Below are 48,513 nucleotides of genomic sequence, written 5' to 3'. Positions count from 1 at the left end.
ATTCAAGAAAATGTTGGCGCTACCAGCAAGTATCGGCTGAGGTAACCCATTACCCAAGCGGACAGCCCCCGGCAAGCCGTGTTTTGCCGCTTAACCGCGAATTCAAGCAGGGCCCTGAGAGTTGGGTCTGGCGGATCCAAGAGTTAAAAAGCAGTCAGGGTCCAGAAAAATGGTGGTGCCCCTCCTTAGCGGTTGCTGGGCTAGCGCATCAAAGCGAATAATCTATCGCCAAGCTATAGGCCGGGTCGGCGTGCCAGGCCCAGTAGGTCTGGACCAGTTGGCGCGTGATTGGACCCGGGCGCCCATCGCCGATCGTGTGCTTGTCAACCATCGTGACGGGTAACACACCGCCACCTGAGGAGGACAGGAACACCTCCTCAGCCCCACGCAGCTCATCGGCTGGCAAGGCGCGCAGTTGCAATTCCAGACCCATAGACTGTGCCATCCCGATCACAGTGCGGCGCGACACGCCTTCAAGCATGCCCTCGTTGGGCGTCACAAGCGCGCCGCGGCTGACACAAAACACGTTGAAGTCCGGTCCCTCGACCACGTTCCCAACCGAATCGACCAGCAGCACGCTGTCGGCCCCGGCGTCGAGTGCTTCGAGCAGTCCCATCGTCAAGTCGTTCCAGTGGTAGTTCTTGGCCGTGGGATCCACGGAGGCGGCAGGAATGCGTTGCACGCTGCTGACCATCACGTGCAGACCCGTTTCACGCTGCTGGGCATTGGCCAGCCAGACATAGGGCACCGCAAATGCATAGAACTGGTTGACTGCCAGGCGCGGGTCACGCGATCCCCATGGCGGCTGGCCCCGGGTGCAGATCATCTCGACGTAAGACGCGCGAAGCCCGCTTAAGCGCACGCATTGCGACAACACGCCGGTAATCTGCTCGGGCGTCAGTCCCGGGTCGAGCCGCCAGCGTTTGCAGCTGCGCATGAAGCGCTCCAGATGGGCATCCAGACGAAAAAAGGCTCCGTCCCACACCGTCACCACGTCGTAGGTGGCGTCGGAGCGCAGGAAGCCCCAGTCGGTTATTGGAATGCTTGCTTCCGCGACGGGCACATACTGCCCGCGGACGAAGGCGACGCCGTTAGAAAAGTCGGGTGCTGACATTGATCAATCCGTCCGCATAGTGGTTGCTGCATTATGCAATTGCCGATGTCCTTGGCCACCTATAAGCACTCTGCTGGATTGCCTGGAAAAAACTGGCGCCAAGGGCCTCAACCAGCAGGTTTGCCAGATAAGGGGTGTAAGGTCGGCAGCTTCATTCGGTTGATGTCATGAAACTGCCCGCCCCGGTGTGTTACGGTCGTGTCTTGCTAGACAGAGACCAAAGCGATGACGGGTTCACCAAACACGATGGGCACTGCCTTACGCCCGGCCGCCAGCTTGCGGCAGGCTTGAACCAGTCGCCCCTCTTCGGGTGTCAGGTCGCATGGCCCCATAGTCCAGCAAATACGCCGGCGCCAGCACGCCGCGCACCAGGGTTTGCAGCTCGTTGAATTCACCCAGTGGGTCTAGCGTGACGCCATCGATGGTGCGCCAGGCCATGAAGCGCTCCGGGTCTGCGGAGAGTGAACCCAGCAGCGCTTCAGTGCCGTCGGAGATGACCAGCATCTCGTTGGTCTGGAACACGTCGGGAATCTGCTCTTTGTGGGTCTGAATCTGGTCGTAAGCCTTCCACACGTCCGCGTTGAGGTCGGCCGGGTTTTTAAGCTCCAGCAGCACCAGCGGCAGGCCGTTGACAAACAAAATGATGTCGGGCCGCCGCGTGTGGTGCGGGCCTTTGATTGAAAACTGGTTGACCGCCAGCCAGTTGTTGTGGGCAGGCGTGGTCCAGTCGATCAACCGTACAAAGTCGCCTCGGGTTTCGCCGTCCTTTTGGTATTGCACCGGAACACCACCCACCAGCAGGCGGTGGAAATGCCGGTTGGCCGACAGCAGCACGGGAATGGCCAGGTCGAGTACCTGTTTGAGCGCGTCTTTGCGGGCGGCGGTGGGGGATACCGGTCAAAGACTTGGCGTTGTCATCAGCAGCGGTCGTTCGGCAGCGGAGGTCATTTTTTCCTTTGGCGCACCGACTTGACTGACGTAGCCCGTTCGTTTCCTTTAATTGGAAATCAGTTGGCCTTCACTGCCAATACCGGGCATGAAACAGAGAGCAGAATCTCCTGGGCTACGCTGCCCATAATGAGTTTGCCCACAGGGGTGCGTTTTCGCAGGCCGATGACAAGCACTGAGACCTGTAGAGAGTCGACCAGCGCTTCAATTTCCGAGACAGCACTATTACCCCGAACAAACTGCTTAAATTTGGCGTCGAGACCGGACCCCGCGAGCAATGCCTCTACTCGCTCGACATCTTGAACATCCGCCTTCGATAAATCTTCTTGTCTGCCGCCAGGACTGGCATTCACCACTACCAAAGGTTCGTTACGGCGTTTTGCAATTTCTATACCTTTGTCCAGGGCGGCCTGCCCTTCCGGACGTGGCACATAAGCTACAAGTATGGTCATAGTTTCTCTCCTTCTTTTTAGTAAATAATTATATGAACTGGTCATCAGTCACATTGGCTGATGCCTGGCGCCAAAGGTCCGCCACTCGGCGCTGGATCATCAAAATGGCCTGATCCGTTGCCGTGAACAGGCAGTATCGAAGAAAGCAAGCTACTTCGGCTAGTCTACCTGGCTCCTTGATTCTTACCTATATGGCAATGTACAAGGGTGAACACCCGAAAAGCGCCGGGGCAGTCAGCTATCAATCAACCGAATGAAGGATTAGAAAATGCCTAAAAATGAACGTACCCGAATCGACTATATGCCCGGCAATGCCGCATATGATGCGCTGGGGCTGGCTGCTGACATGTTCCCCAACATGCGCCCCCAAGCCCTGATAGACAAGCTGGTGATAACGGGGCTCTGTGCCATGCGCTGGAAAGCGCCCCCGCTTTACGGCTCTGACCGCGACCGCTGGAAGCTGCCGGACGAACTAAGGCCGGGAAACTCTCCACAGAAACTGTGAATTAACAGCTACGGGGCCGGGAAGTGCCCGGCAAAGTGGTGCGAAGTAGAGGCACGCGACCGGGACGATTGCCTTTAAATAACGGAGAAATACGGTAGCGGGGCCGGGATGGTGAGCCCCGCCGATTGAAAAACAATCAAAACATTCATGTTGAATCCGGCCTACACTGCCCGAGACCATTTCAATAACAAAGGGGCTCGATGACCTTATCTAAATTAACTGTTTCAACGCAGGTCAGGACAGCGTGCGTTGCATTGAGCTTTGGTTTTTTTGCCGGTTGTGCCGGTGTCACTGATGTTGTTTCAACCGGGCCTGACACCTACATGGTTGCAAGTCACGGCACGATGGGGTGGTCATCTGGCGGAGCGCAGAAAGCAAAGGCGTTCCAAGAGGCAGACAACTACTGCAAGAACCTTGGAAAGCAGTTTCAATCGATAGGCACGAAGGAATCACCTAGCGGATTTGGACAGATTGCTTCTGGCGAGGTCGAATTTCGCTGCGTTAAACCAGATAGCCCTGTATCCAATCGATAGTAGGTCGCCACCACGCAGACTCCTAGATACAGACCGAAGCCCGCCGCGTGCGGGTTTTCTTTCGTCTAATGTTTTTTCGTTACGCTGTCTTCACAGGGCCTTTACTTGCCACCGCTAAAGTCACAGACAGGGTTTGTCTCCTCCACATCCCTCGCGTTCATTCCTTGAGCGTGACTCGAAAGAGATTGACCCAGCCTAACCAGCTGGGTTTTTTTTCGTCTGGGGCTGGCGCTGCATTTGGGCAAGTTGCCTACAGATTGCCTACAACCCCACAAAAGAAAAAAGGTTCACTACTAAATTAATAGCAATGAACCATTATCTACATTGGTGCCGGAGAGATGAATCGAACACCCGACCTTCTCATTACGAATGAGCTGCTCTACCGACTGAGCTACACCGGCACAAGTTTTCTATTATAGCGGGGAGTGATAGCGGGTCACTCGTTCGACTTCATTTTTTGAGCCCAAAATCACGCTGACACGCTCGTGCAGCTTGGTGGGCTGAATATCGAGGATGCGCTGCTTGCCGTTGGTGGCTGCGCCGCCGGCTTGCTCGATCAGCCAGCTCATGGGGTTGGCTTCGTACATGAGGCGCAGCTTGCCGGCCTTTTCAGGCTCGCGCTTGTCCCAGGGGTACATGAACACGCCGCCACGGGTCAGGATGCGGTGCACATCGGCCACCATCGAGGCAATCCAGCGCATGTTGAAGTCTTTGCCGCGCGGGCCTTCTTTGCCCTGCAGGCACTCGTCGATGTAGCGTTTGACGGGCGTATCCCAGTGGCGCATATTGCTCATGTTGATGGCAAATTCCTGGGTGTCTTCCGGGAGCCGCATATTTTCCTCGGTCAGCACAAAGGAGCCTTGTTCGCGGTCCAGGGTGAACATGGCCACGCCGTCACCCACGGTCAGCACCAGGGTGGTCTGGGGACCATACACGCAGTAGCCGGCGGCGACTTGCTGGTTGCCGGCCTGCAGGAAATCGCTTTCCTCGACGCCGCTGTCACCCTCGGGCTTTTTCAGCACGCTGAAGATGGTGCCAATGCTCACGTTCACGTCGATGTTGCTGGAGCCGTCGAGCGGGTCGAACAGCAGCAGGTACTCGCCCTGTGGGTAGCGGTTGGGCACCACGTAGATACCGTCCATTTCTTCAGACGCCATGGCAGCCAGGTGGCCACCCCATTCGTTGGCTTCGATCAGTACCTCGTTGGCGATGATGTCCAGCTTTTTCTGCACTTCGCCCTGCACGTTTTCGCTGCCAGCGGTGCCGAGTACGCCGCCGAGCGCGCCTTTATTGACGGCCTGGCTGATGCTTTTGCAGGCGCGAGCCACCACTTCGAGCAGTAGCCGCAACTGGGATGGGATGTGGCCCTCCATGCGCTGCTGCTCAACCAGATAGCGCGTGAGGGAGATTCTTTGGGACATAAGGGGCTTCAGTCAGTGGGTTGGGGCGGGAAAATCCACCAGCATTCAATCGGCCAGCGCGCGTGTGACAACTTCGAGGGTGTCTTTGCTCAGGTCGGTCTTGGCCGCGACCCGGGCAATGGCCTCGCGCGCTGCGCTGCGGTAAGGCTCGGCCAGCTTGCTCCAGCGGTCCAGCGCACGCGCCAGGCGGGCCGCAACCTGGGGGTTGATGGCATCGAGCTCCATCACGCGATCGCTCCAGAACACGTAGCCTGCGGCATCTGCACGGTGAAATGCTGCCGGATTGCCCTGGCAATAGGTGCTGATGACGCTGCGGGCGCGGTTGGGGTTGCGCAGGCTGAAATCGCTGTGTTTCATGAGCTGCTTCACGGCTGGCAGGATATTGCCGCCACGATCGGGCGCGCCGGCCTGCAGGCCAAACCATTTGTCAATGACCAGCGCTTCGTCCTTGAACAGGGCATGAAAGCGGGGCAGCGCCTGGGCGGCCAGCGGGTGGCCGCTGGATATCAGGGCGGCCAGGGCATTGAAGCGGTCCGTCATGTTGCCGGCGTCCTTGAAACGCTGCAAGGTCTTGCCGGGCCACACCGACGCCTGTCCTGAGTTTGTCGAAGGGCCGCTGGCCTGGGCGGCCAGGCACAGATGGGTAAGCGCCATGCCCGCAAGGGCGCGGCGGCCCGATGACACTGGGTCGGGTGTGTAGGCGCCGGTGTCGTGGTTGGCCGCATACACAGCTTCCCAGTCGGCCTTAAGCGCGACGGCCAAATGCTGGCGCATGGCTTCGCGCACCGCGTGAATGCGCTGGGGATCGACCACGTCCAGCTGTTCGGCCAGATAGGTTTCAGACGGCAGCGTCAGCACCAGGTCCTTGAAGGCCGCGTCCAGCGTGGGGTGGCACAGCACCTGGCGCATGGCGCCCACATAGGCGTCATCGAGCACGGCAGCACCCGCAACATCGGCGCTGCCAGCTATTGATCTGATAGCGTTGATTGCTCGATTAACGGCGAGGCGCTGCCCGGCTTCCCAGCGGTTGAAGGGGTCGCTGTCGTGCGCCAGCAGGTGCAGCAACTGGGCATCGCTGTAGTCAAACTCCAGCACCACGGGGGCCGTGAAGCCGCGCAGGATGGACGGAACGGGCTCCGCGCCGACGTTGATAAACGTCAGCGTCTCGCTGGCCTCGGTCAGCACCACGGTGCGTGTGCCCACCACGGCGTCGGTTTCGCCAGCCAGCTGCAACGGCAAATCCTGGCCATCCGCTCCCAGCAAGCCCACACCGACCGGAATGACAAACGGCTCCTTGACGGGCTGGCCAGGCGTTGGCGCGCAGCTTTGCGCCAGCCTGAGGGTGTAGGTGCGTGCCGTGGCGTCGTACACGCCGTGCGCGCGCACCCGCGGTGTACCCGCCTGGCTGTACCAGCGCTTGAACTGCGGCAGCAGGCGCGCCAGATCGGACATCGGGTTGGCGTCCGCTATGGCTTGTGCAAAGTCGTCGCAGGTCACGGCGTGGCCGTCATGCCGCTCGAAGTAGAGCGTCATGCCTTTGGCAAAGCCGTCCCGACCCAGCGGGTCGTTGGGGCTCGCCACCAATGTCTGCATCATGCGAACGACTTCCGCACCTTTTTCGTAAATGGTGACGGTGTAGAAGTTGCTGATCTCGACGTAGCTGTCGGGCCGCACCGGGTGCGCCATCGGGCCCGCGTCTTCGGGGAACTGGGTGGTGCGCAGCACGCGCACATCTTCAATGCGCTTGACGGCGCGGGCCGACGCCTCGCCGCACAGGTCTTGTGAAAATTCCTGGTCGCGGAAGACTGTCAGGCCTTCTTTCAGGCTGAGCTGGAACCAGTCGCGGCAGGTCACCCGGTTACCGGTCCAGTTGTGAAAGTACTCATGGCCGACCACGCTTTCTATATTGGAGAAGTCGGTGTCCGTGGCCGTGGCCTGGTTGGCCAGCACGTACTTGGTGTTGAAGATGTTCAGGCCCTTGTTCTCCATGGCGCCCATGTTGAAGTCGCTGGTGGCCACAATCATGAAGCGCTCAAGGTCAAGTGGCAGGCCGAAGCGGGCTTCGTCCCAGGCCACCGAGTGCATCAGCGAGTTCATGGCGTGCTCGGTCTTTTCGAGGTCGCCGGGGCGCACATACACCTGAAGCACATGGTCCTTGCCTGCGCGCGAGGTGATGCGTTGCTCGCGGCTGACCAGCTGGCCGGCCACCAGTGCGAACAGGTAGCTGGGTTTTTTGTGCGGATCGACCCACTTGGCAAAATGTCGGCCATCTTCAAGCAGGCCTTGCGCCACCAGGTTGCCGTTGGACAGCAGGACCGGGTAGCGGGCCTTGTCGGCGCGCAGCGTCACGGTGTAGCTGGCCATCACATCCGGGCGGTCCAGGAAGTAGGTGATGCGCCGGAAACCCTCGGCCTCGCACTGCGTGAAGAATGAGTCGTTGCTGACATACAAACCCATCAGCTTGGTGTTCTTGGCCGGGCAGGTGGTGGTGAAGATCTCCAGTTCAAATTCATCGGGCAGGTTTTCCAGCATCAACTGCTTGCCTTCCATCTTGAACGAGGCGCCTTGCCCGTTGACCAGCACGCGGGCCAGGTTGAGCTCTTCACCGTCAAGCATCAGCGCCTGCGCCGGCACGTCCGGGTTGCGGCGCAGCTTCATTTTGTTGAGTACGCGCGTTTTCGCCGGGTCCAGGTCAAGACACAGATCGACGGTGTCAATCCAGTAGGCAGGCGCGGAGTAGTCGGCGCGGTTAATGCTAACTGCGGGTCCCTGTCCTGATCCACGATCATCAAGCATTTGCAACATGGCTTTATCCTAAAAACTCGTAAAACGTTCTAAAAATTTCGAAACAATTCGACCAGACGGCGTCGATGGGTATCAGACGCCTTGCTTCAGGGAGGCTTCGATAAAGGGATCCAGATCGCCGTCCAGCACTTTCTGCGTGGCCGAGGTTTCGTAGTTGGTGCGCAGGTCCTTGATGCGGCTCTGGTCGAGCACGTAGCTGCGGATCTGGTGGCCCCAGCCCACGTCGGTCTTGCTGTCTTCCAGCTTTTGCTGCTCGGCCTGGCGCTTGCGCATTTCATGGTCGTACAGGCGTGAGCGCAGGCGCTTCCAGGCCACGTCACGGTTGCCGTGCTGCGAGCGGCCGTCCTGGCACTGCACGACGATACCGGTCGGAATGTGCGTGAGGCGCACTGCCGAGTCGGTCTTGTTGATGTGCTGACCACCTGCGCCGCTGGCGCGGTAGGTGTCCACGCGCACGTCCGACGGGTTGATGTCGATCTCGATCGAGTCGTCAATCTCGGGGTACACAAACACCGAGGCGAACGAGGTGTGCCGCCCGCCGGAAGAGTCGAACGGTGACTTGCGAACCAGCCGGTGCACGCCGGTTTCGGTACGCAACAGGCCAAAGGCGTATTCGCCTTCAATCTTGATGGTGGCGCCCTTGATGCCGGCGGTGTCGCCTGGCGATTCGTCTTCCACCTGGGTTTTAAAGCCCTTGCGCTCGGCATATTTGAGGTACTGGCGCAGCAGCATGCTGGCCCAGTCGCAGGCTTCGGTGCCGCCAGCGCCGGCCTGGATGTCGAGGAAGGCGTTCAGCGGATCGGCCGGGTTGTTGAACATCCGGCGGAATTCCATCTTCTCGACTTCGGTGACGACTTTGCCGGCCTCGGCTTCAATGGCCTGCATGCCGGCTTCATCGCCGTCTTCTTTGGACATCTCGAACAATTCGGTGTTGTCAGCCAGTTCCTGGGACAGCCGGTCCAGCGTGAGCACCACGTCTTCGAGGGTTTTCTTTTCCCGGCCGAGTTCCTGCGCGCGCTTGGGGTCGTCCCAGACCTTGGGGTCTTCCAGCGCGGCGTTGACTTCGTTTAACTTACGTTCTTTGGCAGGGTAGTCAAAGATACCCCCGAAGTTCATTCACGCGGTTGCTGAGGTCCGCGAGCTGGTTGCCAATGATGTTGATGTGTTCTGCGTCCATGAGAGATTCCTGTCTTGATCTGGGGTTCAACCCGCGATTTTCTCATGCTCTGGAAGGCGAGTACGCAAAAAGGCCATGCCCTGCAAATGCCGATGACGGCCCCGCTTCTCTGGGCCGCTTGGCGTTACAGCTCAGGTCGCAGTTTCTGAAGGCGGAGCCAGGGGCAGAATGACCGTGAATACAGCGCCTTCACCCGGCTGGCTTTGCACATTGATGGTGCCGCCGTGTGCTTCGATCAGTTGCCTGCTGATGTAAAGGCCCAGTCCGAGGCCGCCCGAACTGTCGTTCTCCACGGCACGCTCGAACTGCTCAAAAATACGCTCCTGATCTTGCACGGCAATGCCCTGGCCCTGGTCGCGAACATCGATGCGGGCGCCGTCGGGTAGCGGCGTCAGGCTGATATCCACCGGTTGACCGTTGCCATAGCGCAGTGTGTTGGTCAGCAGGTTAATGACCACCTGCTCGATCCTGAATTCGTCCCAAAAGCCGGTGACGGGCTGGTCAGCATGCAGTGTGATGTGGGTCCCCGCCGCTGCGGCCTGGTTGGACAAGTTGCCTACTGCGCGGGCCAGCAGGGCGGATAGCTCCACTTGACGCGGGCGAATGGAAAGCCGATTGCTGCGAATGCGCGAGATGTCCAGCATGTCGTCGATCAAACCCATGACGCTTTGGATCTGACGCTGGTCGTGGGCTACCATTTTTTGCAGGTAGGTATCGTCGAAAATTGCCGTGTTTCCCCGCTCCAGTTCCACCTTGCGCAGCTGCGCCTCAAGAAATAGCGTGTTGAGCGGCGTCAGCAGTTCATGCGCCACCACGGACATGAAGTCATCACGCATGCGGATGGCGCGTTGCAGCTCGCCCTGGGTGGCTTGCAGTTGCTGCAGCAACACTTCTTGCTCCTGCCGGCTTTTTTCCAGCGCCTGAACCTGTCGGCGGGTTTCATGGCGCTGGCGGTACAGCTCGACAAAAACATTGACCTTGCCCTTGACGGCATAAAGGTCTAGCGGCTTGTACAAAAAGTCCACTGCACCGGTCTCATAGCCCCAGATAGCGTAGTTCGACTCCGTGCCGGCGGCGCTGACAAACACGATAGGAATGTGGCGGGTCTTTTCGGTGCCGCGCATCAGTCTGGCCAGCTCAAACCCATTCATGCCCGGCATTTGCACATCCAGAATGGCCAGCGCGAATTCATGCTCAAGCAGCAGGGCCAGCGCCTCTTCCCCGGATGAAGCCTGGAAAACAATCCGGTCATCCCCGCGAATCAGTGCATTAAGGGCGAGCAGGTTCTCGGGAAGATCGTCGACGATCAAAAGTTTGGCTTTATGGGTGTCGTCGTTCAGCATGAGTTTCTATCCAGTTTGAGGAGCAGGCTGCGGATGCCGTCCAGAGTGAGAATCAAATTTGGACGCGGTTTGCGGATGGCCGCTTCCGGCATGGTGGCTACCTCGGCTTCGGCCGGGTCTTGCACCACGGTGAGTCCGCCTTGTTGCCTTATTTTAGCCAGTCCGGCTGCCCCGTCGAAATTGGCGCCGGTGAGCAGAATGCCGACCAGACTTGCGCCATAAGCGTCCGCTGCAGACTCCATCAGCACGTCAATCGAAGGGCGCGAGTAGTGCACCGGCGCTTCGCAGCTCAATGAAAAAGACCGGTCCATTTCCACGGACAGGTGGTAGCCCGGCCCTGCGAAATACAGCGTGGCCGGTGCGATGCTTTCCTTGTCGGCCGCCTCGCGCACCGCGATCGGCAGCCTGTGCTGGAAAATTTCGGCCAGCAGGCTGTCCCGATGCTCGGGCAAATGCAGCACCGCCACAATAGGCAGGCGGAAGTTGCTTGGCAGCCCAGACAACAAGGCCAGCAAGGCCGCCACGCCTCCGGTTGAAGCACCAATCACCACGGCTTCGATCGGGTGTTCTTCTGCGACGTGCATGATGTTCATCAGGGCAGGGTAGTCTAGAGTTTTCGGAAAATCCGCTCGGATTTGACCAGCGGTTCAAAGCGTGTGGCGTAGTCGGAAAAGTCGATGCTCTCCTTGCTCCCCAGGCCGAGAAAGCCGCGGTGACTCAGCGATTCATGAAACAGGCCCAGTGCGCGGTTCTGCAGCTTCTTGTTGAAATAGATCAGCACGTTGCGGCACAGCACCAGCTGGGTTTCGGAAAACACGCTGTCTGTCGCCAGGCTGTGATCGGCGAAGGTGATGTTCTCGCGCAGCGACTTGTCGAAAATCGCGGCGTCGTAAGCGGCGGTGTAGTAGTCGGAAAACGCTTGCTTGCCGCCGGTTTTCTGGTAATTGGCGGTGTGGTTCTTGATGCTGCCAAGCGAAAAAATGCCCTGCCTGGCCTGGTCCAGTGACCTTGCGTTGATGTCGGTCGCATAAATCAGCGAGCGCTCCAGCAGGCCTTCCTCTTTCAGCAGAATGGCCAGAGAATAAACTTCTTCGCCGGTGCTGCAGCCTGCGACCCATATCTTGACGGAAGGATAGGTCTGCAGTCGCGGTATGACCTGCTGGCGCAAGGCCAGAAAAAACGTGGGGTCGCGAAACATCTCGCTGACAGAAATTGTCAGGTACTGCAGCAGTTGCCTGAACATGGCCGGATCGTGCAGTACTTTGGCCTGCAGGGCCGGGATCGTCGGGCAGTCAAATTGCGCAAGCGCCTGCAGCACCCGACGCTTTTGCGATGCGCCTGCATAGTCGCGGAAGTCGTAGCTGTACTTGAGGTAAATCGCCTCCATCAACAGGCGCAACTCCATCTCGACATGGTTGGCCGCGGCCACAATGGCCGGCGCTGCCTGTCCCTGGCTCATCCCCGAATGGACCTTCGCGCCTTGAGGCGGCCCTGCAGTGGAGATTCTTTTCGGCATTCAGACGCGTTCCATGTGCGGCATCCATACGCGAAGCAGCGAAAACAGGCGGTCAAGATCGATGGGCTTGGCGAGGTAGTCGTTGGTGCCGGCTTTGAGGCATTGCTCCTGGTCGTCCTTCATGGCCTTGGCTGTGACGGCAATGATGGGCAGCTTCTGGAAGCGCGGGTCCTTGCGGATGCGGCGCGTGGCTTCCAGGCCATCCATGCCCGGCATCATCACGTCCATCAGTACCAGGTCGATATCGCTCACCTCTTCAAGCTTGCTGATGGCCTCAAAACCATTGCGGCCGATCTCGACCAGGATGCCTTTTTGCTCCAGGGCGTTGGTCAGGGCAAAAATATTTCGCACGTCGTCGTCGACCAGAAGAATCTTGCGGCCTTCAAAGACCTTGTCCCGGCTGCGGGAGGTTTTCAGCATGATCTGCCGCTCTGCCGACAATTCCGACTCCACTTTGTGCAGGAAGAGGGTGACTTCATCCAGCAGGCGCTCGGGCGAGCGCGCGCCTTTGATAATGATGGAGCGTGAATACTTCAGCAGGTCGGCTTCTTCCTCGCGGGTCAGGTTGCGTCCGGTGTAGACAATGACGGGCGGGAAGGAGCAGATTTCTTCGGTCGACATGCGCTTGAGCAGCTCATTGCCCTGGATGTCCGGCAGCTTCAGGTCAATGATCATGCAGTCAAAAATGGTGCTGGCCAGCAGTGCCAGCGCTTCCGTGCCAGTCTCCACTGCAGTGATTTCAACGTCGTCCTCGCCAATCAGCCGCATCACGCTTGCACGCTGCAAGGCATCGTCTTCCACCAGCAGCACGCGCTTGACCTTCTGCGTCAGTTTGGCTTCCAGCTTTTTGAATACGTCCTTGAGCTGCTCGCGCGTCGTCGGCTTCATGACGTAACCGATAGCGCCCATTTGAAGGGCTACCTCGCTGCGGTCATAAGCCGACACTACATGCACTGGGATATGGCGTGTCTGCGGATTTTCTTTAAGCCGTTGCAGCACCGACAGGCCCGAGCGGTCGGGCAGGCTCATGTCCAGCAAAATGGCGGCCGGAACAAACTGGGTAGCCAGGGCGAATCCGTTTTCTGCGCTGTGTGCGACCAGGCAGCTGTATTGCAGCTCATGGGCCAGGTCATACAGGATCTGCGCAAAAGAAACATCGTCTTCAATGACCAGCACCAGGCGAGCGCTCGGCGCCAGGTGCCGGTCATCTGCAAAGGCCGGTGCTGGCGCAGCCGCGGGCTCGGCAGCACCAGGCAAAGCTGCGGATCCTTGGGCGGCCGCCTGCGTTGGCGGTACGGGACTTGCTGGAGGCGGGGCTATCGAACCCCCAGCTGGCACCTGCGCTTGGCTCCAGTTGCAGGGCAGCAGCAGGGTGAAGGCGCTGCCTTTGCCCTCGCTGCTTTCTATCGAGATGGAGCCGCCCAGCAGCGTGGTGAGGTCGCGCGAAATCGACAGGCCAAGGCCGGTACCGCCATAGCGCCGGCTGGTTGTGCCATCGGCCTGGCGGAAAGCCTCAAAGATAATCTGCTGCTGGTCCTGACGAATGCCTATGCCCGTGTCCTGCACGGTAAACGCAATGGTGCCGTCGGGCTGTTGCGATACGGTGAGGCTGACCTTGCCTGCTTCGGTGAATTTGATCGCGTTGGAGAGCAGGTTTTTCAGGATCTGCTCGACACGCTGGCGATCGGTCACAAACGTGGCTGGCGCGCCCTGCTCCACATTGACCTCGAAAGCCAGTTTCTTTTGGCTGGCCAGCGGTTCAAAAGTGCTTTTGAGCGAATCGACCAGCTTGGCAACGGCGATATTTTCGGGCAAGAGTTCGAGTTTGCCTGCCTCGACTTTGGAAATGTCGAGGATGTCATTGATCAGGTTGAGGAGGTCATTGCCTGCCGAGTAGATGGACTGCGCAAACTTGACCTGCTCCTCGTCGAGATTGCCCTTCCGGTTGTCAGACAGCAGCTTGGCCAGGATGAGCGAGCTGTTGAGCGGTGTACGAAGCTCGTGCGACATGTTGGCCAGAAACTCGGACTTATAGCGGCTGGCCCGGCTCAATTCTTCGGCACGTTCCTCCAGTTGGATTTGCGCCTGATTGAGCGCAACGTTTTTCTGGTCCAGCGACAAGGCCAGCTCCGATAACTGATCGTTGGTTTGCCCGAGCTGAGCCTGCTGGTTTTCAAGATTCACCTGATACTCCTTGAGTACCCGCGACTTCTCTTCCAGCTCTTCGTTGACGGTGCGCAGTTCTTCCTGCTGTGATTGAAGGTCTTCGTTGAGTTGCTGGCTTTCCGCCAGCACGTCCTGAAGCCGCCGGCGATAAAGCGCCGCATGGATGGAGTTGCCAATATTGGTGGCGATCATGTTGACGAACTCCAGATCGCGCGGGCCGAGCGCCCGCAGAAACCCGAGCTCGACCACGCCGTTGACCTGTCCCTCGTTTTGCACCGGCACCACCAGCACATGACGCGGCGCGCCCTGGCCCAGGCCCGAGGTGACTTTCAGGTAGTTGTCGGGCAAGTCGTGGAGTTGCAGCACACGGTTTTCAAGGGCGGCCTGGCCTATCAGGCCTTCGGCACTGTAAAACGATTGTTCTGTTTCTTCGTAGTCCTTGCTGAAGCCATAGGCAGCCACACGCCGCAGGCTGCCGTTGTCTTCCCGCACATACAAGGCCGCCACGGCAGCATCAAGATAACGCGCCACGAATTCCAGCACGCTACGGCTAAGCGATTCCACCCCTGGATGGCCGATCGTGTGTTCGGCCAGTTGCAGCTGCCCGGTGCGCAGCCAAAGCTGCTGATCCAGCAGCATCGCCGTGGCAGCTTGCTTTTGCTCCGTCTCGCCGTAAGTGTCCGACAGTTGCACCAGTTCGCGGCGGCCAACGAAAGCCAGCAGACCGCTCAGGCCCAGGCTGAACAGCAAATAAGCCGCCATGCCCCAAAACGTGGTGTTTCTGGCCTCATCGTTGCGCAGCTGCAGCAGCCGCTCTTCAACGCTGATGAACTCGGCGAACTCGCGCCGAATTTCGTCAGTCAGGCTTTTTCCCCCTGCGGAGCGAACCGGCTGCTGGTAGTCGAGGTTTCTGCGGCGAAGGGAAACAATGTTTTGCGCATATTCATTCCACTGAGCCTGCAGCGCCCCGATGCGCCCAAGCCGGCTGACCTGTGCCTGGTTGTCGCGGACAAGTAGGGCCAGCGTGTTTGTTTCGGCTGCGAGGCGCGGCTTCCCAATTTCAAAAGGCTGCAGCAGTGGTTCTTCGCCCGTGACGAGGTAACCATACATGCTGGTTTCCATGTCAGCGCCCAGCTTGGCGATCAGATTGGCGTTGGTAATCGCTCGCTCTGTTTGCGCGACCCCGCCCAAGGCCGACAGCAGGTAAAAGATGAGGGCGACAAAAACGGCGGCACTGAGCACGCCGACGCCCAGCGGCAGGCTGATGTTTCGCGTCAGGATACGGCGAAAATTTTCCTGATGGATATAAGCTGGCCCGGGCATCGTTGTCTCCGCTTGAAGCGCTGTAAAAAGGCTTGAGTGTGCGCTAAATGCCGAGCCTTGGGCTGGCACACGGAATCAGCTCAGGAAATCTTCGATCAATCGGGCCAGTTGCGCTGGCTGGTCATGGTGCAGCATGTGGCCGGCATCCTGGATGACCACAACCTGCGCATGGGGTACTTGCTTGAGCCTTTCGTGGTACTCGGCCAGGCTGTATTTGCCACGCCACCAGGTGGCAATGGAGTCGTCGGAGGCCTCTATGGCCAGCGTGGGCGCGCTGATGCGCTGGTAAATTTCCAGAACTTCATCCACGCGGTAGAGCTGCGCGCTGGTGATCTTGTGGGCGGGCTCACCCAGAATTTGCCATTTCCCCGCGGCATCGGGGCGGGCCCAATGGCTGGCCAGCCAGTTGGCTTTGTCCGGCGACAGCCGGCGGTTGGTCCTCATGAGCCGCCGGGCGACGCCGCCCACGTCGTTGTAGGCCTTGAGGGCCAGTTCGCCGCGGTGCAGGCTTTTCAACTCGTCCATCCATTGGGCATAACGCCCCGGCGCCTGACCGGGCTGGCTGGCCGGCAGGCCAAAACCTTCCAGATTGACCAGCTTGCGGATGCGCGCGGGCCGCACCCCGGCATACAGCATGGCCGCATTGCCGCCCATGCTGTGGCCCACCAGGTCCACCGGCTGGTCCGGTGCGTAATGGTCTAGCAGAAAGTCGAGGTCGGCCAGGTAGTCGGCGAACCAGTAGTGGTCGGCTCGGCCGCCAGCTTGGCTGGAGCCGGTTTGCCCGAAGCCGCGCCAGTCGGGCGCAAGGAGGGTCCGGCCCTGCGCAAACGCATCTGAGAAGGCGTCCACCATGAACTGGTAAGAAGCCCCCACGTCCATCCAGCCATGCACCAGCACCAGAGGCGGCAGCGCTGAGCGCCCGCCCGTTGCGCTGTCCCAGCGTTGAACGTGGTAATTGAGCCCGCGTATAGGGACAAACTCGCTGCGAAAGGAACGTTTTTCTTTGTACATTGTGTGTTCATCATAAGGAGACCGGAATTGAAGCGCAGTCAAAACAGGGACAAGAACAGGGGAAAAAATAAGAACAGGACCGCCATCAAGCAGCGCAGCACCTCCGATGGTGGGCTGCCTGACCTATCCGACCACTATGCAGCCCTGCACAGCGGCTTTCGCTGGCAGGTGGATGCGTACTTCAACATCGCCGAGGTGTGCTGCAGCCGCTGGGCTCGGGCTGGAATTGGCCAGCCGGATGCTACTAAAAAAATAGCTATTCACACCCATGCTGCGGGCGCTAAAGGCATATTTCATACTTATTCAGAGTTGCAGCAGGCGGCTGACGCGCTCAGCCACTTGCTGGCCGGGCTGGGCGTGGGGCGCGGTGACCGCGTCGCCATCGTGATGCCGCAGCGATTCGAAACTGCGGTGGCCTACATGGCGGTGTTCCAGATGGGCGCAGTCGCCATGCCGTTGTCCATGCTGTTTGGGCCTGAAGCGCTGGAGTTTCGTCTGCAGGACAGCGAAGCGGTAGTGGCCATTTGCGACGAAAGTGCCATCGCCAGTGTGAAGGCGGTCAGGGCGCATTGCCCGGCTCTGCGCACGGTGGTGGCGGCAGGTAGCGCCAAGGGGCAGGGTGACCTTGATTATGAAGCCGGGGTGGCAGCGCAACAGCGGGCCTTCACGGCGGTCCAGACAAAAGCCGATGAAGCGGCGGTGCTGATCTACACCAGCGGCACCACCGGTCCGCCCAAGGGGGCGCTTCTTGCGCACCGCGCGCTGATCGGCAACTTGCCGGGCTTCATCTGCAGCCAGAACTGGTTTGGCTTTGATGGCAAGGCGAATAGGGCGTCTGACGCCATATTCTGGTCGCCGGCAGACTGGGCCTGGACCGGCGGGCTGATGGATGCGCTGCTGCCTACGCTGTATTTTGGCCGGCCCATCGTGGCTTTCAACGGCCGCTTCAGCCCTGAACTCGCCTTCAGCCTGATGGAGCAGCAGGGCGTCACGCACACCTTTTTGTTTCCCACGGCGCTTAAAGCCATGATGAAGGCCTTTCCTCGGCCGCGTGAGTGGTTCAAGCTCAAGCTGCAGGGCCTGATGAGCGCGGGCGAAGCGGTTGGCGATGCGGTATTTGCCTACTGCCAGGAGCAACTCGGTGTGACGGTCAACGAAATGTTTGGCCAGACAGAGGTGAACTACATCGTCGGCAACTGTTCGAGGTTTTGGCCGGCGAAGCCGGGCAGCATGGGCAAGGGCTACCCGGGCCACCGCGTCGCCGTGATTGATGATGACGGCCACGAATGTGCTGTGGGCGTGCCCGGTGACGTGGCCGTGAACCGCTTTGATATCCACGGTGACCCGGACCCGATCTTCTTTCTCTGTTACTGGAAAAAAGACGCCGCAACCCGGGCCAAGTTCACCGGCGACTGGTGCCGCACCGGCGATCTGGCCCGTCGTGATGGCGACGGCTACCTGTGGTACGAGGGCCGTGCCGACGATGTTTTCAAGGCGGCGGGATACCGCATCGGTCCCGGCGAAATTGAGAACTGCCTGGTCAAGCACCCAGCGGTAGCCAACGCGGCCGTGGTGCCCAAGCCCGACAGGGAGCGCGGGGCAGTGGTCAAGGCTTACGTCGTGCTTGCTCCTGATTTAATAGCTGCTCGCGATAGGTACACGGGGGATATAGCTCAATTTGATCTAAAACTTGTAGCGGAATTGCAGGCGCATGTGAAAAGCAGGCTGGCGCCTTACGAGTACCCCAAGGAAATCGAATTTATTGACGCGCTACCCATGACCACCACCGGCAAGGTGCAGCGCCGCGTGTTGCGGCTGCAGGAGGAGGAGCGCTTTAAAAATGCCTGAGAGCTTGCAAGGTCCTGTTAAAAAAGCACCCGAGGGTGCTTTTTTAACTGAGCAGCAATGCTGGAGTTAACGCACGGCGATTGGCTCGGCCACGTAAATTTCAACACGGCGGTTCTTGCTGCGACCCTGCGGCGTGCTGTTGTCGGCAATCGGCTCCCGCGAGCCGCGTCCGTCGGTCGTGATACGGGCCGCTGCCACGCCATGGCTGACCAGGTAATCACGGGCCGCATTGGCGCGGTCGAACGACAGAGGGTTGTTGATGGCGTCACTGCCGGTGCTGTCGGTGTGGCCAATAATGGTGACCATCGTTACCGGATTTTGATTCAGACTGGTCGCAAAATGGTTCAGGACCGTCACAAAGTTGGGCTTGATGGCCGCGCGGCCCACATCAAACGACACATCGCTCGGAATGTCCAGCTTCAGGCGGTTGTCGGCGGTCTGGCTGACTGCCACGCCGGTGCCTGCGGTGGCTTTTTCCATGGCAGCTTTCTGGTCCTGCATTTTCTTGGACCAGATGTAGCCGCCACCGGCACCGAGGGCGCCGCCCAGCACGGCACCGGTTGCCGCGCCTTTGGAGCCGTCCGTGGCCGCGCCCAGCAGCGCGCCAGCGATCGCGCCAATGCCGGCGCCCTTGGCCGTGCCCTGCTGGGTTTCGCTCATGTTGGCGCAACCTGAAAGGCCGGCAATGACCAGTGCTGCAGCGGTCAGGGATGTCATGATTGATTTTTTCATGGAAGCGCTCCTCGGAATGGATTGACTTGAATCGAGAGCGCATTCAAGCGCTGCCAAATAGATGTTAGGCATCCAAATGGTGAGGAGTTGTAAGACAAGAGCTGAGTTGGGCGCAAGCAAACGACCTTTGAAGCCCTTAAACTAGCCCTTTGTGAACTCTGCCACGTACGGCCCGGACATTTCCATGAATAAAGTTCAACTCGGCTCCAGCGATCTGCATGTGACCCCCATTTGCCTGGGCACCATGACTTTTGGCGAACAGGTCGATGAAGCCACAGCGCATACCATCCTGGACCGCTCCTTGGAGCGCGGTGTCAATTTTCTGGATACGGCAGAAATGTATTCGGTACCGGCACGGCTTGAGACCTTTGGTGCCACCGAGACCATCCTTGGCAACTGGTTTGCAAAAAATCCATCCGCCCGCAACAAACTGGTGCTGGCCACCAAAGTCGCAGGCCCGGCTCGCGGCATGCCCTGGATTCGCAACGGTAGCCCCGACCTGACGCCGCAGGACATCGTGCAGGCCTGTGAAAACAGCCTCAAACGCTTGCAGACCGATGTGATTGACCTGTACCAGATCCACTGGCCGGCACGCAACGTGCCGGCTTTCGGCATGGTGTATTTCGATCCGGCCAAGGACAAGCCGGTGAGCACCATCCACCGGCAGCTCGAAGCGCTGGCTGACCTGGTCAAGGCGGGCAAGGTGCGCGCCATTGGCCTGTCCAACGAAATGCCTTATGGCGTGCATGAGTTTGTGCGTTTGGCGGAACAACACGGTCTGCCGAAAATTGCGGCCGTGCAAAACCCGTACTGTCTGATCAATCGCACCGTGGAAAACGGCCTGGATGAGACGATGTACCGCCTGGGCGTCTCCCTGCTGGCCTATTCACCGCTGGGCTTTGGCCTGCTGACGGGTAAGTACGATGCCACGGGTATCGACGCCGCCGAGGCGCCGCAGGGGCGAATGGCGAAGTTCGCTTCGATGAAGCAGCAGCGCTGGGGCCGCCCCGAGGCGCTGGCCGCCGCGCGGCGCTATAACGCCCTGGCGCGTGCGCATGGCCTCACCCCCACGCAACTGGCGCTGGCGTTTTGCACCACCAAGTGGCAGGTGGTCAGCACCGTCATCGGCGTGACTTCTGTGGCACAACTCGACGAAGACCTGGACGCCTTCGGCACCACCCTTTCCCCTGAAGTATTGGCCGAAATCGACAAGATCCGCTGGGAGATTCGCGACCCGGCTTTGTAACATGGCTAAAAAAGACCGCAAAAATGAGCACGTTAGCGAAACCCCGGCCACGCAGCTGCTGAAGGCCCATAAGGTGGCTTTCACCGAGCATCCCTACGAGTACCTGGAGCACGGTGGCGCGCAGCACAGTGCCGAGGTGCTGGGCCTGGACCCTTTCACCGTCGTCAAGACCCTGGTTATGCAGGACCAGGATGCCAAGCCCTTGCTGGTGCTGATGCATGGCAACCGCAAAGTGTCGACCAAAAATCTGGCGCGACAAATTGGCGCCAAATCGGTCGAGCCCTGCCAGCCTGAAGTGGCGAATCGCCACAGCGGTTACCTGGTCGGGGGCACTTCGCCTTTCTGCACGCGCAAAGCCATGCCGGTGTATATCGAGGAAAGTATTCTGGCTTTGTCTAAAATCGCCATCAATGGAGGCCGGCGCGGCTACCTGGTCGGCATTGATCCGCAGGTTTGTGTAACCTTGCTGGATGCAAAATTGGTGCAGTGCGCGCTGAACGAATAACAAGGGGAGACAATTTTGGATTACGCATACTCATTCGGCGCTGTGCTGCTGGCCTACTTGCTCGGGTCGCTGTCTTTTGCGATCATCGTCAGCAAGGCCATGGGCCTGAAAGACCCGCGTAGCTTCGGCAGCAAGAATCCCGGCGCCACCAACGTGCTGCGCTCCGGCAGCAAGGTGGCGGCGGTGGCGACTTTGCTGCTCGATGGCCTGAAAGGCTGGCTGCCCGTGGTGCTGGTCAAGTGGTTGGGCAGCGACTACGGTCTGGGCGACGGCACCGTCGCGGCCGTCGGCCTGGCGGCTTTCCTTGGGCACTTGTACCCGGTTTTTTTCCAGTTCAAAGGCGGCAAGGGCGTGGCCACGGCGGCGGGCGTGCTGCTGGGCATCAGTTGGTCGCTGGGCTTGGCAACGCTGGCGACCTGGCTGATCGTGGCCTTTTTTTCGCGTTATTCCTCGCTGGCGTCGCTGGCTGCTGCGGTGTTTGCGCCGCTGTTTTACCTGCTGGGCGACCGGGGTGCCTGGTATGTCGACAAAAGCATCATGGCCATGCTGGTCGCCATCAGTGCGCTGCTGCTATATCGTCACCGCGAGAACATCAACAAGCTGCTGAAGGGCACCGAATCGAAACTGGGGGCTTCCAAACAGCCTGGCAAAGATGCAAACAGGCAAAGAGGAAAATAGGAAAATAGGCTACCCAGGTGGCGGCTGGTAACGCTTGTCCAGGATCATCAGCTTGTTCTCACGCTTCACCTGAAACAAAACGCGGCAAGCGTGGGGGCCATTCAGTCCCTGAAGTTGTCGAAACTCAGCGGAAGATCCTTGATCTCGGCGCGAATCAGGGCCATGGCCGCCTGCAGATCATCACGCTTGGCGCCGGTCACGCGGACCTTGCCCTCCTGAATGGAGGCCTGCACCTTCATCTTGTTGCCCTTGATGAGCTGCTGGATTTTTTTGGCCTGTTCGGTTTCAATGCCGTCGCGCACTTTGGTAACTTGCTTGACCTTGTCGCCGCCTATCTTTTCAATCTTGCCAATGTCCAGGAAGCGTACGTCAACGCCGGCCTTGGTGAGCTTGTTACGCAAAATGTCGTGGATCTGGTCGATCTGGAAATCTCCATCGCCAATCAGCGTGATGTCCTTGTCTTTCAGCTCAATCGAGGCGGCAGTGCCTTTGAAATCAAATCGGGTGCCGATTTCCTTGCTGGTGTTTTCAACGGCATTTTTGACCTTGACCAGATCAGTTTCAAGAACAGTATCAAAGGAGGGCATGGTGTCGTCTTTGCTAGAAATGAGGGATGAGACAATCCCATGATGTTAGTCGAGAAAAACGTTCCACTCCAGCCTTTCAACAGCTTTGGCATCGTGGCCAAGGCGCTCACCCTGGTCCGGGTGAGCAGCGAGGTCGATATCGCGGCGGTGCTGCAGGACGCGGCCCTGCGCGCTGCGCCCAAGTTCATATTGGGCGGGGGTAGCAACATCGTGCTGACCGGTGATGTCAAATCCCTGGTGCTCAAGGTGGAGATCATGGGCAAGCGCCTTGTCAGCGAAACCGCCAAAGCCTGGATTGTGGAGGCCGGCGCTGGTGAAAACTGGCACGAGCTGGTCACCTGGGCCCTGCAAAACGGCTATCCGGGTCTGGAAAACCTGGCGCTGATTCCGGGCACGGTCGGTGCGTCACCCGTGCAGAACATCGGCGCCTACGGGGTAGAGCTGCAAGACCGCTTTGATTCGCTTGATGCCGTGGACTTGACGAGCGGACAGAGCTTCACGCTCAATGCGGCGCAATGCGCGTTTGGCTACCGCGATTCGGTGTTCAAGCACAGCAGCATGGCCCACAGCGCAGTTCATGGTTCAGACGCCCAGGGTTTCGGCTTGGCCGGCAAGGCGCTGATCACCCGGGTGCGGTTTTCGCTGCCCAAGCCATGGAAACCTGTATTGGGGTATGCGGATATCGATAAAAAGATGCTGCAGTCCAGGATTGACGCGCCTGATGCGCTACAAATTTATGAGTGGATTTGCGACATTCGCCGGGCCAAGCTGCCCGACCCCAAGGTGATTGGTAACGCCGGCAGCTTCTTCAAGAACCCGACCGTCTCACCCGAGCAATGCACCGACATCATTCAGCGGGAACCCAAAATTGTTCATTACCACCTGGCCGACGGCTCGGTGAAGCTCGCTGCAGGCTGGTTGATTGACGCCTGCGGCTGGAAGGGCAAGTCCGTTGGCAATGCAAGTGTTTATGACAAGCAGGCGCTGGTCCTTGTGAATCGCGGCGGTGCCAGCAACCCGGTGACCGGCGGCGAGGTGATGACGCTGGCCAAGGCCATTCAGACCAGTGTGTATGAGCGCTTTGGCATCCTGCTGGAGCCGGAACCGGTGGTGGTTTGAGTTTTTTTGTCGGTCCGGCGCTGAGGGTGCTATTGATTTAGTAGCTGCTTGCGCCCGTATTCAATGGGTTGAAGGCCTATTTGGCTCCAAAAAGTGGCCGCTAATGACCGGAAACCTGTCAGGATTCGCGTCGCTTCTCGCGCGCCCCACTTGAGCGCGACTTCAAGCTTGACGACGGCTCCACAAAACGCCCGGACACATACTTGTGCAGCACGCTGGCGATCAGCGTCTGGTAAGGCATGCCTTCTTCAAGCGCCCGAGCCTGAATATCCATCAGGTCCGGCGTTGAAATGCGGATGTTGACCCGCTTTTCCTTCAAGAACGTGGCGCTGGCTGCAGCTTTGAACTTTGCCAGCTTTGCCCTGGAAGGCGAGGTGGACTTGAGCTCACCTTTTTCGTAGGCGGCCAGAATGTCTTGTTCGAATGCGTCAGGTTTTTTCATCTGGATTGCTCCTCAGTAAATAGTCTCGGGTTGCTTTTCGGCTGGGAATGACGGTCTTCAGGAAGTAGTAGTCTGGCTCTTCAACGTAGGGCACCAGGTAAACGTAGTCGTCGAGTGCGATGACAAAAACGGACTGATTGGGATATTTTTCCGGGTTCGGGTGGCGCAATTCATCGAGCAAACCGTCTGCCTCAATGGCCAGCACCATCTCTTCAAATGAGATACCCCGCTCAATTTTCAATGCCTCGTTTTTCTCGTGATTCCAGCGAAATGGTTTCATTCTGAAAGTTTAACTTGATGTGTGCCTAATGTCACCTTATGTAGTGCACTGAGCCAAGAAAGAACTGGCAACAGGTGATGAAGGCATGATGCTGGCGAAATCGATTTTGACCAGCGTGGGCGGTGCAATTGCTTTACTAGGCTGTATAAAACTCGCTTTTCAAAAGCGGGTACTGTAGACACTTGCGCGGCCTGTGGCTAAGTTTGTAGACCGCCTCATTGACCTCCTCCTGGTTGCTGAAGATTCGTTTTCGTGGGAAAGTACTGGAGCATCAATCCATAGCTCCAAAAGGGTCACGGTTCTGCGTTCCCTGCTCACGCTCTGATGCGCTTAAAAAATCGGCTGGCATGTCGGCATCTTGAAGCGCGGCGAAAAAGCCGTCCCAGCTTGCTGGCTTGCGCGACAAGATGACATCGCCGGTTTCCGCGTCCTGGCGGATGAAAACCTCTTTGGTGTCGAAGCGATAGGCCGCAGGCAAGCGAACCGCTTGGCTGCGGCCATTGGTGAAAAGTTGGGCTACCTGGCTCATGGCTGACTCCTGATTTCAGAGTGATGGACCAAAGGATATGCCAAACGTGTTTTATCCGCTGGTTTTGCCGCCCAGCTTCAGCAAATCGCCGCCCGTTCCCAGCGACAGCACGCCGGTTTTGGCGTAGATGCCCAGCTTGGCGCGCGTGTCCACGATGTCGAGATTGCGCATGGTCAGCTGGCCGATGCGGTCTAGCGGCGTGAACATCGACTCGCCTTTTTCCATGGTCAGGCGCTCGGGGTGGTAGGTCAGGTTGGCCGATTCCGTGTTGAGGATGGAGTAGTCGTTGCCGCGGCGCAGTTCCACCGTCACTTCGCCGCTAATGGCGCTGGCCACCCAGCGCTGTGCGGTCTCGCGCAGCATGATGGCCTGCGAATCAAACCAGCGGCCCTGATACAGCAGGCGGCCGAGCTTGCGGCCGTTGTCGCGGTACTGCTCGATGGTGTCTTCGTTGTGGATGCCGGTGACCAGGCGCTCGTAGGCAATGAACAGCAGCGCCAGGCCGGGGGCTTCGTAGATGCCGCGGCTCTTGGCTTCGATGATGCGGTTTTCAATCTGGTCGCTCATGCCCAAGCCGTGGCGGCCACCGATGCGGTTAGCTTCCAGGATCAATTCCACGGAACTTTCAAACGTCTTGCCGTTGAGCGCCACGGGCTGGCCTTCTTCAAAACGGACAGTGACTTCTTCGCGCTTGACTTCCACGTCGTCGCGCCAGAAGGCCACGCCCATGATGGGCTGGACGATCTTCATGCCGCTGCTCAGGTGCTCCAGGTCTTTGGCCTCGTGCGTGGCGCCCAGCATGTTGGAGTCGGTCGAATAGGCTTTTTCGGCCGACATCTTGTAGCCGAAGCCGGCTTGGGTCATGAAGGCCGACATTTCGGCGCGTCCGCCCAGCTCGTCGATGAAGAGCTGGTCCAGCCAGGGTTTGTAGATTTTGAGGGAGGGGTTGGTCAGCAGGCCGTAGCGGTAAAAGCGCTCAATGTCGTTGCCCTTGAAGGTGCTGCCGTCGCCCCAGATGTTGACGTCGTCGTCCTTCATCGAAGCGACCAGCATGGTGCCGGTGACCGCGCGTCCGAGCGGTGTGGTGTTGAAGTAGGTAACCCCTGCTGTTGTGATGTGGAAGGCGCCGGCCTGGAGGGCAGCAATGCCCTCGGCGGCCAGCTGGCTGCGGCAATCAATCAGGCGCGCCTGCTCGGCGCCATACTGCATCGCCTTGCGCGGGATTTCTTCGTAGTCGGGCTCGTCGGGCTGGCCCAGGTTGGCCGTGTAGGCATAGGGGATGGCGCCCTTGAGCTTCATCCAGTGCAGGGCTGCGCTGGTATCGAGGCCGCCGGAAAAAGCGATACCGACTTTTTGGCCGACGGGAAGGTGCTGGAGTATGGTGGCCATGGAGGGTGTTCCTGAGTTCAACCGAAGTGACAGATGTAGTGGTAAGCCTCGCCGACACGGATGTCGAACTTCGAGTTGCCGGGCACGCTGAATTTTTCGCCCGCCGAGGACTTCACCCAGTGGTCACTGCCGGCCAGTTTGTATTCGCAGCTACCTGCCACGCATTCCATGATTTCGGGTGCGCCGGTATTGAAGGTCAGGGTGGCCGGCAGGATCACGCCCACTGATTTTTTGGTGCCGTCGGCCAAGGTGATGCCGTGGCTCACGCATTTGCCGTCAAAGTACACATTGGCTTTGGTGGTGACACTGATGTTGTCAATTTTTTCGGTAGTCATGGCTCGTTGAATAAACAGGAAACACTCTGCTGCCAGCGGTCTGGCGCGTAAACCGGTGATTTTAGGTCACCTGCGCTGCCAAGGCACCGCCGCATTGCCGTGCGGAATTCTTCACCTCAGACGTGGCGCATAAAAAAGGAGCGTTAAAAACGCCCCTTTTTTGATGTCGCTGAACGCTGAACGCTCAACGCCAGCGTCGATGTCCACCGTAACCCTGGCTATAGCCGAAGTTCAGAGAGAGCCCGATCGGCGGGTAATACGGCGCGTAGTAAGAAGGCTGGGGGTAATAGGCGGGGTACATCACGGGCTGCACATAAACCGGCTGCTGCACCGGCGCCGGCTCAATGTAGGTTTGGGGCTGGACGATGGGGGCAGGCTGGAAAGCCTGAGCCGCTTGGGGTGAAGCTGTTATTGCGCCGACCGGCGTCACCTGCAGCCGCACATACGGTCCGGGGTCGTTCATCATCTGCACGGTGTACTGCGTGTCGGAATATTCATACACCACGTTGTAGTGGCTGGGGCGGTTTTCGTAAAAAGTCTGCGTTGTGCACTGCTGGACGTTTTGGACCTGGTTGTTGGGGCCTTCGATGCGGTCACCCATCATCGCGCCGCCTACCAGCCCAATCACGGTGGCGGCAGCCCGGCCGCTCCCATTGCCAATGGCGTTGCCGACTGCGCCGCCCGCCAAAGCGCCCATCAGCGCGCCCGCGCCCGATTTGGGGGCTTGCGTTATGACGGCTTGGGTATTGCACACCTGTCTGGGCACGGCCACCTGTTGCACCACCGGCGTGCTGGAAATGACCCGCGCCAGAATGTCCATGGCCGACGCGGACACAGAGGCCAAGCCGGCGGTGACAGCGACGGTGGAAATGACAAGTACTTTTTTCATGATTCAAATCCTTTTTCAGCCAATAACTGAAGCTGAACCGCTTTGACGACCTCACCACCATGCGGGCAGCAACTCAAGCGCTAGCCCCAATCTTATTAAATAAGAGTCATTTTGGGGCGCAGAGTTCGGTAAATCGGCTGTAAAGATGGTTAGCGTAGCGCTACCACCTTTTGCAATTCAAATTCGGTGCGCCCAGGCTGCGGCATCAAACCCGACCGTAATATCTTGCCCCCAGTCCACCACCGGGCGTTTGATGACGCTGGGCTGGGCCAGCATCAGCGTATGCGCGCTGGCGGCGTCCATCACGGCGGCCTGTGCGGCAGCATCCAGCTTGCGCCAGGTTGTGCCCCGGCGGTTAAGCAGCTTCTCCCAGCCGACGACTTGCGCCCACAGCGCCAGTTTTTCCGGTGGAACGCCGCGCTTCTTGAAGTCATGAAATTCGCAGGTCTGCCCGTGTTCGGTCAGCCACACGCGGGCTTTTTTAACAGTGTCGCAATTGGCAATGCCGTAAACAATGATCATGCCGTGAGTTTGCCATAAGTTTAAGGAAAAAGTGCTTATGACCCATGTGGGACGGGCATAATTAGCTATTAAATAAATAGCAAACAACTCTTCTCAAGGGTACCCAAAAAAGGCGCTAAACGTGACCGGACCGGCAAGTCGGACAACAGGGGAATAATTCAGGCCAGAACCGGCGCACTGGTGCCGCACGCCGCTGCACCACCTTGGTGTGGCGGCTTTCACGTTGATTCTCTCTTCCATGGACGCTCTATGACTTCTTCGGCCACCCCGACTGCGACCCCATCGGCAACTCTCTACCCGCCCATCGAGCCGTTTCGCACGGGCATTCTTGATACCGGTGACGGCCATTCGATCTATTGGGAGCTGTGTGGCAACCCGGAAGGCAAACCGGCGGTTTTCCTGCATGGCGGTCCGGGCTCCGGCTGCTCGCCCGAGCACCGACGGCTGTTTGACCCCGAGCGCTATTGCGTGCTGCTGTTCGACCAGCGCGGCTGCGGCCGTTCGCGCCCCAGTGCTTCCCTGGACAACAACACGACCTGGCATCTGGTAGCCGACATTGATCGGCTTCGCAACCTGCTGGGCCTTGAACGCTGGCTGGTATTTGGTGGCTCCTGGGGCAGTTCACTGGCACTGGCCTATGCCCAGACGCATCCGGCGCAGGTGTCGGCGCTCATCGTCAGAGGCATCTTCACGCTGCGTCGCGCCGAGCTGCTTTGGTACTACCAGGAAGGGGCTTCGTGGCTGTTTCCTGATCTGTGGGAAGACTTTCTGGCACCCATTCCGCCCGCCGAACGCGACGACCTGATGGCCGCTTACCGCAAGCGCCTGGTGGGCTCCGATCGGGCCGAGCAACTGGCTGCAGCCCGGGCCTGGAGCTTGTGGGAGGGCCAGACCATCACGCTGCTGCCGGACCCGGCCTCAATGGCCAAGCATGGCGGCGATGACTTTGCCCTGGCGTTTGCCCGCATCGAAAACCACTATTTCGTGCATGGCGGCTGGCTGGAAGAGGGGCAGCTGATTCGGGACGCGGGCAAGCTCGCCGCGATTCCCGGCGTCATTGTGCAGGGCCGCTACGACATGGCTTGCCCCGCTAAAACGGCCTGGGACCTGCACCGCGCCTGGCCCGAGGCGGATTTTCACCTGATTGCCGATGCCGGTCATGCCTATAACGAGCCAGGCATTCTTGCCCAACTGATCGCTGCGACCGACCGCTTCGCGCGCTGAGTGGCGAAAGCCTGGCGCGCTCGGCCAAAGGTTTTCTGCGCTGATTGACAATGCGGCGACAATGCGGGCCTACATGGAAACCGCTATGGAACATCTCAAAACCCTCAGCGACTGGCTGGCCTATTGCGAGCGCCTGCACCCCAAAAGCATAGACATGGGGCTGGAACGCGTCAGGGCCGTGGCGCGGCGCATGGGTCTGGCATTTGCATGCCCCATCATCACGGTGGCTGGCACCAACGGCAAAGGCTCGACCTGCGCCATGTTAGAGGCCATATTGCTGCAGGCCGGCTACCGAACCGGGGTTTTCACCTCGCCGCATCTGGTGCATTTTGAGGAGCGTTGCCGGGTGCGCGGCGACATCGTAAATGCTACTGATTTAATAGCATACTTCTCCCGTGTTGAGGCGGCAAGAACCCAAAATGGCCATGAAATTTCGTTGAGCTACTTTGAGTTCACGACGCTGGCCATCCTGCAATTGCTGGCGGATGCCCCACTGGACGTCGTCATTCTGGAGGTCGGCCTGGGCGGTCGGCTGGACGCCGTCAATATATTGGATGCCGATTGCGCCGTGATCACCAGCATTGACCTCGATCACATGGAGTTGCTGGGAACGGACCGTGAAAGCATAGGCCTGGAAAAAGCCGGCATCATGCGCGCCGGCAAGCCGGTGGTGGTGAGCGACCCGGTGCCGCCCCAAAGCATTCTTGACCATGCATCAGAAGTGGGTGCTGATTTGTGGCGCTTGGGCCGGGACTTTAATTTTTCGGGCGACCAGCAGCAGTGGGGCTGGGCCGCTTCCAAAGATAAAGGAGGCCGGCGCTATGCCGGGCTGGCTTACCCGGCCTTGCGCGGCGCCAACCAGCTGGTCAACGCCTCCGGCGTGCTGGCGGCGCTGACGGCCTTGCGCGAGCGCCTGCCCGTGACGGCCCAGGCCGTGCGCGTGGGTCTGTCCATGGTGGAGCTGCCGGGGCGCTTCCAGATCATTCCTGGCCAGCCCACGCTGGTGCTGGATGTGGCGCACAACCCGCATTCGGTGGCGGCGCTGACCGAAAACCTCGATGCCATGGGTTTTTACCCGTGCACCCACGCTGTTTTTGGTGCCATGGCCGACAAAGACCTGGCCCTCATGCTGGTGCGGGTGGGCCCGCTGATCGACAAGTGGTATTTCACGGACTTGCCCACAGCGCGGGCTGCCAGCGGCGAGGCACTGCGCGCCAAATGGGAGGCGGTAAAAACCCGACCTGAGGTCACTGCCAACACTTACAAAAGTCCCGAATTGGCCCTGCAGGCGGCCGTCGAGGCGGCAGACCCCGCTGATAGAATTGTGGTGTTCGGCTCGTTCTTCACGGTGGGCGGCATTTTGAAGGGCGGCGTGCCGCGTCTTTCGGCGCCGCACTTGGCCGCTTAATGGCGAGCAGGGTCGAATAAGGGCCGCATAAACCCGGACAGCCCCAAGCCTTGGGAAGCCCGACAGCCCCCGTGAACCCTTAACGTCACCCTTAACGGATTCAAGCCACACCATGTCGTTTTTCAATTTCCGCCGGGGCAGCTCAAAGGCTGCTCCCACTGCCGGACCAGCCGCTCAACCGGAAAGCGTGGAAGTCATGCGCAAACGCGCCAAGCACCGCCTGATTGGTGCGGCCGTGCTGGTATTGATGGGGGTGGTGGGTTTTCCGCTGCTGTTTGATACGCAACCGAGGCCCATTCCAGTCGATATTCCGATTGAAATTCCCGGTAAAGGTACGGTCAAGCCGCTGGTCATCCCCGCACCGGCTGCCGCCATGGCGCCCGCATCGGTGTCTGTCGCGTCGCCTGCTGAAAAAGTGGCCGTTGCTGCCAGCCTGGCGCCCAAAGAAGAAGTTTTGCCATCAAAACAGGCGCCGGCCCTTGTAGAACAGGCACCGGAAGCTATTAAAAACGAAGCAAAACCGGATCTGAAACCGGAGGTAAAAGCCGAAGCCAGGCCACCAGCCAAGGTAGAAGCCAAACCGGCTCCCAAGGCACCAAGCGCGAGCGACGGGGGTGCGCGCGCCAGCGCCCTGCTCAATGGCAAGACAGCAACGCTGGCCGACAAAAGCTCCGGCGCCGAGTATCAAGGCCGCGTGGTGGTGCAGGTTGGCGCATTTGCCGATGTCGCCAAGGCCCGCGAAGTGCGCGTCAAGCTGGAGAAAGCCGGTCTCAAAACCTACGCACAGGTCGCCGAAACCAAAGATGGCAAGCGCATCCGGGTCCGCGTGGGCCCGTTTGCCAGCAAGGCCGAGGCTGAAAAGGCCGCCAGCAAGATCAAGGCGCTTGATTTGCCGGCCGTCATCCTGACCTTATAAGCAGTTTGTAGATTCGTGGCGGCGCTTGACTGGATTTTGCTGGGGGTGTTGCTCTTTTCCATGGTGCTGGGTGCCTGGCGCGGGCTGGTGTACGAGGTGTTGTCGGTGCTGGGTTGGGCCGTGTCGTTTTATGTGGCGCAATGGGCTGCGCCACAAGTTGTCACTCTGCTGCCTCTGCAGTCCGCGTCAGCGCCCGTACGCTATGCGGCGGCGTTTGTGCTGATATTTATTGCAGCGGTATTTGCGGCGGGCTTGCTGGCTTTTTTGCTGAAGAAGCTGGTTGAAGCCATCGGCTTGCGACCGGTGGACCGCACGCTGGGTGCGGCCTTTGGCCTGATGCGTGGCCTGATTTTGTTGCTGGCCGCCACCGTGGTGATGGACATGACGGCGCTCCGGTCCAGCAACTGGTGGCAGGAGTCGCAAGGAGCGGCCGTTCTGACAGCCACGCTGAAAGGTTTGAAGCCGGTGCTGCCGGCGCAGTTTGCAAAGGTTTTGAATTAATTTTTATGAGTCAATACATCATGATCGAAACACCATGTGCGGAATAGTCGGCGTCGTCAGCAAAGCCCCGGTTAACCAGCTGATTTATGACGGCCTGCTGCTGCTGCAGCACCGTGGCCAGGATGCCGCCGGCATCGTCACGCAGCAAGGGCGCAAGTTCTTCATGCACAAGGCCAAGGGCATGGTGCGCGACGTGTTTCGCACCCGCAACATGCGCGCCTTGCCGGGCAATGTGGGCTTGGGGCAGGTGCGTTACCCCACGGCGGGCAACGCCTACAGCGAAGACGAAGCGCAGCCGTTTTATGTCAACGCCCCGTTTGGCCTGGTGTTGTCGCACAACGGCAACCTGACCAACGCGGCCGAGCTCAAGGCCGAGCTTTTCAACACCGACCACCGCCACATCAACACCGACAGCGACTCTGAAGTGCTGCTCAATGTGCTGGCGCACGAGCTGGAAAAAACCACGCGTGGTCTGCCGCTCAAGCCCGTCGATGTATTTGCAGCGGTGCGTGGTGTGCACAAGCGTGTCAGGGGATCGTACGCCGTGGTGGCGCTGATCGCCGGCCACGGGATGCTGGCCTTTCGCGACCCGTTTGGCATTCGCCCGCTGTGCCTGGGCCGTGGCCAAAACGAAGATGGCGACACCGTGATGGTGGCCAGCGAGTCGGTCGCCCTGGAAGGCACCTCGCACCAGTTCGAGCGTGACATCGCGCCGGGCGAGGCGGTGTTTGTGGACCTGGAGGGCACGGTACACGCCGAGCAATGCGCAGTCAATGCCAAGCTCTATCCCTGCATTTTCGAGTTTGTGTACTTTGCGCGTCCCGACTCCGTGCTTGATGGCATCTCTGTTTACCAGGCCCGCCTCAACCTCGGTGAAACGCTGGCCAAGCGCGTGGTCTCCACGGTGCCGCCCAACGAGATCGACGTGATCATTCCGATTCCCGAATCGAGCCGCCCCAGCGCCACCCAGCTGGCGCATCTGCTCGGTATTCCCTACCGCGAGGGTTTTGTGAAGAACCGCTACGTGGGTCGCACCTTCATCATGCCCGGGCAGGGCGTGCGCAAAAAATCAGTGCGCCAGAAACTCAACGTGATTGCCAGCGAGTTCAAGGGCCGCAATGTACTGTTGGTTGATGATTCCATTGTGCGCGGCACCACCAGCCGTGAGATTGTGCAGATGGCGCGCGAGGCCGGTGCGCGCAAGGTCTACCTGGCCAGCGCTGCGCCGCCTGTGCGTTATCCGAATGTCTACGGAATCGACATGCCTACGCCGGACGAGTTGGTGGCGCACGGTCGCAGCATTGAAGAAATTCGCCAGGTGATTGGCTGCGATGCGCTGATTTACCAGGACGTGGAGGGTATGCGGCGTGCCATTGGTTCGCTGAACACCAAGCTGGATGGCTTTGACGCTTCCTGCTTTGATGGCGTGTACATCACTGGTGACGTGACGGCCGAGACCATTGCTGCAATGAATTCACAGCGGGCCGATACCGCAGAGAAGATCGGCGAGGACGGCGACGTGGATGTGTCGCGCCTGGCGCTTCCCAATCCACAAGAAGATTGAACGTGACGCATAAAAAATTACCTGAAAACCTTCACCGCGACACACTGGCCGTGCGCACCGCCGTGGACAAAAGCCAATACGGTGAAAATTCCGAAGCGCTGTACCTGACCAGCAGCTTCGTGCAGCCAGATGCCGCCACGGCCGTACGGCGCTTTGCCAACGAGGAAGAGGGTTACGTCTATTCCCGCTTCTCCAACCCCACGGTATCCAGCATGGAGCAGCGGCTGGCCGCGATGGAAGGCACAGAGGCCTGCATTGGTACTTCCAGCGGCATGGCGGCGATCCTGCTGATGTGCATGGGCCTGCTCAAGAGCGGCGACCATGTGATCTGTTCCCAGTCGGTGTTTGGCTCCACCATCAGGCTGATCGGCGGCGAGTTTGCCAAGTTTGGTGTGGAAAGTACTTTTGTGTCGCAAACCGACGTGGCCCAGTGGAAAGCAGCCGTCAAGCCCAACACCAAACTGCTGTTTGCCGAAACGCCCACCAACCCGCTGACCGAGGTCTGCGACATCCGCGCGCTAGCCGACGTGGCGCATGCGGCGGGCGCCTTGCTGGCCGTCGACAACTGTTTTTGCTCACCTGCACTGTCACAGCCTGTCACATTGGGGGCTGACCTGGTTATTCATTCGGGCACCAAATATCTCGACGGCCAGGGTCGCGTGATTGCGGGTGCGATCTGCGGGCCGAAAAAACTCATCGATGAAAAACTCGTTCCCATCATGCGCAGTGCCGGCATGACGCTGTCACCCTTCAATGCCTGGGTGGTTCTCAAGGGCCTGGAGACACTCTCCATTCGCATGCAGGCGCAAAGCGCCAACGCGCTGGCGCTGGCGACCTGGCTGGAAGCGCAGCCGGGCGTGGCCCGCGTGTATTACCCCGGCCTGAAGTCTCACCCCCAGCACGCGCTGGCCATGCAGCAGCAAACCCTCAACGGGCAGGGCTGCGGTGGCGCGGTGGTGTCGTTTGACCTCAAAGGTCTTGATGCCGACAGCGCCCGCAAAAACGCCTTCCATGTGATCGACAGCACCCAGGTCTGCAGTATCACGTCCAACCTCGGGGACACCAAAACCACCGTGACCCATCCTGCGACCACGTCGCACGGTCGACTCACCGAAGCGCAGCGGCAGGCCGCCGGCATCGGCCAGGGCCTGATTCGCGTGGCCGTGGGACTTGAACATATTGACGATTTGAAAGCCGATCTCGCGCGGGGTCTGGACAGCCTGAAATGACATCGTAAGCCATGACCCAACAAGCATCCAAAAAAACACGAACGAGATTTGCGCCTTCCCCCACAGGCTTTATTCACCTCGGCAACATCCGCTCGGCGCTGTATCCGTGGGCGTTTGCGCGCGCCACCGGCGGCATCTTCATTTTGCGCATTGAAGACACCGATGTGGAGCGTTCGAGCCAGGCTGCCGTCGATGTGATCATCGAAGGCATGCGCTGGCTGGGCCTGGACTATGACGAAGGTCCGTTCTACCAGATGCAGCGCATGGACCGCTACAAGGCAGTGCTGGCGGAGCTGCAGGCTGCCGGCCATGTCTATCCCTGCTACATGAGTGTGGCGGAGCTCGACGCGCTGCGTGAACAGCAGATGGCTGCCAAGGAGAAGCCGCGCTACGACGGCACTTGGCGGCCTGAGCCCGGCAAGACGCTGCCCCCTGTGCCTGCAGGAGTGCAACCTGTGCTGCGCTTCAAGAATCCGCAAGGCGGCTCGGTGGTCTGGGACGATAAAGTCAAGGGTCGTATCGAGATCAGCAACGACGAACTTGATGACCTGGTCATTGCGCGCCCTGATGGCACGCCAACCTACAACTTCTGCGTGGTGGTGGACGACATGGACATGGCCATCACGCATGTGATCCGCGGTGACGACCATGTGAACAACACGCCGCGCCAGATCAATATCTTTCGCGCGCTCGGCAAAGCGGTGCCGGTCTATGCGCACTTGCCAACCGTTCTCAACGAGCAGGGCGAGAAGATGAGCAAGCGCAATGGCGCCAAGGCGGTGACGCAATATGCCGTCGAGGGGTACTTGCCGGACGCCATGGTGAACTACCTGGCGCGCTTGGGCTGGAGCCATGGTGACGACGAAATTTTCAGCCGTGAGCAGTTTCTCCAGTGGTTCAACCTGGATCACCTCGGCAAGAGCGCCGCGCAGTTCGACGAAGCCAAACTGCGCTGGGTGAACGCGCAGCACCTCAAGGCCACGGCAGATGAAAAGCTGGCCGAACTGGTGCAACCCTTCCTGACGGCCCTGGGCGTCACGGGTTGGGACGCCGCACGGCTTGCGCGGGGCTGTGGCCTGTTCAAAGACCGCTGCAGTACGCTGGTCGATCTGGCTGGCTGGTTGCAATTGCTCGTGACCGGAGGGCAGGCCAGTAGCGCGGATGTCAGTACGCATGTGACCGAGGCTGTGCGCCCGGCCCTCGCCAAGCTCGCTGTTGCGCTGGGTCGCTGCGAGTGGAACAAAGCGGCGATTGCCGCAGCGATCAAGCAGGTGCTGGTCGAGAGCGGTCTGAAGATGCCGCAACTGGCCATGCCGGTGCGCGTGCTCGTCATGGGTACGCCGCAAACGCCTTCGCTGGACGCCATTCTGGAACTCATGACACGAGAAGATGTGATGGCCCGGCTGAAGATTGATTGAAGGTCGGTTGCAGGTTTGAAAAACACATAATTTTCGGGCTATAATTCAAGGCTCGACAATTGCAGGGAAACTTGCAACATAGGGGGTATAGCTCAGCTGGGAGAGCGCTTGCATGGCATGCAAGAGGTCAGCGGTTCGATCCCGCTTACCTCCACCAAAGATTGTCGGGAAGAGTTTTGATCGGTTTTTTTGGCAGGCCTTTTGTGTAAAAGCTTAAAGCCTGCTGCGGAAGTTCCAAGGTTTTGACCCCATCGTCTAGAGGCCTAGGACACTACCCTTTCACGGTAGGTACCGGGGTTCGAATCCCCGTGGGGTCGCCAGCATTCTTCACAGCAATGTGTTGAGACAAGGCGCAAGTTGTTAGCACTTGGCTCGCAAGAGTAAACGCTATCTACCAGGAGTGGTAGTTCAGTTGGTTAGAATACCGGCCTGTCACGCCGGGGGTCGCGGGTTCGAGTCCCGTCCACTCCGCCATAGTAAAAAGCGAAACCGTTGTAAGTCATTGATTTACAACGGTTTTTTGCTATTTTCAGGCCTCTTTTGCTACCCGTTTTGCGTTGTGCTGGTGCTACCCCCCGGGGAGCCCTTGGGGTAGCAGCAAATAAAGCCTTCAGGGCCTCAAACGGGCTACACGCCGGTTTTTTATTTCACGCTGCTCCGAGAGGTCCGGTCCGCATTGATGACATATTGAAGGTGCTATTGCTGCCAATTGAAAATTCAAAAATAACAGATTGAAGGGAAACCGACAGGACCCATCGGCACAGGACTCACCGAAGTATCAGTCGATCAGCGCATCAACTGGTGAACGGGTAACGAGCGATTCAGGACTCGCCTTGGAGGTGGGCCTGCGCCCGTGGGTGGCGGGTCAAACCAATCGAGCTGACTGGGAGGCGCATCTTGAGGACCGACATGCCAAACTCGGCATTACAGTACACAAAACTGTGGTTTTCACGACGGCAACAAGGTGCGATACTTCAATTGAGGTGGTTGAATTTCCTATCCGTATTTACCGGATGTCGGTGGAAGACCTGCGGCCGATCTCCTGAACGTACCATTACGCGTTTTTGATGTTCCCGGATGCGCTACCGGTCTGTTGATCCCGAAAGTGTCCTGGTTCTGTCAATCAAGCTGCTAACGCTGCCCTCAATGAGGATGTGCGTTATGACTTTTTTTCTGTGGGTGAAATGTAAAATATTTTACCAAAAACCGCTGAATAAATTGGTTTCCCAATGACTGTGAAGGAGAGTGATGTGTCGAAGGATTCCGTCAAAATTACCCTGCTGGCTGACAACGAAGCATCCGAAGGGCTGGAAAAGGAACACGGCTTTGCCGCTTGGGTTGAAGTCGGCAGCCGACACATTCTGTTTGATACCGGACACATGGGAGCCTTGCAGGGCAATGCGGCGCGCCTCGGCATCAACCTGAAGGATGCGGACCTGCTTGTCATCAGTCACGGGCATCGCGACCACACCGGAACGCTGGACAAGTTTTTGGCAGAAAACAATCACGCGGAATTGTATTTCGCCAATCAGATCGATATCGAGCGATTTTGGTACAAGCCGGACGCGGATACCTACGGCATGCCTGAGGAATCACGACAGGCATTGGCGGCATTGCCGGCCAGCCGCGTCCATTCAATCGCTGCGCCGCACTATCTCGCGCCGGGGGTAGGCATAACTGGCCCGGTGCCGCGACTGAATTCGTTTGAAGATACTGGCGGCACGTTTTACTTCGACAAGAATCGCGTTACTGTGGACGGGATCGAGGACGATCAATCGATGTGGTTCGAAACCGACGATGGGCTCGTCGTGTTGCTCGGTTGCTGCCATTCAGGCTTGTCGAACACGATCGATTACATCCGCAAGATTTCGGGGATATCCAAAGTGCGTGGCGTCGTCGGCGGGATGCATCTGTTACAGGCAAACGAACAACGTCTCGAGCAGACTTTCGAGGTGATGACCGGCTGGAATGCGGATTTCCTCATCCCTTGCCACTGCACCGGCATGGCTTCGGCGATAAAAATGCGTGCAACCATCGGCAGCGAAATTGTCAGCCACGGCCATGCGGGCATGGTGGTCGAGGCGGGGCAGCTTCGGCAGTAGCCTTGTTGACAAGCCTCCAGCAACTCCCGCGCTATCCGCATTTGCAACGGCTTTTTACTTTTTCTGCTACCCCGAATACGGTTCAGGTGACGGAGTTCGACCTGACCGTGGCCACGCTGCGCAGGCTAAATGCTGATGCGCAGCAAGTTACCACCACCGGTCCGACCGGTCCTGCGGTCATTGCTGGACGCGAGAGCCGCGCCAGCGCCACAGCAGCGCCAGCGCCGCCAGGCTGAAAGCAGCGCCTGCGGCAAAGGTAGCCGGAGCGCCCAGCTGGTCCCATAGAACGCCAGCCACTGTGCTGGCCAGCAGCATCGCCAGGCCGCTCATCAGGTTAAAAAAGCCGAAGGCGGTGCCGCGCAGGTCCGGCGGTGCGGTGTCGGCCACCATGGTGGCGAGCAAGCCCTGGGTCATGGCCATGTGCAGTCCCCACAGTGTAATGCCGGCCCCTACCCAAGTCAGGTGGCTGCTGGAGGCCAGCACCACATCGGCGGCGATCAGAACAACCAGACCCCACGCCAGCAGCGTGGTGTGGCTGACGGCGTCTGACAGCTTGCCAAAGGGGTAAGCGCCCAGGGCATAGACCAGATTCATGCCGATCAGCACCAGCGGCGTGTAAGCGACCGGCAGGCCGACTTGCAGCGCACGTAACAGTAAGAAAGCTTCGCTGAAGCGGGCCAGCGTGAACACGGCGCCAATGGCGACCACGCGCCAATAGGGCGCGCTCAAGCGGCGCAGGTTGGCTTTGCTGATGGGGTTATGCTGAAGCGCCTTTTGTGCGGGCGCAGGCTCCTGCACACCAAACAGCAGCAGGGCCACCGCCATGAACCCGGGAACCATGGCGACCCAGAAAATGGCCCGGAAGTCATTGGCCCAGAGCAGCATCAAGCCCATGGCGACCAAGGGGCCTACGAAAGCGCCCACAGTGTCCAGCGACTGGCGCAGGCCGAACGCTGCACCGCGCATGCCGGGCGGGGCCAGGTCGGCCACCAGCGCATCGCGCGGGGCGCCGCGCAGGCCTTTACCGACGCGGTCGATCAGGCGGGCGGCCAGCACCAGACCTGTTGTCGTCGCCAGTGCAAAGAGAGGTTTGGAGGCCGCGCCCAAGCCGTAGCCCAGCACCGCCAGGGGCTTGCGCTTTCCCCAAAAGTCACTGAGCACGCCAGAGAACACCTTGACGATGAGCGCCGTGGCCTCGGCAGCGCCTTCAATCAAACCGACGGCCCACATACTGGTGCCCAGCACCGTCACCATGAAGACGGGCAAGAGGCTGTGGATCATCTCGGAAGAGATATCCATTAGCAGGCTGACAAAGCCCAGCGCCCATATGGCTGCAGGAAGACGCCTTGCTGACTTCCCAGTGGTGTTGGAAGTTTCAGTCACAAGGCTTTACGGAAAAGGCTTCAGCCGCGCGGGTCACAGATCAGCTGACGATGACAGCCGGGCCATCGTCACGGGTCATAATCACGCCGATCTCATAGACCTGTTCACCGGACTCACGAAGAGTTTGGGCCATAGCCTGGGCGCTGGCGGCGTCCACCACCACGACCATGCCAATGCCGTTGTTGAAGGTGCGGTTCATCTCAAAGTCGGAAATGGCGGCGGTGTTTTGCAGCCAGGCAAACAGCTCGGTCTGCGGCCAGCTGCCTTTTTTCAAGTGCGCGGCCGTCCCGTCGGGCAGCACGCGTGGGATGTTTTCCAGCAGGCCGCCGCCTGTGATGTGGGCTAACGCTTTAATTGGGTGGGCCGCCAGCGCCGCCAGCACGGTTTTGACATAAAGGCGCGTTGGCTCCATCAAGGCCTCCTTGAAGGGCTTGCCGTCCAGCGTGACGGGCAGCTTGCCTGCAGCCCGCTCGATGCATTTGCGCACCAGAGAAAAGCCGTTGGAATGCACGCCGCTGCTGGCCAGGCCCAGCACCACGTCGCCGGGTTTCACTTCTTTGCCGGTCAGGATTTTTGATTTTTCCACAGCCCCCACGGCAAAACCGGCCAGGTCATATTCGCCTTCGGGGTACATGCCGGGCATTTCGGCGGTCTCGCCGCCAATCAGGGCGCAGCCGCTCAGCTCGCAGCCTTTGGCAATGCCGCCGACGACAGCGGCAGCGGTGTCCACATCGAGCTTGCCGCAAGCGAAGTAGTCCAGAAAGAACAGCGGCTCGGCGCCTTGCACCAGCACGTCGTTGACGCTCATGGCCACCAGGTCGATGCCCACGGTGTCGTGCATGTTCCATTCAAAGGCCAGGCGCAGCTTGGTGCCTACGCCGTCGGTGCCGCTGACCAGCACGGGCTCCTTGTAGCGCTTGGGCACCTCAAACAGGGCGCCAAAGCCACCAATGCCCGCCAGCACGCCTTCGCGCATGGTTTTTTTGGCCAGCGGCTTGATGCGTTCAACCAGGGCGTCGCCCGCGTCAATGTCAACGCCGGCGTCTTTGTAACTCAGGGGAGAAGAGGAGGAAGTGGTCATGCTGCTTGGGTGGGTAGGGCTTGGGTAGGATCGGCTGTCATTCAGTCCGGGCGCCGGTGTGCAAGCCCGATAGAATTCAGCCTAAGATTCTAAGGGTTCCCCCCTCCCAGGCTGTATGCAATTTACTTCTACCCAAAAACGCACCGCGACCTGGTGTCTGATCGCCGCGCTGGTGGTGCTGGCGCTGTGGTTTCTGGGGCCGGTGCTGACGCCCTTTGTGGTGGCGGCTGTGCTGGCTTATGCGCTGACGCCGGTGGTGGACAAACTCGATGACATGGACCGGGGCCGGGTGCCGCGTGTGCTGGCAGTCCTGCTTGTGGAGACCTTGTTCATCCTGATTCTTTTATCCATCCTGCTGCTGGTGGTGCCGATTTTCGCCAAGGAACTGCCTTTGCTGCGGGACCAGCTGCCGCTGCTGGCAAACCGGCTCAACAACTCGCTGGGCCCATGGCTGGCGCAGTTCGGCATCAAGGTGTCGCTGGACGTCGGAAGCATCAAGACCTTTGTCGTCACGTACCTCAATGCCAACTTTGAAGAGGCTCTTGGCTCGGTCATGTCGTCGCTGAAGCTGGGCGGCAGCGTGGCGCTGACGATCGTGGGCAATGTGGTGCTGATTCCGGTGGCGTTGTTTTTCCTGCTTAACGACTGGGACCGGTTTGTCGCCCGTGTTGTTGAGCTGGTGCCGCCGAAAATGCGCGCTTCGTTTGACAGTTTCACCGAGGAGGCCGACATCGTGCTGGGCCAGTACCTGCGCGGCCAGCTGCTGGTCATGGGGGTGCTGGCGATCTATTTCAGCGTGGCGCTGACGCTGTTCGGTTTTGACCTGGCCGTGCCGGTAGGTGTGTTCACCGGGCTGGCATTCTTCATTCCCTACCTGGGCTTCGGTCTGGGCTTGATTCTGGCGTTTTTGGCCGGTATTTTGCAGTTCGGCGGCCTTTACGGCGTGCTGGTGGTGGCCGGCGTTTATGGCGCCGGGCAACTGGTCGAGAGTTTTTATCTGACCCCGCGCCTGGTCGGCGAGCGCATCGGTCTGCACCCGCTGGCCGTCATTTTTGCCCTGCTGGCTTTCGGGCAGATGTTTGGCTTTCTCGGCGTGCTGATTGCGTTGCCCGCCAGTGCGGTGCTGCTGGTCGGCATTCGGCGTTTGCGGGCCAGCTACATGACCAGCAAGCTGTACTGCGGGTGATCGCGGCAATGACAGGCATGAAACAGATCGCACTGGACATCGGACTGGCTTCCGCGCCCTCGTTTGCCAATTTCTTTGGCGGGCCAAATGAGGCCGCGGTCAAGCACCTCGAACTCTGGGCCGGCAATACCCTGCGCTCGCCTGTGCCCACCTACCTATGGGGCGAAGCGGCCAGCGGCAAGACCCATTTGCTCAAGGCCGTCGCTGAGGTGCTGCACGAGCAGGGCGCTTCGGTGGGCTGGATGGATGCTTCCCTGCTGGAGCCGCCAGAATTCAACGCGTCCTGGGCCGCCGTGATTCTGGACGACTGCCATCTGTACACGGCGTTGCAGCAGCAGGCGGCCTTCAACTGGTTTGTGAATGCGCTGAATGCCGCCGACGGACACCCGCGTTGGGTGCTGGCGGCTGGTGATGTGCCGCCAGCTGATCTGGCCTTGCGCGAGGACTTGCGTACGCGCCTCGGCTGGGGCCATGTGTTCGGCCTGCAGGCATTGACCGAGACGGAGCGGCGCGCCGTGCTAAGGCGCGAAGCCGATGCACGCGGCGTGTTTCTGGGCGACGAGGTCATGGACTTCATGCTGACGCGCTTTTCGCGGGATCTGGGAAGCCTCATGCAGTTGCTGGACCAACTGGACGGCTACGCCCTGCAGACCCAGCGGGCCATCACCATTCCGCTGATTAAATCCATGCTTGAAAGCCTATGAAGCCAAAAAAATTGAGCACCGCTACGGCTGGCTCTGGTGCCGCCGTATTACACGAAGTGAAAAGCGTGGGGCCCCGTCTAGCTTTGTTTGATCTGGACCATACGCTGATCCCTATCGATTCTGATTACGAATGGGGCGAATTCACGATCGCGCTGGGCTGGTGCGATAGCGCCGAGTTCAAGCGCCGCAACACCGAATTTTTTGCCCAGTACCGGGCCGGAACGCTGGATATTCATGACTACGTGCGCTTCGCCACGCAAGCCATGCGGGAGCAGGGTGCTATAAAATCAGTAGCTGCTCACGCCCGTTTCATGGCCGATGTGGTGCAAAAAACCATTACAAAGCAGGCCCAGGAACTGGTTCAGCAGCACCGCGCGGCCGGCGACGAACTGGTGATCGTGACCGCCACCAATGAGTTCGTGACCCGCCCGATTGCCGAGGCCTTTGGCGTGAAAGAGCTGATCGCCGTCGAGCTGGAGCGTGACGCGCTGGGCAACCTGACCGGTGAAATCAAAGGCACGCCTTCTTTTCGCGGGGGTAAAGTCGCGCGGGTAGAGGCTTGGCTGGCTGCCCAGCAATTGGGCTGGGATGATGTGGAAACCACGTTTTATACCGACTCCATGAACGATTTGGCACTGCTGGAGAAGGCAACGCACCCGGTCGCCACCAACCCCGACGAGCGCCTGCGTGCTCTGGCCATGGAGCGAGGATGGCGCATACTTGACCTGTTTTAGTGGGAGACATCGCTTGCTGTTGCGCAATTATGGTCTGTCCCGCAAAGTTTTAGCCCAAAGTGTTGGGGACAGAGCTTGTTGCCGTGCAACTGCGGTCTGTCCCGCAAGGAAATATGATTAAAAAATTTATCGACAAGCTGTTTGGCAAATCAGGCAGCACGGAGTCCGGCGTCAAGCAAGTCAAAAAATCACCTTTTGGCAAGCGTCAGGAAGTCGGCCCCAAAGAACACGGCATTGACCCCAAGCTGGTCGATGAGCGCGCGATGGATGTGGTGCACACACTTAAAGCAGCGGGTTTTGAAGCTTATGTAGTGGGTGGTGCCGTGCGCGACCTGCTGGTCGGCCTGCGCCCCAAGGACTTTGACGTTGCCACCGATGCCACGCCCGAACAGGTCAAAAGCCTGTTTCGCCGGGCCTTCATCATTGGCAGGCGTTTTCGCATCGTTCACGTCATCTATGGCCGCGGCCGCGAGCATGAAGTGATTGAAGTCTCGACCTTTCGCGCGCACCTGGACAGCAGCCTGGCCGAGCAGGTGGGCGGCAATGAGCGCACCAGCAAGAGCGAGCTCGCCGGCATGAAGCACGCCGTACATGCGTCCGGTCGTGTGCTGCGCGACAATGTCTGGGGCCCGATGGAAGAAGACGCCGCGCGCCGCGACTTCACCATCAATGCCATGTACTACGACCCTGAAACGCAGGTCGTGGTCGATTATCACAACGGCATCCGCGACGCCAAGAAAAAAATCGTCCGCATGATTGGCAACCCGGCTGTGCGTTACCGCGAGGACCCGGTGCGCATCATTCGCGCCGTGCGTTTCGCCGCCAAGCTCAATGCGCTGGGCTTCAAGTTTGAAGACAAGACCGCTGAGCCCCTGCGTGAGATGAGAGGCTTGCTGGCCGACGTGCCGCAGTCGCGCCTCTTTGACGAAATGCTCAAGCTGCTGCAAACCGGCCATTCGCTGGCCAGCATTGAGCAGCTCAAAACCCTGGGCCTGGGCACCGGCATTTATCCGCTGCTCGACGTCGTGGTAGAGATGGCCGATGAGCCCTTCCTGAGGCTCGCCTTGCAGGACACCGATCGCCGCGTCGGCGAAGGCAAGCCGGTGGCGCCCAGCTTTTTGCTGTCTTGCGTGCTGTGGTCCGATGTGCGCCACGGCTGGGACCAGCGCCTCAAGCGCGGCGAGCATGGCATGCCGGCGCTGCAGGACGCGATTGACGATGCCTTCAACGCCAAGATTGGCGACGTCTCGGGCCGCGGCAAGCTGGGCACCGACATGCGCGAGATCTGGACCATGCAGCCGCGTTTTGAAAAGCGCGTGGGCAGCTCGCCTTACTCCCTGCTGGAGCAACCGCGCTTTCGTGCCGGGTTTGACTTCATGCGCCTGCGCGCACAGACCGGCGAGATTGATCAAACGCTGGCCGATTGGTGGGAGAAATTCAGCACCGCTTATGACGATGAACGCCACGTCATGATTGAAGAGGTGCGACAGGCCCAATTGCAGAAACCGCAGCAGTCCCGGGTCCGCGTGAAGCGACCCGATGCCGACGCGGGGAGTTCATCCGGCAACCCATCCAGTAATTCGTCCAGCGCCAGTCGCACGGCGAGCGATCTGGCCGAACCGTCCCTGGAAGAGGGTGGCACCGCACCGGCCAAAAAACGCCGCCGCCGCCGCAAGCCCACGAACCGGGCCAATCCCGGCGCCGCGGAAGGCGCCAGCGACCAGCCCTCGTCTCATACCGACTCCACTGCTTCCAGTTCTTGAGTCCGGCGACCCTGTCATGCGTACAGGCGAGTCGACTGGCGACGCCCTCAGTCGGCCTCGCGTCGTCACCGCCTACGTCGCCCTGGGCGCCAACCTCGGCGACGCCGTGGCTGCGCTCCGGCATGCAGTCAACGCCATGAACCGCTTGTCGCTGACGCAACTGCGCCAAACTTCCAGTGTCTACAAAACCGCACCACTCGACACCGATTCAGGCGGCGTGGCCCCGGCGCTGGGCCCCGACTACTTCAATGCGGTGGTGGCGTTGGAAACCGGCCTGAGCGCGCCTGCGCTGCTGGAGCAACTGCAGTTGCTGGAGCAACAAGCCGGGCGCGAAAGGCCTTACCGCAACGCGCCGCGTACGCTGGACCTGGACCTGCTCTTGTATGGCAGCGCCCGCATCGATTCAGCCCGGCTGACGGTGCCGCATCCGCGCATGACGCAGCGGGCTTTTGTGCTGGTGCCACTGGCTGAAATTGCGCCAGGCAGGGTGAGCGCTGAACAACTCAAGGCAGTTCAGAACCAGGCGGTTGAGCGGCTTGGCCGGTTGCTGGATTAAGGTGTTCTCAGGGCGCCAGACGCTCACGCAGCCAGCTGGCGTCGGCTTGCAGCGTGTAGCGCAGACGGTCGTGCAGGCGGCTTTTGCGGCCTTGCCAGAACTGCCAGTTGTCGGGTTTGAGACGGTAGCCGCCCCAATGCGGCGGGCGTGGGGGCTGCAACAGGAATTTGGCGCCATACAGGGCGGCATTGGTCAGCAGCACGCGGCGGCTTGCGATCACTTCGCTTTGCGGACTGGCCCAGGCGCCAATGCGGGAATCCAGCGGCCGGCTGTGGAAGTAGGCGTCGCTTTCTTCGGCAGATACTTTTTCAACCACGCCTTCGATGCGTACCACGCGTTCCAACTCGACCCAGTGAAACTGCAGCGCCGCATAGGGATTACCGGCGAGTTCCTGGCCCTTGCGGCTGTCGTAATTGGTAAACCACACAATGCCGCGCGCATCAAAGCCCTTGATCAGCACGACGCGGGTGGAGGGGCGCAGGTTGCTGGCCACGGTCGCCACCGTCATGGCATTGGGTTCAGGCACCTGCGCCGTGACGGCTTCGTTCAGCCATTGCTCGAATTGCTTTAACGGGTCGGCCTGCGAAGCCTCTTCATTGAGCTCAGCGCGCTCGTAGCTCTTGCGGAGATCGGCAATGGAGGGTTTGTGCTCTGACATCCCTGAAGTATAGAGATTGCCCCATCCCATCCCTCACTGCTTTAGGCTTCCTCGTCGGCGCTTGCAACTCCCGTCCCCACGCCAAGACGCAGACCGATGGGTTTCTCGCTCATGCGGCTGTCGTTATTGTTACAAAATTTTCATTAAATGTGCTTTATGCACATTTATGATGAACGCATCATGCTAACGCGAACCCTCGACACTGCTACAGAATCGCTTGCCGGCTCGGCCCTGACTGCGGAAAAGCAGTTGCTGCTGGAAGCCGTGGGCAACGTGCTGACACCACTGGCGCAGTTGTGCGTGGGCAAGGGCATCACCATCCAGATGATTGAGGAGCGCCTGCGTGAGGCTTTTGTCCAGGCCGCGCGCCTGGTCCATGCGGATCTGCCCTCGAACCGCCTGACCAGCCGCATTAGCGCCACCACCGGGCTGACCCGCCGCGAAATCGCGCGACTGGAGAACCAGCCGGCCCGCAAGCGTGAGCCCCGCCGCTCGCCGGTCACCGAGCTGTTCATGCGCTGGCTGGCAGACCCGGCGCTGCGCACTCCGGCCGGCAAGCCCCAGCCTTTGCCGCGCCAGGGCTCGGCCCCGAGTTTCGAGGCCCTGGCCCAGTCAGTCACGCGCGACGTGCACCCGCGCACGCTGCTGGAAGAGCTGTGCCGCCTGCGGCTGGCCGAACACGATGTCAGCACCGACACGGTCCGCGTGCTGCAGGAGGCCTTCGTGCCCCGCGGTGACTGGGCGCGCATGGTCGGCTACCTGGGCGACAACGTGGGCGACCACCTGCGCGCCGCCACGGCCAACGTGCTGGGCGACGGCAACCAGGAACTCGAGCAAGCCATTTTTGCCGACGAGCTCTCGGTCGGATCGCTGGCCCAGGCCCGCAGCCTCATGATGCAGCAGTGGCGCAACATGCTCAACGAGATCGCGCCGCGGCTGGAAGAACTGATTGCCGCTGACCGTCAGGCCGGCCGCGTGCAGGACCAGAGCTTGCGCATTGGCCTGTTCACCTGGTCGCAAGCCATGCTCCCGGTTTCCCCCCTCACCCGTCCTTAGTACCACCAAAGAAAGCATTACATGAAAACTGCACACGACACCCCTGCATTCCCTCGCATCACGCGCCGGGAAGGATTGTTGACCCTGTTAGCCGGCGCCATGACGCTGGCGGGCTGCGGCGGCGGTGGCGGGGGCAGCGTGGCTACCGTGGGCGGCGGCGGCACCGGCTCGTTCTCGGCGGGGCCCATTAGCGGTTTTGGCTCGATCATCGTCAACGGCGTGCGCTTCGACGATTCGAATGCAAGACTGCTCGACGACGATGGCCTGCTGCACGTCGACCATACTGAGCTGAAACTGGGCATGATGGTCCGTGTGAAGGGCAAGGCCAATTCAAGGAAAGCGGACAACACTGACTCGGCCGACGAGATCAGTTTCGGCAGCCAGTTGCTGGGCCCGATCGACAGCATCCCTAGCTCGCAAACCGCACCGGCGACGCTGGTGGTGCTCGGGCAAACCGTGCAGATCACGGTCAGCACCATTATTGGGGATGGTCTGACGCTCTCAATGCTGGCGAAGGACACTATCGTCGAAGTACACGGCTTTGTCGATCCCGCGACCAACCGCCTCGTGGCCACCCGCATCGAGAGCAAACTCCCGGCCAATGTCACGGCCTTCAAGCTGCAAGGTACTGTCAGCGGTCTCGACACCACGGCCAAAACCTTCAAGATCGGCACCACGCTGACCATCAGCTACGCCGGTGTGGCAATTGCTGACCTGCCCGCCAACCTGGCCAACGACCTGCTGGTGCGCGTAAGGCTGGACTCCAACCCGCTCACGTCGACGGCAACGCGAAAAGCGACCAAGATACGCGCCGTCGAGGTCGAAGTCGAAGACCGCGACGAGGCCGGAGTCGAAGGCACGATCACGGACTTCACCTCCTCCGCCAAGTTCAGCGTCAACGGACAGCCGGTCGATGCCAGCGGCGCCACGGTCCCGGCGGGCCTCAAAGCAGGCAACCGCGTCGAGGTCGAGGGCAGCCTGGTCAATGGCTTCCTGGTGGCGAAGATGGTTCAACTGAAAGACGAGAACGAAATACGCGTATTCGAGCTGCATGGCATCGTCTCCAGCAAGACATCAACGTCGTTAACCTTCACCTTCACCTTGACCTCCTCCGGCGGCATCGTGGCCAAAGTGAGCTTCACCATCGGCGCGGTGGCCTTTGACAATGGCATGACCGCGGCTAGCCTGCTCGACGGCGTCAAGCTTGAGGTCAAGGGCGTGGCATTGCCTGACGGCACCATCAAGGCGACCCGTATCAGCTTGGAGTAATCAAGTAAAGGCTGCACACCGCAGCCTCTCCTGGGCGGGCCTTGTGCCCGCCTTTTTTTGAGCAAAGCGCGGCGTATGTGTGGATCAGCATGGCTGCTCAGAGTTTGACCAGTGCCAATAGTTTTCCGAGGGCGTGGTCATGAATGCCTAGCGTGCGCAGTTTGTCGTAGGTCAGCTGGGCGTAGTCGCGGGTGCTGCCGTAGCGCCCGCAGGCGCTTGAGAAAATCTGCCGGTACCGGTCTTCAGTGAGCACGCCGGTGTGGCTCGGGCTGCGTTTTGACAGCGTGAAGGCCAGCGCCCTGACCTCGCCCTGCGCGCTCTGGCAGCGCAGCCACTTGGGGTCGTA

44 protein-coding genes, 4 tRNA genes and 2 pseudogenes are annotated in these 48,513 nt (G+C 59.8%); 25 read left to right on the top strand and 25 right to left on the bottom strand.

Annotated features, from left to right (window positions below; genetic code table 11):
- Positions 1–208: 208 nt before the first annotated feature.
- The 3 genes and pseudogenes from B3F77_RS10775 to B3F77_RS10765 form a co-directional block, all read right to left on the bottom strand.
- Positions 209–1,114, bottom strand: a complete 906-nt coding sequence (locus B3F77_RS10775) for an aminotransferase class IV (RefSeq protein ID WP_293604953.1) — start codon at positions 1,112–1,114, stop codon at positions 209–211.
- Positions 1,115–1,444: 330 nt separating this feature from the next.
- Positions 1,445–2,011: pseudogene (locus B3F77_RS10770) on the bottom strand (type I restriction endonuclease); the annotation flags it as partial.
- Positions 2,012–2,121: 110 nt separating this feature from the next.
- Positions 2,122–2,514: a universal stress protein gene (locus B3F77_RS10765; RefSeq protein WP_293604952.1), complete on the bottom strand. Its 393-nt coding sequence runs from the start codon at positions 2,512–2,514 to the stop codon at positions 2,122–2,124.
- A gap of 268 nt (positions 2,515–2,782) precedes the next feature.
- On the opposite strand from B3F77_RS10765, the gene B3F77_RS10760 reads away from it, so the two are divergent.
- Together B3F77_RS10760 and B3F77_RS10755 are read left to right on the top strand one after the other, a co-directional pair.
- Complete coding sequence (locus B3F77_RS10760; protein ID WP_293604951.1) at positions 2,783–3,019, top strand: hypothetical protein; 237 nt, start codon at positions 2,783–2,785, stop codon at positions 3,017–3,019.
- Between the two features lie 200 nt (positions 3,020–3,219).
- Positions 3,220–3,552 (top strand): hypothetical protein, encoded by a 333-nt coding sequence (locus B3F77_RS10755; protein WP_293604950.1) that lies wholly within the window; start codon positions 3,220–3,222, stop codon positions 3,550–3,552.
- Positions 3,553–3,877: 325 nt separating this feature from the next.
- Here the strand turns inward: B3F77_RS10755 and B3F77_RS10750 are convergent.
- From B3F77_RS10750 to B3F77_RS10710, 9 genes are all read right to left on the bottom strand, one after another.
- Positions 3,878–3,953: transfer RNA gene (locus tag B3F77_RS10750), tRNA-Thr, on the bottom strand.
- Between the two features lie 12 nt (positions 3,954–3,965).
- A complete protein-coding gene (locus B3F77_RS10745) occupies positions 3,966–4,973 on the bottom strand; it encodes a class 1 fructose-bisphosphatase (protein WP_293604949.1) in 1,008 nt (335 codons plus the stop codon).
- A 45-nt stretch (positions 4,974–5,018) separates the two neighbouring features.
- Positions 5,019–7,778, bottom strand: a complete 2,760-nt coding sequence (gene pepN / locus B3F77_RS10740) for an aminopeptidase N (protein ID WP_293604948.1) — start codon at positions 7,776–7,778, stop codon at positions 5,019–5,021.
- Positions 7,779–7,850: 72 nt separating this feature from the next.
- A protein-coding gene (gene prfB / locus B3F77_RS10735) for a peptide chain release factor 2 (RefSeq protein WP_293604947.1) occupies positions 7,851–8,955 on the bottom strand; the annotation gives its coding sequence in 2 pieces (ribosomal slippage) (positions 7,851–8,873 and positions 8,875–8,955; 1,104 coding nt in all).
- A 131-nt stretch (positions 8,956–9,086) separates the two neighbouring features.
- Complete coding sequence (locus B3F77_RS10730; protein WP_293604946.1) at positions 9,087–10,298, bottom strand: hybrid sensor histidine kinase/response regulator; 1,212 nt, start codon at positions 10,296–10,298, stop codon at positions 9,087–9,089.
- Positions 10,292–10,882, bottom strand: coding sequence for a chemotaxis protein CheB (locus B3F77_RS10725; RefSeq protein ID WP_414702996.1), 591 nt, complete (start codon positions 10,880–10,882; stop codon positions 10,292–10,294). Before B3F77_RS10725 ends, B3F77_RS10730 begins: the two co-directional genes overlap by 7 nt.
- A 23-nt stretch (positions 10,883–10,905) precedes the next feature.
- Positions 10,906–11,757 carry a CheR family methyltransferase gene (locus tag B3F77_RS10720; protein ID WP_293604944.1) on the bottom strand — a complete coding sequence of 284 codons (852 nt, stop codon included), beginning with the start codon at positions 11,755–11,757 and terminating at the stop codon, positions 10,906–10,908.
- Positions 11,758–11,814: 57 nt separating this feature from the next.
- Positions 11,815–15,303, bottom strand: coding sequence for a response regulator (locus tag B3F77_RS10715; protein WP_293604943.1), 3,489 nt, complete (start codon positions 15,301–15,303; stop codon positions 11,815–11,817).
- A 75-nt stretch (positions 15,304–15,378) separates the two neighbouring features.
- Positions 15,379–16,314, bottom strand: a complete 936-nt coding sequence (locus tag B3F77_RS10710) for an alpha/beta fold hydrolase (RefSeq protein ID WP_293604942.1) — start codon at positions 16,312–16,314, stop codon at positions 15,379–15,381.
- Positions 16,315–16,398: 84 nt separating this feature from the next.
- On the opposite strand from B3F77_RS10710, the gene B3F77_RS10705 reads away from it, so the two are divergent.
- Entirely contained in the window at positions 16,399–18,162 is a 1,764-nt protein-coding gene (locus tag B3F77_RS10705) for an acyl-CoA synthetase (RefSeq protein ID WP_414702998.1), read from the top strand.
- A gap of 66 nt (positions 18,163–18,228) precedes the next feature.
- Here the strand turns inward: B3F77_RS10705 and B3F77_RS10700 are convergent, their stop codons facing one another.
- A complete protein-coding gene (locus B3F77_RS10700; protein WP_293604941.1) occupies positions 18,229–18,894 on the bottom strand; it encodes an OmpA family protein in 666 nt (221 codons plus the stop codon).
- A gap of 184 nt (positions 18,895–19,078) precedes the next feature.
- Between B3F77_RS10700 and B3F77_RS10695 the strand changes: the two genes are divergently transcribed.
- The 3 genes from B3F77_RS10695 to plsY are packed head-to-tail and all read left to right on the top strand — an operon-like array spanning position 19,079 to position 21,323.
- Complete coding sequence (locus tag B3F77_RS10695) at positions 19,079–20,140, top strand: aldo/keto reductase (RefSeq protein ID WP_293604940.1); 1,062 nt, start codon at positions 19,079–19,081, stop codon at positions 20,138–20,140.
- Between the two features lies 1 nt (position 20,141).
- Positions 20,142–20,645, top strand: a complete 504-nt coding sequence (locus B3F77_RS10690; RefSeq protein WP_293604939.1) for an aminoacyl-tRNA deacylase — start codon at positions 20,142–20,144, stop codon at positions 20,643–20,645.
- Positions 20,646–20,660: 15 nt separating this feature from the next.
- Positions 20,661–21,323 (top strand): glycerol-3-phosphate 1-O-acyltransferase PlsY, encoded by a 663-nt coding sequence (gene plsY / locus B3F77_RS10685; protein WP_293604938.1) that lies wholly within the window; start codon positions 20,661–20,663, stop codon positions 21,321–21,323.
- Between the two features lie 101 nt (positions 21,324–21,424).
- Here the strand turns inward: plsY and B3F77_RS10680 are convergent, their stop codons facing one another.
- Positions 21,425–21,910, bottom strand: a complete 486-nt coding sequence (locus tag B3F77_RS10680) for a YajQ family cyclic di-GMP-binding protein (protein WP_293604937.1) — start codon at positions 21,908–21,910, stop codon at positions 21,425–21,427.
- 42 nt (positions 21,911–21,952) lie between these two features.
- Here B3F77_RS10680 and murB point away from each other — a divergent pair, with 42 nt between their 5' ends.
- Positions 21,953–23,029 carry a UDP-N-acetylmuramate dehydrogenase gene (gene murB, locus B3F77_RS10675; RefSeq protein WP_293604955.1) on the top strand — a complete coding sequence of 359 codons (1,077 nt, stop codon included), beginning with the start codon at positions 21,953–21,955 and terminating at the stop codon, positions 23,027–23,029.
- A gap of 118 nt (positions 23,030–23,147) precedes the next feature.
- On the opposite strand, the gene B3F77_RS10670 is transcribed toward murB, so the two are convergent.
- The 7 genes from B3F77_RS10670 to B3F77_RS10640 form a co-directional block, all read right to left on the bottom strand.
- Positions 23,148–23,471 carry a hypothetical protein gene (locus B3F77_RS10670; protein WP_293604936.1) on the bottom strand — a complete coding sequence of 108 codons (324 nt, stop codon included), beginning with the start codon at positions 23,469–23,471 and terminating at the stop codon, positions 23,148–23,150.
- Positions 23,458–23,751, bottom strand: a complete 294-nt coding sequence (locus tag B3F77_RS10665) for a hypothetical protein (RefSeq protein ID WP_293604935.1) — start codon at positions 23,749–23,751, stop codon at positions 23,458–23,460. Before B3F77_RS10665 ends, B3F77_RS10670 begins: the two co-directional genes overlap by 14 nt.
- Before the next feature lie 271 nt (positions 23,752–24,022).
- Positions 24,023–24,280 carry an antitoxin gene (locus B3F77_RS10660; RefSeq protein ID WP_293604934.1) on the bottom strand — a complete coding sequence of 86 codons (258 nt, stop codon included), beginning with the start codon at positions 24,278–24,280 and terminating at the stop codon, positions 24,023–24,025.
- Between the two features lie 51 nt (positions 24,281–24,331).
- Positions 24,332–25,669, bottom strand: coding sequence for an argininosuccinate synthase (argG, locus tag B3F77_RS10655; RefSeq protein ID WP_293604933.1), 1,338 nt, complete (start codon positions 25,667–25,669; stop codon positions 24,332–24,334).
- Between the two features lie 17 nt (positions 25,670–25,686).
- Complete coding sequence (locus tag B3F77_RS10650) at positions 25,687–26,004, bottom strand: pyrimidine/purine nucleoside phosphorylase (protein ID WP_293604932.1); 318 nt, start codon at positions 26,002–26,004, stop codon at positions 25,687–25,689.
- Positions 26,005–26,188: 184 nt separating this feature from the next.
- A complete protein-coding gene (locus B3F77_RS10645; RefSeq protein WP_293604931.1) occupies positions 26,189–26,893 on the bottom strand; it encodes a glycine zipper 2TM domain-containing protein in 705 nt (234 codons plus the stop codon).
- Between the two features lie 177 nt (positions 26,894–27,070).
- Positions 27,071–27,415, bottom strand: coding sequence for a Spx/MgsR family RNA polymerase-binding regulatory protein (locus B3F77_RS10640; protein ID WP_293604930.1), 345 nt, complete (start codon positions 27,413–27,415; stop codon positions 27,071–27,073).
- 249 nt (positions 27,416–27,664) lie between these two features.
- Here B3F77_RS10640 and pip point away from each other — a divergent pair, with 249 nt between their 5' ends.
- The 11 genes from pip to B3F77_RS10585 all read left to right on the top strand — a co-directional run bounded on the left by pip (position 27,665) and on the right by B3F77_RS10585 (position 37,777).
- A complete protein-coding gene (gene pip, locus B3F77_RS10635; protein WP_293604929.1) occupies positions 27,665–28,639 on the top strand; it encodes a prolyl aminopeptidase in 975 nt (324 codons plus the stop codon).
- 85 nt (positions 28,640–28,724) lie between these two features.
- A complete protein-coding gene (folC, locus tag B3F77_RS10630) occupies positions 28,725–30,047 on the top strand; it encodes a bifunctional tetrahydrofolate synthase/dihydrofolate synthase (protein ID WP_293604928.1) in 1,323 nt (440 codons plus the stop codon).
- Between the two features lie 112 nt (positions 30,048–30,159).
- Entirely contained in the window at positions 30,160–30,963 is an 804-nt protein-coding gene (locus B3F77_RS10625) for an SPOR domain-containing protein (protein ID WP_293604927.1), read from the top strand.
- Positions 30,964–30,978: 15 nt separating this feature from the next.
- Positions 30,979–31,464 carry a CvpA family protein gene (locus tag B3F77_RS10620; RefSeq protein ID WP_293604926.1) on the top strand — a complete coding sequence of 162 codons (486 nt, stop codon included), beginning with the start codon at positions 30,979–30,981 and terminating at the stop codon, positions 31,462–31,464.
- Between the two features lie 34 nt (positions 31,465–31,498).
- A complete protein-coding gene (purF, locus tag B3F77_RS10615) occupies positions 31,499–33,028 on the top strand; it encodes an amidophosphoribosyltransferase (RefSeq protein WP_293604925.1) in 1,530 nt (509 codons plus the stop codon).
- Between the two features lie 2 nt (positions 33,029–33,030).
- Positions 33,031–34,257, top strand: a complete 1,227-nt coding sequence (locus tag B3F77_RS10610; protein ID WP_293604924.1) for an O-succinylhomoserine sulfhydrylase — start codon at positions 33,031–33,033, stop codon at positions 34,255–34,257.
- 11 nt (positions 34,258–34,268) lie between these two features.
- On the top strand, positions 34,269–35,675 hold the full coding sequence (gltX, locus tag B3F77_RS10605) for a glutamate--tRNA ligase (RefSeq protein ID WP_293604923.1): 1,407 nt from the start codon (positions 34,269–34,271) through the stop codon (positions 35,673–35,675).
- 81 nt (positions 35,676–35,756) lie between these two features.
- Positions 35,757–35,832, top strand: a tRNA-Ala gene (locus B3F77_RS10600).
- Between the two features lie 87 nt (positions 35,833–35,919).
- Positions 35,920–35,995, top strand: a tRNA-Glu gene (locus tag B3F77_RS10595).
- A gap of 77 nt (positions 35,996–36,072) precedes the next feature.
- A tRNA-Asp gene (locus B3F77_RS10590) sits at positions 36,073–36,149 on the top strand.
- Between the two features lie 776 nt (positions 36,150–36,925).
- Positions 36,926–37,777, top strand: coding sequence for an MBL fold metallo-hydrolase (locus B3F77_RS10585; RefSeq protein ID WP_293604922.1), 852 nt, complete (start codon positions 36,926–36,928; stop codon positions 37,775–37,777).
- A 177-nt stretch (positions 37,778–37,954) separates the two neighbouring features.
- Here the strand turns inward: B3F77_RS10585 and B3F77_RS10580 are convergent, their stop codons facing one another.
- Entirely contained in the window at positions 37,955–39,076 is a 1,122-nt protein-coding gene (locus tag B3F77_RS10580) for an MFS transporter (RefSeq protein ID WP_293604954.1), read from the bottom strand.
- 124 nt (positions 39,077–39,200) lie between these two features.
- Positions 39,201–40,241, bottom strand: coding sequence for a phosphoribosylformylglycinamidine cyclo-ligase (purM, locus tag B3F77_RS10575; protein WP_293604921.1), 1,041 nt, complete (start codon positions 40,239–40,241; stop codon positions 39,201–39,203).
- 115 nt (positions 40,242–40,356) lie between these two features.
- Between purM and B3F77_RS10570 the strand changes: the two genes are divergently transcribed.
- The 5 genes from B3F77_RS10570 (at position 40,357) to folK (ending at position 45,184) form a co-directional block, all read left to right on the top strand.
- The gene (locus B3F77_RS10570) at positions 40,357–41,427 is read left to right on the top strand and encodes an AI-2E family transporter (protein WP_293604920.1); all 1,071 of its coding nucleotides are present in this window, start codon (positions 40,357–40,359) and stop codon (positions 41,425–41,427) included.
- A 17-nt stretch (positions 41,428–41,444) separates the two neighbouring features.
- Positions 41,445–42,131, top strand: coding sequence for a DnaA regulatory inactivator Hda (gene hda, locus B3F77_RS10565; protein ID WP_293604919.1), 687 nt, complete (start codon positions 41,445–41,447; stop codon positions 42,129–42,131).
- A 56-nt stretch (positions 42,132–42,187) separates the two neighbouring features.
- Positions 42,188–42,865 (top strand): HAD family hydrolase, encoded by a 678-nt coding sequence (locus tag B3F77_RS10560; protein WP_414702997.1) that lies wholly within the window; start codon positions 42,188–42,190, stop codon positions 42,863–42,865.
- 113 nt (positions 42,866–42,978) lie between these two features.
- On the top strand, positions 42,979–44,628 hold the full coding sequence (gene pcnB, locus B3F77_RS10555; protein WP_293604917.1) for a polynucleotide adenylyltransferase PcnB: 1,650 nt from the start codon (positions 42,979–42,981) through the stop codon (positions 44,626–44,628).
- A gap of 16 nt (positions 44,629–44,644) precedes the next feature.
- Positions 44,645–45,184 (top strand): 2-amino-4-hydroxy-6-hydroxymethyldihydropteridine diphosphokinase, encoded by a 540-nt coding sequence (gene folK, locus B3F77_RS10550; RefSeq protein ID WP_293604916.1) that lies wholly within the window; start codon positions 44,645–44,647, stop codon positions 45,182–45,184.
- A gap of 7 nt (positions 45,185–45,191) precedes the next feature.
- Here folK and pdxH read toward each other — a convergent pair whose 3' ends face one another.
- Positions 45,192–45,842 carry a pyridoxamine 5'-phosphate oxidase gene (gene pdxH, locus B3F77_RS10545; RefSeq protein WP_293604915.1) on the bottom strand — a complete coding sequence of 217 codons (651 nt, stop codon included), beginning with the start codon at positions 45,840–45,842 and terminating at the stop codon, positions 45,192–45,194.
- Positions 45,843–46,022: 180 nt separating this feature from the next.
- Here pdxH and B3F77_RS10540 point away from each other — a divergent pair, with 180 nt between their 5' ends.
- Positions 46,023–46,898 (top strand): DUF6502 family protein, encoded by an 876-nt coding sequence (locus B3F77_RS10540; RefSeq protein WP_293604914.1) that lies wholly within the window; start codon positions 46,023–46,025, stop codon positions 46,896–46,898.
- Between the two features lie 21 nt (positions 46,899–46,919).
- On the top strand, positions 46,920–48,167 hold the full coding sequence (locus B3F77_RS10535; protein WP_293604913.1) for a DUF5666 domain-containing protein: 1,248 nt from the start codon (positions 46,920–46,922) through the stop codon (positions 48,165–48,167).
- Positions 48,168–48,264: 97 nt separating this feature from the next.
- Here B3F77_RS10535 and B3F77_RS10530 read toward each other — a convergent pair.
- Positions 48,265–48,513, bottom strand: a pseudogene (locus B3F77_RS10530) (gamma-glutamylcyclotransferase); the annotation flags it as partial.

It is taken from the genome of Polaromonas sp. UBA4122, from assembly GCA_002381615.1.
GTDB lineage: Bacteria > Pseudomonadota > Gammaproteobacteria > Burkholderiales > Burkholderiaceae_C > Polaromonas.
The sequence above is the reverse complement of the archived record's forward strand: the minus strand, read 5'-3'. Positions and strand labels throughout refer to the sequence as shown.

Coding starts and splice junctions, on each gene's coding strand:
- B3F77_RS10775 (WP_293604953.1), bottom strand. CDS start 1,114: ATGTCAGCACCCGACTTTTCTAACGGCGTCGCCTTCGTCCGCGGGCAG.
- B3F77_RS10765 (WP_293604952.1), bottom strand. CDS start 2,514: ATGACCATACTTGTAGCTTATGTGCCACGTCCGGAAGGGCAGGCCGCC.
- B3F77_RS10760 (WP_293604951.1), top strand. CDS start 2,783: ATGCCTAAAAATGAACGTACCCGAATCGACTATATGCCCGGCAATGCC.
- B3F77_RS10755 (WP_293604950.1), top strand. CDS start 3,220: ATGACCTTATCTAAATTAACTGTTTCAACGCAGGTCAGGACAGCGTGC.
- B3F77_RS10745 (WP_293604949.1), bottom strand. CDS start 4,973: ATGTCCCAAAGAATCTCCCTCACGCGCTATCTGGTTGAGCAGCAGCGC.
- pepN (WP_293604948.1), bottom strand. CDS start 7,778: ATGTTGCAAATGCTTGATGATCGTGGATCAGGACAGGGACCCGCAGTT.
- B3F77_RS10730 (WP_293604946.1), bottom strand. CDS start 10,298: ATGCTGAACGACGACACCCATAAAGCCAAACTTTTGATCGTCGACGAT.
- B3F77_RS10725 (WP_414702996.1), bottom strand. CDS start 10,882: ATGCACGTCGCAGAAGAACACCCGATCGAAGCCGTGGTGATTGGTGCT.
- B3F77_RS10720 (WP_293604944.1), bottom strand. CDS start 11,757: ATGAGCCAGGGACAGGCAGCGCCGGCCATTGTGGCCGCGGCCAACCAT.
- B3F77_RS10715 (WP_293604943.1), bottom strand. CDS start 15,303: ATGCCCGGGCCAGCTTATATCCATCAGGAAAATTTTCGCCGTATCCTG.
- B3F77_RS10710 (WP_293604942.1), bottom strand. CDS start 16,314: ATGTACAAAGAAAAACGTTCCTTTCGCAGCGAGTTTGTCCCTATACGC.
- B3F77_RS10700 (WP_293604941.1), bottom strand. CDS start 18,894: ATGAAAAAATCAATCATGACATCCCTGACCGCTGCAGCACTGGTCATT.
- B3F77_RS10695 (WP_293604940.1), top strand. CDS start 19,079: ATGAATAAAGTTCAACTCGGCTCCAGCGATCTGCATGTGACCCCCATT.
- B3F77_RS10690 (WP_293604939.1), top strand. CDS start 20,142: ATGGCTAAAAAAGACCGCAAAAATGAGCACGTTAGCGAAACCCCGGCC.
- B3F77_RS10680 (WP_293604937.1), bottom strand. CDS start 21,910: ATGCCCTCCTTTGATACTGTTCTTGAAACTGATCTGGTCAAGGTCAAA.
- murB (WP_293604955.1), top strand. CDS start 21,953: ATGTTAGTCGAGAAAAACGTTCCACTCCAGCCTTTCAACAGCTTTGGC.
- B3F77_RS10670 (WP_293604936.1), bottom strand. CDS start 23,471: ATGAAAAAACCTGACGCATTCGAACAAGACATTCTGGCCGCCTACGAA.
- B3F77_RS10665 (WP_293604935.1), bottom strand. CDS start 23,751: ATGAAACCATTTCGCTGGAATCACGAGAAAAACGAGGCATTGAAAATT.
- B3F77_RS10660 (WP_293604934.1), bottom strand. CDS start 24,280: ATGAGCCAGGTAGCCCAACTTTTCACCAATGGCCGCAGCCAAGCGGTT.
- argG (WP_293604933.1), bottom strand. CDS start 25,669: ATGGCCACCATACTCCAGCACCTTCCCGTCGGCCAAAAAGTCGGTATC.
- B3F77_RS10650 (WP_293604932.1), bottom strand. CDS start 26,004: ATGACTACCGAAAAAATTGACAACATCAGTGTCACCACCAAAGCCAAT.
- B3F77_RS10645 (WP_293604931.1), bottom strand. CDS start 26,893: ATGAAAAAAGTACTTGTCATTTCCACCGTCGCTGTCACCGCCGGCTTG.
- B3F77_RS10640 (WP_293604930.1), bottom strand. CDS start 27,415: ATGATCATTGTTTACGGCATTGCCAATTGCGACACTGTTAAAAAAGCC.
- pip (WP_293604929.1), top strand. CDS start 27,665: ATGACTTCTTCGGCCACCCCGACTGCGACCCCATCGGCAACTCTCTAC.
- folC (WP_293604928.1), top strand. CDS start 28,725: ATGGAACATCTCAAAACCCTCAGCGACTGGCTGGCCTATTGCGAGCGC.
- B3F77_RS10625 (WP_293604927.1), top strand. CDS start 30,160: ATGTCGTTTTTCAATTTCCGCCGGGGCAGCTCAAAGGCTGCTCCCACT.
- purF (WP_293604925.1), top strand. CDS start 31,499: ATGTGCGGAATAGTCGGCGTCGTCAGCAAAGCCCCGGTTAACCAGCTG.
- gltX (WP_293604923.1), top strand. CDS start 34,269: ATGACCCAACAAGCATCCAAAAAAACACGAACGAGATTTGCGCCTTCC.
- B3F77_RS10580 (WP_293604954.1), bottom strand. CDS start 39,076: ATGGATATCTCTTCCGAGATGATCCACAGCCTCTTGCCCGTCTTCATG.
- purM (WP_293604921.1), bottom strand. CDS start 40,241: ATGACCACTTCCTCCTCTTCTCCCCTGAGTTACAAAGACGCCGGCGTT.
- B3F77_RS10570 (WP_293604920.1), top strand. CDS start 40,357: ATGCAATTTACTTCTACCCAAAAACGCACCGCGACCTGGTGTCTGATC.
- hda (WP_293604919.1), top strand. CDS start 41,445: ATGAAACAGATCGCACTGGACATCGGACTGGCTTCCGCGCCCTCGTTT.
- pcnB (WP_293604917.1), top strand. CDS start 42,979: ATGATTAAAAAATTTATCGACAAGCTGTTTGGCAAATCAGGCAGCACG.
- folK (WP_293604916.1), top strand. CDS start 44,645: ATGCGTACAGGCGAGTCGACTGGCGACGCCCTCAGTCGGCCTCGCGTC.
- pdxH (WP_293604915.1), bottom strand. CDS start 45,842: ATGTCAGAGCACAAACCCTCCATTGCCGATCTCCGCAAGAGCTACGAG.
- B3F77_RS10540 (WP_293604914.1), top strand. CDS start 46,023: ATGCTAACGCGAACCCTCGACACTGCTACAGAATCGCTTGCCGGCTCG.
- B3F77_RS10535 (WP_293604913.1), top strand. CDS start 46,920: ATGAAAACTGCACACGACACCCCTGCATTCCCTCGCATCACGCGCCGG.